This window comes from Mesorhizobium sp. WSM4815 (assembly GCF_055811575.1).
In genome coordinates this window covers 338,380-395,219 of sequence record NZ_JBVVQS010000098.1, presented here as the reverse complement: position 1 = coordinate 395,219, position 56,840 = coordinate 338,380, and the positions used below count along the sequence as shown (strand labels likewise).

The 56,840-nt window shown below is 62.0% G+C and carries 50 protein-coding genes and 1 pseudogene (1 of these 51 running past the window's edge); 26 read left to right on the top strand and 25 right to left on the bottom strand.

All coding sequences use genetic code 11. The annotated features are described in order from the left end of the window. Nucleotides 1–76 precede the first annotated feature (76 nt). The 5 genes from AC0L2B_RS23030 to AC0L2B_RS23010 all read right to left on the bottom strand — a co-directional run bounded on the left by AC0L2B_RS23030 (nt 77) and on the right by AC0L2B_RS23010 (nt 6,764). Nucleotides 77–445: a GFA family protein gene (locus AC0L2B_RS23030; protein ID WP_128182295.1), complete on the bottom strand. Its 369-nt coding sequence runs from the start codon at nt 443–445 to the stop codon at nt 77–79. 220 nt (nt 446–665) lie between these two features. After that, nucleotides 666–1,052 carry a hypothetical protein gene (locus AC0L2B_RS23025; RefSeq protein ID WP_023798148.1) on the bottom strand — a complete coding sequence of 129 codons (387 nt, stop codon included), beginning with the start codon at nt 1,050–1,052 and terminating at the stop codon, nt 666–668. Between the two features lie 444 nt (nt 1,053–1,496). Next, nucleotides 1,497–2,628, bottom strand: a protein-coding gene (gene prfB / locus AC0L2B_RS23020) for a peptide chain release factor 2 (protein WP_128173254.1) whose coding sequence is annotated in 2 segments (ribosomal slippage) — nt 1,497–2,561 and nt 2,563–2,628 — 1,131 coding nt in all. Because the reading frame shifts where the segments join, the coding sequence is not laid out codon by codon here. A 141-nt stretch (nt 2,629–2,769) separates the two neighbouring features. After that, complete coding sequence (locus AC0L2B_RS23015; protein ID WP_473746913.1) at nt 2,770–5,226, bottom strand: penicillin-binding protein 1A; 2,457 nt, start codon at nt 5,224–5,226, stop codon at nt 2,770–2,772. Between the two features lie 212 nt (nt 5,227–5,438). Continuing rightward, nucleotides 5,439–6,764, bottom strand: a complete 1,326-nt coding sequence (locus tag AC0L2B_RS23010) for an N-acetylmuramoyl-L-alanine amidase (protein ID WP_473746912.1) — start codon at nt 6,762–6,764, stop codon at nt 5,439–5,441. A 686-nt stretch (nt 6,765–7,450) separates the two neighbouring features. On the opposite strand from AC0L2B_RS23010, the gene AC0L2B_RS23005 reads away from it, so the two are divergent. Beyond that, entirely contained in the window at nt 7,451–10,498 is a 3,048-nt protein-coding gene (locus AC0L2B_RS23005) for an Rne/Rng family ribonuclease (RefSeq protein ID WP_473746911.1), read from the top strand. A 115-nt stretch (nt 10,499–10,613) separates the two neighbouring features. Here AC0L2B_RS23005 and AC0L2B_RS23000 read toward each other — a convergent pair whose 3' ends face one another. Together AC0L2B_RS23000 and AC0L2B_RS22995 are read right to left on the bottom strand one after the other, a co-directional pair. Continuing rightward, nucleotides 10,614–11,543, bottom strand: coding sequence for a glutaminase (locus tag AC0L2B_RS23000; RefSeq protein WP_473746909.1), 930 nt, complete (start codon nt 11,541–11,543; stop codon nt 10,614–10,616). Between the two features lie 4 nt (nt 11,544–11,547). Next, nucleotides 11,548–12,696, bottom strand: a complete 1,149-nt coding sequence (locus AC0L2B_RS22995) for a pyridoxal phosphate-dependent aminotransferase (protein WP_473746908.1) — start codon at nt 12,694–12,696, stop codon at nt 11,548–11,550. 207 nt (nt 12,697–12,903) lie between these two features. Here AC0L2B_RS22995 and AC0L2B_RS22990 point away from each other — a divergent pair, with 207 nt between their 5' ends. From AC0L2B_RS22990 to aat, 6 genes are all read left to right on the top strand, one after another. Next, complete coding sequence (locus AC0L2B_RS22990; RefSeq protein ID WP_473746907.1) at nt 12,904–14,298, top strand: M48 family metalloprotease; 1,395 nt, start codon at nt 12,904–12,906, stop codon at nt 14,296–14,298. 101 nt (nt 14,299–14,399) lie between these two features. Then, on the top strand, nt 14,400–15,203 hold the full coding sequence (locus AC0L2B_RS22985; protein WP_473746906.1) for a DsbA family protein: 804 nt from the start codon (nt 14,400–14,402) through the stop codon (nt 15,201–15,203). A gap of 306 nt (nt 15,204–15,509) precedes the next feature. After that, nucleotides 15,510–15,944, top strand: a complete 435-nt coding sequence (aroQ, locus tag AC0L2B_RS22980) for a type II 3-dehydroquinate dehydratase (protein WP_031254564.1) — start codon at nt 15,510–15,512, stop codon at nt 15,942–15,944. A gap of 26 nt (nt 15,945–15,970) precedes the next feature. Next, on the top strand, nt 15,971–16,429 hold the full coding sequence (gene accB / locus AC0L2B_RS22975) for an acetyl-CoA carboxylase biotin carboxyl carrier protein (RefSeq protein WP_023798158.1): 459 nt from the start codon (nt 15,971–15,973) through the stop codon (nt 16,427–16,429). A 19-nt stretch (nt 16,430–16,448) separates the two neighbouring features. Further along, nucleotides 16,449–17,792, top strand: coding sequence for an acetyl-CoA carboxylase biotin carboxylase subunit (accC, locus tag AC0L2B_RS22970; protein ID WP_027154457.1), 1,344 nt, complete (start codon nt 16,449–16,451; stop codon nt 17,790–17,792). A 29-nt stretch (nt 17,793–17,821) separates the two neighbouring features. After that, the gene (gene aat / locus AC0L2B_RS22965) at nt 17,822–18,439 is read left to right on the top strand and encodes a leucyl/phenylalanyl-tRNA--protein transferase (RefSeq protein WP_027154458.1); all 618 of its coding nucleotides are present in this window, start codon (nt 17,822–17,824) and stop codon (nt 18,437–18,439) included. Nucleotides 18,440–18,464: 25 nt separating this feature from the next. Here aat and AC0L2B_RS22960 read toward each other — a convergent pair whose 3' ends face one another. From AC0L2B_RS22960 to AC0L2B_RS22950, 3 genes are all read right to left on the bottom strand, one after another. After that, nucleotides 18,465–18,833 (bottom strand): hypothetical protein, encoded by a 369-nt coding sequence (locus AC0L2B_RS22960; RefSeq protein ID WP_128173247.1) that lies wholly within the window; start codon nt 18,831–18,833, stop codon nt 18,465–18,467. Nucleotides 18,834–18,951: 118 nt separating this feature from the next. Then, on the bottom strand, nt 18,952–19,551 hold the full coding sequence (locus AC0L2B_RS22955) for a DUF2155 domain-containing protein (protein WP_473746905.1): 600 nt from the start codon (nt 19,549–19,551) through the stop codon (nt 18,952–18,954). A 126-nt stretch (nt 19,552–19,677) separates the two neighbouring features. Then, nucleotides 19,678–20,076, bottom strand: a complete 399-nt coding sequence (locus AC0L2B_RS22950) for an NADH:ubiquinone oxidoreductase subunit NDUFA12 (protein ID WP_473746904.1) — start codon at nt 20,074–20,076, stop codon at nt 19,678–19,680. A gap of 248 nt (nt 20,077–20,324) precedes the next feature. Between AC0L2B_RS22950 and panB the strand changes: the two genes are divergently transcribed. Beyond that, nucleotides 20,325–21,167, top strand: coding sequence for a 3-methyl-2-oxobutanoate hydroxymethyltransferase (panB, locus tag AC0L2B_RS22945; RefSeq protein WP_473746903.1), 843 nt, complete (start codon nt 20,325–20,327; stop codon nt 21,165–21,167). Nucleotides 21,168–21,180: 13 nt separating this feature from the next. Continuing rightward, complete coding sequence (gene panC, locus AC0L2B_RS22940; protein WP_473746902.1) at nt 21,181–22,032, top strand: pantoate--beta-alanine ligase; 852 nt, start codon at nt 21,181–21,183, stop codon at nt 22,030–22,032. Nucleotides 22,033–22,167: 135 nt separating this feature from the next. Here panC and AC0L2B_RS22935 read toward each other — a convergent pair whose 3' ends face one another. From AC0L2B_RS22935 to AC0L2B_RS22915, 5 genes are all read right to left on the bottom strand, one after another. Beyond that, on the bottom strand, nt 22,168–22,620 hold the full coding sequence (locus tag AC0L2B_RS22935) for a phasin (RefSeq protein WP_027154463.1): 453 nt from the start codon (nt 22,618–22,620) through the stop codon (nt 22,168–22,170). A gap of 255 nt (nt 22,621–22,875) precedes the next feature. Beyond that, nucleotides 22,876–23,364, bottom strand: coding sequence for a GNAT family N-acetyltransferase (locus AC0L2B_RS22930; protein ID WP_473746955.1), 489 nt, complete (start codon nt 23,362–23,364; stop codon nt 22,876–22,878). A gap of 4 nt (nt 23,365–23,368) precedes the next feature. Further along, nucleotides 23,369–24,868 (bottom strand): Asp-tRNA(Asn)/Glu-tRNA(Gln) amidotransferase subunit GatB, encoded by a 1,500-nt coding sequence (gene gatB / locus AC0L2B_RS22925; protein WP_473746901.1) that lies wholly within the window; start codon nt 24,866–24,868, stop codon nt 23,369–23,371. A gap of 344 nt (nt 24,869–25,212) precedes the next feature. Next, on the bottom strand, nt 25,213–25,644 hold the full coding sequence (locus tag AC0L2B_RS22920; protein WP_023798170.1) for a CBS domain-containing protein: 432 nt from the start codon (nt 25,642–25,644) through the stop codon (nt 25,213–25,215). A 102-nt stretch (nt 25,645–25,746) separates the two neighbouring features. After that, entirely contained in the window at nt 25,747–26,511 is a 765-nt protein-coding gene (locus tag AC0L2B_RS22915) for a rhomboid family intramembrane serine protease (protein WP_473746900.1), read from the bottom strand. Nucleotides 26,512–26,931: 420 nt separating this feature from the next. Here AC0L2B_RS22915 and AC0L2B_RS22910 point away from each other — a divergent pair, with 420 nt between their 5' ends. The 9 genes from AC0L2B_RS22910 to AC0L2B_RS22870 all read left to right on the top strand — a co-directional run bounded on the left by AC0L2B_RS22910 (nt 26,932) and on the right by AC0L2B_RS22870 (nt 39,541). Then, entirely contained in the window at nt 26,932–27,570 is a 639-nt protein-coding gene (locus AC0L2B_RS22910; RefSeq protein WP_473746899.1) for a PAS domain-containing protein, read from the top strand. A 117-nt stretch (nt 27,571–27,687) separates the two neighbouring features. Then, entirely contained in the window at nt 27,688–28,305 is a 618-nt protein-coding gene (locus AC0L2B_RS22905) for a PilZ domain-containing protein (RefSeq protein ID WP_473746898.1), read from the top strand. Nucleotides 28,306–28,571: 266 nt separating this feature from the next. Then, nucleotides 28,572–29,180 (top strand): transglutaminase-like cysteine peptidase, encoded by a 609-nt coding sequence (locus AC0L2B_RS22900; protein ID WP_287248119.1) that lies wholly within the window; start codon nt 28,572–28,574, stop codon nt 29,178–29,180. A 468-nt stretch (nt 29,181–29,648) separates the two neighbouring features. Then, on the top strand, nt 29,649–30,074 hold the full coding sequence (locus AC0L2B_RS22895) for a globin family protein (protein ID WP_473746897.1): 426 nt from the start codon (nt 29,649–29,651) through the stop codon (nt 30,072–30,074). An 808-nt stretch (nt 30,075–30,882) separates the two neighbouring features. Continuing rightward, complete coding sequence (locus tag AC0L2B_RS22890; protein ID WP_027154473.1) at nt 30,883–31,461, top strand: OsmC family protein; 579 nt, start codon at nt 30,883–30,885, stop codon at nt 31,459–31,461. A gap of 65 nt (nt 31,462–31,526) precedes the next feature. Continuing rightward, nucleotides 31,527–32,759 (top strand): flavin-containing monooxygenase, encoded by a 1,233-nt coding sequence (locus AC0L2B_RS22885; RefSeq protein ID WP_473746896.1) that lies wholly within the window; start codon nt 31,527–31,529, stop codon nt 32,757–32,759. A gap of 10 nt (nt 32,760–32,769) precedes the next feature. Continuing rightward, nucleotides 32,770–33,981, top strand: a complete 1,212-nt coding sequence (locus AC0L2B_RS22880; RefSeq protein ID WP_473746895.1) for an NAD(P)/FAD-dependent oxidoreductase — start codon at nt 32,770–32,772, stop codon at nt 33,979–33,981. A gap of 23 nt (nt 33,982–34,004) precedes the next feature. Further along, nucleotides 34,005–34,451 (top strand): MaoC family dehydratase, encoded by a 447-nt coding sequence (locus AC0L2B_RS22875; RefSeq protein WP_473746894.1) that lies wholly within the window; start codon nt 34,005–34,007, stop codon nt 34,449–34,451. 398 nt (nt 34,452–34,849) lie between these two features. Continuing rightward, on the top strand, nt 34,850–39,541 hold the full coding sequence (locus AC0L2B_RS22870) for an alpha/beta fold hydrolase (RefSeq protein WP_473746893.1): 4,692 nt from the start codon (nt 34,850–34,852) through the stop codon (nt 39,539–39,541). 1,045 nt (nt 39,542–40,586) lie between these two features. Here the strand turns inward: AC0L2B_RS22870 and AC0L2B_RS22865 are convergent. Next, nucleotides 40,587–42,713 carry a hypothetical protein gene (locus tag AC0L2B_RS22865; protein WP_473746892.1) on the bottom strand — a complete coding sequence of 709 codons (2,127 nt, stop codon included), beginning with the start codon at nt 42,711–42,713 and terminating at the stop codon, nt 40,587–40,589. Between the two features lie 472 nt (nt 42,714–43,185). Further along, nucleotides 43,186–45,198 (bottom strand): BTAD domain-containing putative transcriptional regulator, encoded by a 2,013-nt coding sequence (locus tag AC0L2B_RS22860; protein ID WP_473746891.1) that lies wholly within the window; start codon nt 45,196–45,198, stop codon nt 43,186–43,188. 174 nt (nt 45,199–45,372) lie between these two features. On the opposite strand from AC0L2B_RS22860, the gene AC0L2B_RS22855 reads away from it, so the two are divergent. Both AC0L2B_RS22855 and AC0L2B_RS22850 read left to right on the top strand, forming a co-directional pair. After that, nucleotides 45,373–45,612, top strand: a complete 240-nt coding sequence (locus AC0L2B_RS22855; protein ID WP_128246576.1) for a DUF1127 domain-containing protein — start codon at nt 45,373–45,375, stop codon at nt 45,610–45,612. A 104-nt stretch (nt 45,613–45,716) separates the two neighbouring features. Beyond that, on the top strand, nt 45,717–46,277 hold the full coding sequence (locus AC0L2B_RS22850; RefSeq protein ID WP_287259716.1) for an ankyrin repeat domain-containing protein: 561 nt from the start codon (nt 45,717–45,719) through the stop codon (nt 46,275–46,277). Nucleotides 46,278–46,330: 53 nt separating this feature from the next. On the opposite strand, the gene AC0L2B_RS22845 is transcribed toward AC0L2B_RS22850, so the two are convergent. Next, on the bottom strand, nt 46,331–46,858 hold the full coding sequence (locus AC0L2B_RS22845; protein ID WP_473746890.1) for a gamma carbonic anhydrase family protein: 528 nt from the start codon (nt 46,856–46,858) through the stop codon (nt 46,331–46,333). 290 nt (nt 46,859–47,148) lie between these two features. Between AC0L2B_RS22845 and AC0L2B_RS22840 the strand changes: the two genes are divergently transcribed. Continuing rightward, nucleotides 47,149–47,880: a hypothetical protein gene (locus AC0L2B_RS22840; RefSeq protein WP_473746889.1), complete on the top strand. Its 732-nt coding sequence runs from the start codon at nt 47,149–47,151 to the stop codon at nt 47,878–47,880. A 231-nt stretch (nt 47,881–48,111) separates the two neighbouring features. On the opposite strand, the gene AC0L2B_RS22835 is transcribed toward AC0L2B_RS22840, so the two are convergent. Together AC0L2B_RS22835 and cysE are read right to left on the bottom strand one after the other, a co-directional pair. Further along, a complete protein-coding gene (locus tag AC0L2B_RS22835; protein ID WP_013531334.1) occupies nt 48,112–48,315 on the bottom strand; it encodes a DUF3126 family protein in 204 nt (67 codons plus the stop codon). 197 nt (nt 48,316–48,512) lie between these two features. Beyond that, on the bottom strand, nt 48,513–49,361 hold the full coding sequence (gene cysE / locus AC0L2B_RS22830; protein ID WP_023798183.1) for a serine O-acetyltransferase: 849 nt from the start codon (nt 49,359–49,361) through the stop codon (nt 48,513–48,515). A 152-nt stretch (nt 49,362–49,513) separates the two neighbouring features. Here cysE and AC0L2B_RS22825 point away from each other — a divergent pair, with 152 nt between their 5' ends. Continuing rightward, nucleotides 49,514–50,113 (top strand): HD domain-containing protein, encoded by a 600-nt coding sequence (locus AC0L2B_RS22825; protein WP_473746888.1) that lies wholly within the window; start codon nt 49,514–49,516, stop codon nt 50,111–50,113. Between the two features lie 171 nt (nt 50,114–50,284). Here AC0L2B_RS22825 and AC0L2B_RS22820 read toward each other — a convergent pair whose 3' ends face one another. From AC0L2B_RS22820 to AC0L2B_RS22810, 3 genes are all read right to left on the bottom strand, one after another. Further along, the gene (locus AC0L2B_RS22820) at nt 50,285–51,052 is read right to left on the bottom strand and encodes an alpha/beta fold hydrolase (RefSeq protein WP_473746887.1); all 768 of its coding nucleotides are present in this window, start codon (nt 51,050–51,052) and stop codon (nt 50,285–50,287) included. Between the two features lie 20 nt (nt 51,053–51,072). Then, complete coding sequence (locus tag AC0L2B_RS22815; protein ID WP_473746886.1) at nt 51,073–51,585, bottom strand: DUF192 domain-containing protein; 513 nt, start codon at nt 51,583–51,585, stop codon at nt 51,073–51,075. 323 nt (nt 51,586–51,908) lie between these two features. Next, nucleotides 51,909–52,484 (bottom strand): cold-shock protein, encoded by a 576-nt coding sequence (locus tag AC0L2B_RS22810; protein WP_473746885.1) that lies wholly within the window; start codon nt 52,482–52,484, stop codon nt 51,909–51,911. A gap of 239 nt (nt 52,485–52,723) precedes the next feature. Here AC0L2B_RS22810 and gloA point away from each other — a divergent pair, with 239 nt between their 5' ends. Together gloA and AC0L2B_RS22800 are read left to right on the top strand one after the other, a co-directional pair. Beyond that, a complete protein-coding gene (gloA, locus tag AC0L2B_RS22805; RefSeq protein WP_473746884.1) occupies nt 52,724–53,164 on the top strand; it encodes a lactoylglutathione lyase in 441 nt (146 codons plus the stop codon). Between the two features lie 144 nt (nt 53,165–53,308). Further along, a pseudogene (locus tag AC0L2B_RS22800) lies at nt 53,309–53,601 on the top strand (DUF2218 domain-containing protein). A 4-nt stretch (nt 53,602–53,605) separates the two neighbouring features. On the opposite strand, the gene AC0L2B_RS22795 reads toward AC0L2B_RS22800, so the two are convergent. Both AC0L2B_RS22795 and ilvA read right to left on the bottom strand, forming a co-directional pair. After that, nucleotides 53,606–54,166, bottom strand: a complete 561-nt coding sequence (locus tag AC0L2B_RS22795) for a DUF1697 domain-containing protein (RefSeq protein WP_473746883.1) — start codon at nt 54,164–54,166, stop codon at nt 53,606–53,608. Next, entirely contained in the window at nt 54,163–55,419 is a 1,257-nt protein-coding gene (gene ilvA / locus AC0L2B_RS22790; RefSeq protein ID WP_473746882.1) for a threonine ammonia-lyase IlvA, read from the bottom strand. The genes AC0L2B_RS22795 and ilvA overlap by 4 nt, the downstream gene beginning before the upstream one ends. Before the next feature lie 221 nt (nt 55,420–55,640). On the opposite strand from ilvA, the gene AC0L2B_RS22785 reads away from it, so the two are divergent. Continuing rightward, nucleotides 55,641–56,708 (top strand): alpha/beta hydrolase, encoded by a 1,068-nt coding sequence (locus tag AC0L2B_RS22785; protein WP_023798191.1) that lies wholly within the window; start codon nt 55,641–55,643, stop codon nt 56,706–56,708. 1 nt (nt 56,709) lies between these two features. Beyond that, on the top strand, nt 56,710–56,840 hold the 5' end (the start) of the coding sequence (locus tag AC0L2B_RS22780) for an alpha/beta hydrolase (RefSeq protein WP_473746881.1). It continues 1,030 nt past the right edge of the window; only the first 131 of its 1,161 coding nucleotides appear in the window; its start codon is at nt 56,710–56,712; the stop codon falls past the right edge of the window.

The window sequence follows — 56,840 nt, the reverse complement described above, 5'->3', positions numbered from 1 at the left end:
GGCTGGCCACGGCTTTTCCCGGTCAATTCAACCGCCGCTATTTGCGCAATTCCGATCGGCTGGCAGAGACTGTCGGCTACCAGAGATTCTTGCCGTCGATGACGACGACTTCGACCTGATCGAGGTCGAAATCGTCGAACAGGCGAGAATTCACGCTGATTTTCGGATTGTCGAAATCCGGCTTGCCGGTCGACCAGTCCGGCGTTTCGGTGAAGGTGCCGCAGCCGCAGGTGGCGCAGAAACCATGTTTTACCGTTTTCGAGCCCCATTGATAGAAAGAGACATTCTTGAGCGGGCTGGTGAGCTTGAATTGCGACGGGACGTAATAGGCCCACAACGAGCCGCGTTTCGAGCAGAAGGAGCAGGTGCATTGCGTCACGGTTAGCGGCGCTTCCGAAACCTCGAACGTCGTCGCCCTGCAGTGGCAGCTTGCCTTTATGGTCATGACGCCTCCCTCGCGATTGCTTCGCGCCAGCGCGGTAAGGCAACATAAAGAGGCGCCGTTGACAACCGTCTGTCAGCAGACTCGGCTTACCTGCGTCGGACGCGTGGCGCGCTTCACTCTTTTTGATGCATGTCGTATCCCAAAACCGCTGCGCACCCTCGGGTCAGGCCATGGCCCGCTTGGCGCAAGCTTTTGGGGGCAAGCCTTTGGGCGACATGCATCAAAACGACGACGGTGGCACGAACAGGCAGATGGTCTTTCCGTCATTGGCGCCGGCGACCGAACACCAGTGATATTCGCCGTCGGGCGAATTCTTGATCCGTGCATCGCTGTAGCCCACGACCTCGCCTGTTCCCTTGATGACATAGCCCTCCGGACGCTCGCTGATCGACGTCTGCGACACCGCGCGGCAATCATAGCCGGAACAACAGGAGAATGGGTAACTCCAGCCTTGCGGCTTCGCTGCAGTCGGCGTGGCGTCGTGCGCCAAAGCCGGCGCTGCAAATACAATGGTGGCGGCCGTCAGAACCACCACCGCAATGATCGAATTCAGGAGGCGGCGCGCCGTCTTGACGGCAGAGGCCAGTCGGGTTGTGGAAGCAGGCATGGGCGCAATTCCTATCACCGAGTTATCAAGCGTTTCGCTTGCCCGTTCTTGGAACGTATCTTCCCAGTGGCCGGCTCGTCAGGTCGCAGATACGCCGCGTCCGGCCATAAATGCTTTTTCCCCCAACGTTCGGATGCTGGCCTGATTCCTTTGCTGGCGCAAGAAATTGCTGTGCAATCGAGCGCCGACATCTGCAGCCGGAACCAGCCTGCCGGGGCTGACGAGAGTGACTTCATCAACCCCGGCAGTGGGATCGCGCGGATAACGAGATTGAACTCGCAGTGGTTCCGGGCCAGGCGACGGCAGGCCTGCAACAATGAACCCGGAGGTAGAAGTAATTGTCGAAAATTCGATGAAAAAACAAAGCCATAAAGCACCCGCTCAATTACAGTGAAGAGCCTGTTACTCTAGCGTGATGTTCCTGCTGCTTGGGGCTTAGAAGCTTCAGTCGATATCGGCCACCACTTCGCCGGCGCCGCCCTCGATGCGCTGCGACAGCGAGGCCTCCATGAAATCGTCGAGGTCGCCGTCCAGCACGCTCGACGGGCTTGTGCTCTCGACGCCCGTGCGCAGATCCTTCACCAACTGATAGGGCTGCAGAACGTAGGATCGGATCTGATGGCCCCAGCCGATATCGCTCTTCGACGCTTCGGTGGCGTTGGCCACCGCCTCGCGCTTCTTCAGTTCTTCCTCGTAGAGCCGCGAACGCAGCATCTCCCAGGCCTTCGCCTTGTTCTTGTGCTGGGAGCGCTCAGCCTGGCAGGCGACCGCGATGCCGGTGGCGAGATGGGTGATGCGGACCGCTGAATCGGTCGTGTTGACGTGCTGGCCGCCCGATCCGGACGAACGATAGGTGTCGATGCGGACATCCGATTCGGAAACGTCGATCTCGATCGTATCGTCGATCACGGGATAGACCCAGACGCTGGCGAAGGAGGTGTGACGGCGCGCATTGCTGTCATAGGGCGAAATACGCACCAGACGGTGAACGCCGGATTCCGTCTTCAGCCAACCATAGGCGTTGTGGCCCTTGATCAGCAGCGTGGCGGACTTGATGCCGGCCTCTTCGCCGTCATGCACTTCCAGCACCTCGACCTTGAAGCGGCGCCGCTCGGCCCAACGCGTGTACATGCGCAGGAGCATCGAGGCCCAGTCCTGGCTTTCGGTGCCGCCGGCGCCGGCATGGATTTCGAGATAGCTGTCGTTGGCGTCGGCCTCGCCCGAAAGCAGCGTCTCGATCTGGCGGGCCTTTGCTTCGCCGCGCATCGAGCGGATCGCCGCTTCCGCCTCGGCGACGACACCCTCATCGCCCTCTTCCTCGCCAAGCTCGATCAAGCCGATATTGTCTTCCAGCGCCTGGGTGAGGCCTTTGACTGCGGCGATGCCTTCCTCGAGGCCCTGGCGCTCACGCATCAGCTTCTGCGCCTCCAGCGGTTCGTTCCAGAGGCTCGAATCCTCGGCACGCACATTCAGGTATTCAAGCCGCTTTATGGCTTGATCCCAGTCAAAGATGCCTCCTCAGCAGGGTTATCGCCTGCCTGATTTCGTCGACAATATTCTGCGTTTCCGCGCGCATGGCTGAATGTTCTGTCCTGTGCTGAAATGGTGCCCTGTCGCTTGAGCAGAGCTTGGGTTGGCGCGATACATAGGGACGGCACCGCCGCCTGTAAAGCGAAATGGGCCGGCTCGAAAACCGGCCCAAATACCCTATCCTATGTCAGTAGAGCCCGCCGCCGCCGGACTGGATGGCCTGGTTGGCCTGTGGCGACAGCGCGCCGCCGGAGGCGTTGGAGCCGTCCTCACCCATGCCGATCACCCAATAGCTGTCGGCGGGGCCGGTGCCCGGCTTGAAGGCTTCGATAAAGGCGCCGGCGTCGTCCGGGTTGGCCCGCATGCCGGTTTTGCGATTGATGGCGATCAGTTTCATGCCTTCGGGAACCTGGAAATCGACATTGGGCGTGCCGTCCAGCGCCACGCGCATGAAGTCCTTGAAGATCGGCGCAGCAAGGCCGCCGCCGGTCGCGCCCTTGCCAAGACCTTTGGGCTGATCATAGCCCATATAAAGGCCGACAACGAGGTTGGGCGTATAGCCGATGAACCAGGTATCCTTCTCGTCGTTTGTCGTTCCAGTCTTGCCGGCGATGTGGCGGCCGAGTTCGGCAACGGTAGCGCCGGTACCGCGCTCGACGACGCCCTCCATCATCGAAGTGATCTGATAGGCGGTCATCGGATCGAGCACCTGCTCGGAATTGTCGACCAGTTCCGGCTCAGGCTGGTTCTGCCATTCAGCCGCATTGCAATTTTTGCAGCCGCGTTCGTCCTGCCTGTAGACCGTCTTGCCGTAGCGGTCCTGGATCCGGTCGATCAGCGTCGGCTTGATCGACTTGCCGCCGTTGGCCATGATCGAATAGGCCGATACCATGCGCATCACGGTCGTCTCGCCCGACCCCAGCGCCATCGGCAGATACGGCGCCAGTCGGTCATAGACGCCGAAGCGCTCGGCATATTCGGCGACCAGTTTCATGCCCATGTCGTTGGCCAGGCGCACCGTCATCAGATTGCGCGACCTCTCGATACCGGACCGCAAGGTCGCCGGGCCCGCAGTCCTTCCATCGTAGTTTTTCGGCGTCCAGGTCGTGTTGCCGCTCTTGATGGTGATCGGGCCATCCATGATCACCGAAGCCGGCGTATAGCCATTGTCGAGAGCGGCCGCATAGACGATCGGCTTGAACGACGAACCCGGCTGGCGCATGGCCTGCGTGGTACGGTTGAATTCGGATAGCGAATAGGAGAACCCGCCGACCATGGCCAGAACGCGCCCGGTATGCGGATCCATGGCGATCAGGCCGCCCTCCACTTCGGGGGCCTGGCGCAAGATATAGGCCCCATCCGTGTCTTCTTTCTTCTGCACGAAGATGACGTCGCCAGGCTTCAGCACGTCCGCCGGCGATTTGGCCTTGACGGTCTTGCCGCCGACCACATGACGCATGGCGAAGCTCATATCCTCGCGGCTGACGGTGCCTTCGACGCGATCCTTGACAAGTTCGCCCGAGATCTGCCGGGTCGGCCGAAGGCCGATCGACAGACCGCTCTCCGAGCTGTCGAGCACGACAGCGAGCGACCATTCGGGCACGTCGTCCAGTCCCTTGACTTCGCTCAAAGGCACGCCCCAGTCGCCGGACGGGTCGATGGTCTTCACCGGCCCACGATAGCCGCGCAGCGTATCGAACTTCATCAGGCCGTTCTGCATGGCTTTGCGGGCGATGAGCTGCATCTTGGGATCGAGCGTCGTACGGACGGACAGGCCGCCCTCGTAGAGCGCATTCTCGCCGTAGCGCGCGCTGATCTGGCGACGCACCTCCTCGGTGAAATATTCGCCGGCGAACAGATAGGTGCCGGAGCGGCGTGGCTTGACGCCGAGCGGCTCGGCCTTGGCCTTGGCGCCTTCCTCTTGCGTGACGTAGCCGTTGCCGACCATCTGGTCGATCACCCAGTTGCGGCGCTCGATGGCGCGGTCGGCATATTTGAAGGGGTGATAGTTGGAGGGGCCCTTTGGCAAAGCCGCCAGATAGGCCGTCTCCGCCACGGTGAGTTCATTCACTGCCTTGTCGAAATAGGTGAGCGCTGCGCCGGCGACGCCATAAGCGCCGAGCCCGAAGAAAATCTCGTTAAGGTAGAGCTCGAGGATGCGGTCCTTCGAATAGGCCTGCTCGATGCGGAAGGCGAGGATCATCTCCTTGATCTTGCGCTCGTAGGTCTGGTCCGAGGACAACAGGAAGTTTTTCGCCACCTGCTGGGTGATCGTCGAGGCGCCGACCTGGCGCTTGCCCGAGCCAGCATTCTGCAGATTGACCATGACTGCGCGGCCAAGGCCGGTCATATCGATGCCGGGGTGATTGTAGAAGTTCTTGTCCTCGGCAGACAGGAAGGCCGCCTTGACACGATCCGGCACCGCCTGGATCGGCAAATACAGGCGCCGCTCGCGCGCATATTCGGCCATCAGCGCACCGTCGGACGCATGGATGCGGGTCGTCACCGGCGGTTCATATTTGGCCAGGACCTCGAAATCGGGCAAATCCTTCGACAAATGGCTGATATAGATCGCCACGCCGGCCGCGACCAAAAGGGCCAGCGCGGTGCCGATGCCGAAGAAATAGCCAATAAGACGAATCATGCCCGCTCCAGTCCTTGGTTCGGGAATTGCCTAAACGAAGCCGCCTTTCGCGCAAGCTTTCGAGACGATCCCGACCGGTAATCGAAAATCCATGTCGCCACCATGTGGGCAAAATGCGGCAGCCTGGAATTTCGGCTTCGAATGGCGAAAATATAAGTGCAAAGTGTTGTCGTCGTGCAACGCTGCCTCTGGTTGTGGCGAGGGCTGGCATCTCAGCCTCCGGTTCCGGCTCCGGCCTTGGCTGAAGCGAACAGGGCGATGGCATTGGTTATGCTCTGGGCCGCCTTGCTGCGCCAATCGGCGCTGAGCAGTTGTGCCTCGTCCTTGGCATTCGACAGATAGCCGAGTTCGACCAGCACGGAGGGAACATCCGGCGCCTTCAACACCTTGAAGCTGGCCGAACGCTGCGGATTGTTGATGAGGCCGACACTGGTGGAAAGCTGGCCGACCAGCGTTTGGGCAAAACTCATCGAGAAACTGTGCGTCTCGCGGCGAATCAGGTCGATCAGGATGTCGGTTACTTCCTTGTTGTCGTCCTTGATTTCCATACCGGCGAATTGGTCGGAAAGGTTTTCACGGTCGGCGAGCGCCTGAGCTTCGGGATCGGAAGCCTTGTCGGAGACGGTGTAGACGGTTGCGCCGCGAAGGCCCTTGACCCTGATGGTGTCGGCGTGGATCGAAATGAGCAGATCGGCCTCGTGCTGGCGGGCAATGCGCACGCGGTCGTCCAGCCGCAGGAATTGGTCCGTCTCGCGCGTCATGAACACGTCGTATTTGCCGACTGCGGCGAGTTTGTCCCGCAATTCGGTGGCGAAAGCGAGCGTGACGTTCTTCTCGACGGTGCCGTTCATGCCCTCGGCGCCGCCGTCGATGCCGCCATGGCCTGGATCGATGACGACGGTGAAGCGATGGCCTGGATTGGAGACAGGGCCGGTGCCGACCCTGCCGCCCTTGTCGGAGGAGACCGTCGAGCCGGTGGTCAACGCCTGATTGGCAAGAGCGGCGTCGAACTCCCGCACGGACGCCGCCGACATGTCGATGGCGATGCGGTAGCCGTTGCCGTCATCGTTCTTGAGCACGTCGAACCTGTCGACGGCGAACGGACCCTTGCCGGTGAGAATCAGCCGCGACACTCCCTCGCCGAGATCGCCGTAGCGCACGCTCCTGACCAGGCCGCGCGCCTTCACGTCCTTGGCATTGATGGCGAATCTCGTGCTTGGCAGGTCGACGACCAGACGGTGGGGGCCGCGCAGCAGGAACCATTTGACGTCGGGCTCACGATCGAAATTCATGACGATGCGCATCTTGGTGGCGTCACCGGCCATTTTGTAGCTCGTCACTGCCAGCGGCGCGTCGGCGGCAAAGGAAACTGGCGAAAGAGCCAGGCAAACGACAACCAGCAACAGCAGACAAGCAGCGCGGAAGAAGTGGGCAGCGCGGAAGCGGGCACCTCGCAAGTGGGCAGCGCGGAAGTAGGCGGCGTAGAAAAAAATGCCTCCGGCGCGACCACTCATGTGCGTGAAGACTGCCAGTGCCATCTCTTCCAGTCGCTCCGGTTTGGCGTAGGCGCCCGATCCTGTTGTCGGCCAATCTTGCTTGTCGGAGTGTCGTCGTCTTGTCGAACGCCGGTCAGGCCGCGAACTCGATTAACGGTTGGTAACCAGAGAAGGTTAACCAAGCCTTTTCACGCAACGCTTAAAGCCGTGCTTCCGTTGCGGAACTGCATTTTGCCGGCATCGGAAATCGGGGTTGCCTTCCAACCCGCCAAATCATAAAAGCGATGGTGGATCACTGCAATCCTGGAACCGTCCTTCTCCGCAGCTTCCTGCTACAGGTGAGATGAACGACGGCTCCTTTCGCGTCAGGCGAAAAAGGCAACAGGTGATCGCGACGAATTTCGCAGGTGTAAGCCCGTGGCGGGGGAAGCGCCTGCGTGAGGAAAACGGCCGGGATTGTCCCGCGCCGGCTCTGTACGAGCAAACAAGCTGGTCCGGTTTTCCCGGGCTTTGGTTCAAAAAGGTTCTGCTGGTTACGATGGCTTCAAGCGCAATCATGGAAAGGTCCGCAGCAAACCGCGCCATTATGGCTGCGGGCGGCACCGCCATGGCGCTCAGGCAGCGGCCGGCGGACATTCAATTGCCCGGCACCCATGTTCATCCACATTCACAGCGGCGGGCTTTGCCCCGCAAGCTGCGGCTGACGGCTGCCGGGGGGAAACGAAATAATGCCCAACAAAATGCTGATAGACGCCTCCCACCCGGAGGAAACACGAGTTGTCGTCGTTCGCGGTAACCGTATTGAAGAATTCGACTTTGAATCCCAGGACAAGAAGCAGCTCAAAGGAAATATCTACCTCGCCCGCGTAACCCGCGTCGAACCCTCGCTTCAGGCAGCCTTTGTCGAATATGGCGGCAACCGTCACGGTTTCCTCGCCTTCAGTGAAATTCATCCCGACTACTACCAGATTCCGGTCGCCGACCGTCAGGCGCTGTTGCGCGCGGAAGCGCAGGAGGCTGAAGACGAGGACGATGAGGACGGCGATGGCGACGATCGCCAGAACCGCGATCGCGGCCGGCGCGGACGCCGCCGCGGCGGCAAGAGCCGCGACCGAGGCGAACACAAGCGTGATGCAGGTGCGGCCGATTCGGACGCTTCTGGCGATTCCAATGACAGCGGGTCCAATGACAGCGGGTCCAATGACAGCGGCTCCAATGAGGGCGGCGAACACGGCGAGGATGCGGTCGCGCAGAACGTCGATGCCTCAGAAAAAGTCGACACGCCGTCCACTGCTTCGGAACATGGCGAGGATGTCGCCAGTCATAGCGAGGCAAGTCCTGATGAGACGAGCCGTGACGAGACTGGCCATGGCCGTGACGAAACTGGCGGTGACGAAACTGGGCCTTCCGAAGGCGGTCCGAACTCCATCGCCGCCAGCATCGAATCGGATGTGATTTCCGAAGCCGTGCCGCAGGCTGATGCGGCCGGCGAAGCCACCTCTACCGACAATGATCGCGGCATGCTGGAAGAGGTGCAGTCATCGCATTCGGATGACCATGAGGTCGAATCGGTCGGCGCCGAGGATGCGCTGGAAGAAGCGCGCAACCGCCGCAAGCCGGTGCGCCGCCAGTACAAGATCCAGGAAGTGATCAAGCGCCGGCAGATCCTCTTGGTGCAGGTCGTCAAGGAAGAGCGCGGCAACAAGGGCGCGGCACTCACCACCTACCTGTCGCTTGCCGGCCGCTATTCGGTGCTGATGCCCAACACGGCGCGCGGCGGCGGCATCTCGCGCAAGATCACCAACGCGCAGGACCGCAAGCGGCTGAAGGAGGTCGTCGCCGATCTCGAAGTGCCGCAGGGCATGGGCGTCATCCTGCGCACGGCCGGCGAAAGCCGCACCAAGGCCGAGATCAAGCGCGACTACGAATATCTGATGCGGCTTTGGGAAAACGTCCGCAACCTGACGCTGCAGTCGACGGCCCCTGCCCTCGTCTACGAGGAAGGCAGCCTGATCAAGCGCTCGGTGCGCGACCTCTACAACAAGGACATCGACGAGATCCTGGTCTCCGGCGAAGAGGGCTATCGCGAGGCCAAGGATTTCATGCGCATGCTGATGCCGAGCCACGCCAAGGTCGTGCAGCCGTTCCGCGACACGACGCCGATCTTCGTGCGCAGCGGCATCGAGGCGCAGCTCGACCGCATGCTGCAGCCGCAGGTGACGCTGAAGAGCGGCGGCTACATCATCATCAACCAGACCGAAGCGCTGGTCGCCATCGACGTCAATTCGGGCCGCTCCACCAAGGAGCACTCGATCGAGGACACAGCGCTTCACACCAATCTGGAAGCGGCCGAGGAGGTCGCACGGCAGCTGAGGCTGCGCGATCTCGCCGGCCTGATCGTCATCGACTTCATCGACATGGAGGAGAACCGCAACAACCGCTCCGTCGAGAAGCGGCTGAAGGATCACCTCAAGAACGATCGCGCCCGCATCCAGGTCGGCCGCATCTCGCATTTCGGCCTGATGGAGATGTCGCGCCAGCGCATCCGTGCCAGCGTGCTGGAATCGACGATGAAGCCTTGCCCGCATTGCGGCGGCACCGGCCATGTGCGGTCCGATTCGTCCGTCGCGCTGATGGTGGTGCGGGCGATCGAGGAATTCCTGCTCAAGGATTCGCGCAGCCACATCACGGTGCGGACGCCGGCGGCGACCGCGCTCTATGTGCTCAACCACAAGCGCGGCACGCTGGTGGAGTTCGAAAACCGCTTCGGCCTGACCATCACCGTCGAGGCCGACGATACGGTCGGCGCCCAGCACTATGCGATCTTCCGCGGCGCGCTGGCCGAAAAGCCTGAAGGCTTCGTCGAGGTGCGGACCTTGCCCGCCTATGTCGAGCCGGAAGAGCCCGCCGACGAAATCGTCATCGAGGAGGAGGAAGACGAGGTCGTTGCACCGGCGGAGCAACCGCGCCAGGCGCAGCAGCCGCAGCAGCCAAGGCCCAGCGAGGATGGCGAAGGCCGCGACCGCAAGCGCCGCAAGCGCCGCAGACGGCGCGGCGGCAAGGATCGCGACCGCGAGCATGGCGCCCCCGTGGAAGGTGCGTCCATCTCGGCCACTGCCGATGGCGTCTCCGAGGCCGCAAGCGATGAAGGCGCCGAAGCAGACCACGAGGACCAGGTCGGCGTCACCGAGGCGGTGGAAGCGTCGGATGACGGGCAAGAGCCTAAAGGTCGGGAGCCTGATGAAGGTCTGGAGCCTGACGAAGGTCTGGGCAAGAAGCGTCGGCGCGGCAAGCGCGGCGGCAAGCGCAATCGCCGTGAAGACGGCGAAGGCGAGGTCGATGCAGGCACTGCCGAGTCGGCTGACCGTCCCGAGGTCTTGGAGGCCGTCTCCGGCGAACCGGCAGCAGCAACGCCGGTGGAAGCCACGCCGGTCGAAGAGCTTGTCGACCTTGCTCCGGCCAATGACGACATGCCAAGCGCCGAAAAGCCGAAGAAGCCGCGCCGCGCTGCCAAGCCGAAGAAGGCCGCGGCGGACGTCGTTGCCGAGACGCCGGTAGCCGAGCCGGAAATTTCTGCCGAGGCTCCCGCAGCTGTTTCAGAGGAAACAGCCGTGGCCGCCGTCGACGAGAAACCGAAGGTCCGCCCATCGCGACGCAAGCCCGTACCGGTCGATGCTCCGGTTGAGCCGATCGTGTCCTCGACTGTTGCCGAAGAGGAAAAGACCGAGGAGAAGCCGAAGCGTGCCGGCTGGTGGCAGCGGAAAGGCTTTTTCTAAGCTTTTCGGTAGGTTATCCTGATCTTTTGAACAAGAAAAATCCCGCGCTGTCCTACCGACAGCGCGGGATTTTTCTTGTCTGAAGCGGGCCAATCTCTATGGCGCCCCCAAATCTCTATGGCGCGAAAACCGACCAGTTCATCATCTTCGCCAGCCTTTCCAGCGCAATCGACCCCAGCCTGGAATTGCCGTTGGCGTTGAGGCCGGGCGACCAGACGGCGAGCGAGGCCACGCCCGGGACGATCGCCAAAATGCCGCCGCCGACGCCGCTCTTGCCGGGGATGCCGACGCGGAAGGCGAAATCGCCGGAGCCGTCATAGTGGCCGCAGGTCAGCATCATCGCGCCGATGCGGCGCGCGCGCTCGGCCGACACCACGGAATAGCCAGTCGCCGGGTTCTTGCCGCCATTGGCGAGGAAGCGGCCGGCCAGAGCCAGTTGCCGGCAGCTCATCGCGATGGCACAATGGTGGAAATAGACGCCCAGTGCCAGATCCGGCGCGTGGTTGAGATTGCCGAAGGATTTCATGTAGTTGGCGAGCGCCAAGTTGCGAAAACCGGTGGCTCGTTCCGAAGCCGCGACCTCGCGGTCGATGATGATGGTCTCGTCGTCGGCCAGGAACTGGATGAAGCGCAGGATCTCGCCGATCGCCTCGCGCGGCTGGTGGCCGGCGAGCAGAATGTCGGAAATGACGATGGCGCCGGCATTGATGAACGGATTGCGCGGAATGCCGTTCTCGTGCTCGAGCTGGACGATCGAGTTGAACGGGTTGCCCGAAGGCTCGCGCCCGACACGCTGCCACAACGCGTCGCCGACATTGCCAAGCGCCAGTGTCAGCGTGAACACCTTCGAAATGCTCTGGATCGAAAACGGCTCATCGGCGTCGCCCGCCATCAGCACGCGACCGTCATTGGTCACCGCGGCAATGCCGAACTTTTTCGGATCGACATTGCCGAGCTGCGGAATGTAGGTCGCGACGTCGCCGCGATCGGTGCGCTCGGCCATTTCGGCGGCAATCTCGGTCAAAGCCTGCTCGAGGTCCGGCATCGCGCTATCTCAGCCAGCGTTCGATGCGCATCATCGCCTCGACCATCTCGTCGTGGCTGCCGGCATAGGAAAAGCGCATGGCTCGATGACCTTGAAGCGGATCGAAGTCGCGACCGGGCGTCGCCGCCACATGCGCCTCGGCCAGCATCTTGCGCGCGAAGGCCATGCTGTCGTTGGTGTGCCTGGTGACATCGCAGAAGGCGTAGAACGCCCCGTCCATCGGTGCCGCCAGGGTAAAGCCGAGTTCCGGCAGGCGTTTCATCAAAAGCTCGCGATTGCCTGCGTAGCGCGCCTTCACCGCCTCCAATTCCGCGGTTGCCTTGAACGCCTCGATCGCGGCGATCTGGGACAGTTCGGGCGGTGAGATGTAGAGACTCTGGGCGATGCGCTCGACCGGCCGCACCAAGGGTTCCGGCAGCACCATCCAGCCGATGCGCCAACCGGTCATGCAGTAGTATTTCGAGAAGGAATTGATCACCGTCACGTCAGGGCCGCAGGCAAGTGCTGTGCTGTCCGGCGCAGCGTAAGCCAGCCGATGGTAGATCTCGTCGGAGATCGCGGCGATGCCGAGCTCTTGTGCCGTCGTCACCAGCGCCGACAGCTCGTCGGCGGGGATAATCGCCCCGGTCGGATTGGCCGGGCTGGCAAACAACACGCCCTTCAGCGTCTTTTCGCGATGCGCAGCCTTCAGATGCTCGGCGTGGAGATAGGCATCACCGTCGAGCTCGATCTCGACGATCTCGATGCCGAGCGCGGCCATGATGTTGCGATAGGCCGGATAACCGGGTGCGGCGATGGCGACACGGTCGCCTGGATCGAACATCGCCAGAAATGCCAGGTTGAAGGCGGCCGACGATCCGGTGGTGACGGCGATCCGGCCGGGTGAAACGGCCAGCCCGTAGTGGTCGGCATAATGCTGCGCGATAGCCTCGCGCAGGCCCGCAAGACCCAATGCGTCGGTGTAGCCGATGCGCCCCATCTTCAATGCGTTCGTCGCCGCTTGCCTGACTCCGGCCGGCGCCGGATCGGACGGCTGGCCAACGGCCATGGAAACGACCGGCACGCCCGTGGCCTTCAGCCGATTCGCTTCCGCCAGAACGTCCATGGCGTGGAACGGCTCGACGTCGCCGCGACGCGAAAGCGATACAACCATTTGACCTCATTTCCTTGTTCGCCCTTGGGTCCGCCCTTTGGGTCAGCCCTTTGAGATCGCCCATGGGCCGGCGCTTGCCGGCTGCCGGCGCCGCGCTTTGGCGTCCCGCGCCGCACAAATGCCCGATTGATGTGAGGTTCACAAGTTCAGTAAAGTTTCAGTGCCGACTTTTCATCCTTCACCCGCTCGTCTACCAGTGGACCTGCCATGTTGAGCCGACCCAAATCGACGATAGCCAGGGCAGCGCGCGCCTTCGCGACGCTTTCGCTTGCCGCGGCGGTCGCTGTGACCGGCACCGTCAGCGCTTTTGCGCAAAACGTGCCGGTGGTGCGCGATGCCGAGATCGAGGCGCTGGTGCGCGCCTATGCGCGGCCGATCTTCAGGGCCGCGGGCCTGCCGGAAGACGGCGTCGACATCGTGCTGGTCAACGACCAGAGTTTCAACGCCTTCGTTGCCGGGTCCCGCCTGTTCATCAACACCGGCGCCCTGATGTCGGCGGAGACGCCCAACGAGATCATTGGCGTCATCGCTCATGAAGCCGGCCACATCGCCGGTGGCCACCAGCAAAAATTGCGCAACCAGCTCGAACGCGCCAAGACGATGGCCATCATCGCGACGCTGCTTGGCGCCGGTGCCATGGTTGCCGGCGCCACCAGCAAAAGCCGGGGCCTGGCCGGCGCCGGCATGGGGGTTGCAGCTGGCGGCGGCGAGATGGCGCAGCGCAGCATCCTCGCTTATCAGCGCACCGAAGAGATGACCGCCGACCGCTCGGCGATAACCTATCTCAATGCCACCGGCCAGTCCGGCCTGGGCATGCTGAAGACCTTCGGCCGCTTTCAGAGCGCACTTTCGCTCTCGGGGGCGCAGGTCGACCCCTACCGGATCAGCCATCCGCTGCCGCGCGAACGCATCGCCAACCTCGAAGTCCTGGTCAAAAAAAGCCCCTACGTCGAAAAGGTCGATCCGCCGGCGCTGCAGCAGCGGCACGACATGATGCGCATCAAGATCGCTGCCTATATGGGCGGTCAGGCCGCCGCATCGCGGCTGATGCGCAAGATGCCGGGCAGCCTCGCCTCGCAATATGGCGACGCGCAGACGAGCTACCTTTTCGGCAATCTGGCCGGGGCGCTCGCCAAGACCAACGCGCTGATCAAGGCACAGCCGAAGAACCCCTATTTCCAGGAATTGCGCGGCGACATCCTGATGAAGGCGAACAAACCGAAGGCTGCCGCGGAAGCCTATGCCAAGGCGGTCAGCCTCGACCCAGCGCGATCCGGGCTGCTGCCGGTTTCCTACGGCCAGGCGCTGATGGCAGTCGGCACGCCCGATTCCCTGGAGAAAGCGGTGGTGCAGATCAACAAGGGTCTCGCGCGCGACCGAGAAAACGCCGTCGGTTACCGCCATCTTGCGCAGGCCTATGGCGAGCTTGGCAACATTCCGGCCGCCGACCTTGCGACCGCCGAAGGCCATTTCTATTCTGGCGCCTACAAGGATGCCAAGATCTTCGCAATGCGCGCGCAGATGAAAATGAAGCGTGGCGAGCCGGGCTGGATCCGCGCGCAGGACATCATAAACTACGCACCATCAGGCAAGAAAAAGTGAACCTTCCGGCCGTGCGCGGCGACAAGTAGTTGGACCAATCGGGTAGTCGAACCAATCGGGTCGGACAACCCGGCCGGAAACCAGGCAAGAGGATCAGGATGATGAAGAAGGCAATTCTGCTGGGCACCACGGGCGTGGCGGTCGCTCTCGCCATGCTGGGTTTCGGGTTCGTGACCGGAAGTCCGCAGACGGCAAAGGCCGATGCCGCGCAGATCGCCCAGGCAGCCTCCGCCGACGCCAAGATCGACCGGGCTGAAGTCGAAGGCATCATCCGCGACTATCTGCTGAAGAACCCGGAAGTGCTGCTGGAAGCTCAGGAGGCGCTCGAGGCCAAGCAGAAGGAGGCGCAGCGCGTCGCCAGTCTCGACGTCATCAAAGATGCCAAGGACCAGATCTTCAACTCGGCCTTCGACGGCGTCGTCGGCAATCCGAACGGCAAGGTCACCATCGTCGAATTCTATGACTACAATTGCGGCTACTGCAAACGCGCCATGGAGGACATGCAGACGCTGACGACAGCCGATCCGGATCTGCGCTTCGTGCTCAAGGAGTTCCCGATCCTCGGCCCGGATTCGCAGAAGGCAAGCGTCGTCTCGATGGCCTTCCACCTGATGATGCCGGAGAAATACGGCGAGTTCCACAACGCGTTGCTCGGCGCCCAGGGACGCGCCACCGAAGCGGCGGCCATCAAGGTAGCGCTTTCGCTCGGCGCCGACGAAGCGACGCTGCGCGAGAAGATGAAGGATCCGTCGATCGCCGAGGCCCTCTCCAAGACTTATGATCTTGCCAACAAGCTGGCCATCACCGGAACGCCCTCCTATGTGGTCGGCAACGAGGTGGTGTTCGGTGCGCTCGGCCAAGGCGTGCTGGCGGAGAAGATCGAAGCGGCCAAGGCCGCACTCTGATCGGCGGCTGGCTTTCGGCGCAGGCCATTTTCCGCCTGTTGTGGACAGCGAAAGAACCCACTTGCGCTCTTTTCGCAGGCGTCTAAGCCCATTATAGAGACCCGGTGCGCCGACTGATGCCGGCGCTGATGTGGTGGATTTGAAGTTCCTGCTGCTTTGGTGGCGTCAGTGTTCAGGAACTTTAAATCCACCACATCAGAAATGTATAAATTGCCAGTGTGGCTTTGAAGCCGAAATTCGTTCAAAGCGCTGCTCCAAGGTATTGCGAATTTCGGATTCGAAACCACACCGGGAAAGGTCGGCATTTTGAAAACGGTTTTCGTCCTTAACGGTCCCAACCTCAACGCGCTCGGCAAGCGCGAGCCGGGCATCTATGGCGGCAAGACGCTGGCCGCGATCGCCGACGATTGCAAGCAGGCAGGTGCGGCACTTGGGCTCGAGATCGATTTCCGTCAGTCGAACCATGAGGGCGACCTCGTCGACTGGATACAGGAAGCCGCCGACAAGGCTGTCGGCATCGTCATCAATCCGGGCGCCTACAGCCACACCTCGATCGCCATTCACGACGCCATCCGCTCCGTCGCGCCATTGCCCGTCGCCGAAGTTCATCTTTCCAACATCCATGCGCGAGAATCATTCCGCCACGTCTCCATGGTCTCGCCAGTCGCCGTCGGCGTGATCTGCGGGTTCGGGCCGCTCGGCTACACACTGGCGCTGCAGGCGCTGGCCGCACGCCTATGACCGGCCAACAAACAGAAGGCTCGAAAATGTCGATAAAAAAGAATGGTGTTGACCAGCAGCTTATCCGCGATCTGGCGGGCATACTGAACGACACCAACCTCACCGAGATCGAGGTCGAGCTGGGCGACTTGAAGGTGCGCGTGTCGCGACAGGCGCCGGCCGTCCATGCGGTCGCCGCAGCGCAGCCCGCCTATGCGCCGCCGGCAGCGCAGCCGGCTGGCGCAGCCGCCCCGGCAGCGGCCGACGTGTCCAAGAACGCAGTGGCCTCGCCGATGGTCGGCACCGCCTACCTGGCGCCATCGCCCGACGCCAAGGCGTTCATCGAGGTCGGCCAACAGGTCAAGGAAGGCCAGACGCTGCTGATCATCGAGGCGATGAAGACGATGAACCAGATCCCCTCGCCGCGTGCCGGAACGGTGACGGCGATCCTGTTCGAGGATGCGCAGCCGGTCGAATACGGCATGCCGCTCGTCGTGATCGAGTAGAGCCGGGAACAGCCGAAAAATGTTCCAGAAAATCCTCATCGCCAATCGCGGCGAAATCGCTCTGAGGGTGCTGCGCGCCTGCAAGGAGCTCGGCATCCAGACGGTGGTGGTGCATTCCACCGCCGACGCCGACGCCATGCATGTGCGTCTCGCCGACGAGAGCGTCTGCATCGGCCCACCGCCGTCGCGCGACAGCTATCTCAACATCCACCAGATCGTTGCGGCGTGCGAGATCACCGGCGCCGACGCGGTTCATCCGGGCTACGGATTCCTGTCGGAGAATGCCAAATTCGCCGATATCCTCGCCGCGCACAACATCACGTTCATCGGCCCGTCCGGCGATCACATCCGCATCATGGGCGACAAGATCGAGGCCAAGCGCACCGCAAAGCGCCTTGGCATTCCGGTGGTGCCCGGCTCCGACGGGGCGGTCACCGAGGAAAAGGAAGCCAGACGCATCGCCGCCGAGATCGGCTACCCCGTGATCATCAAGGCGTCGGCCGGCGGCGGCGGACGCGGCATGAAGGTGGCGCGCAGCGAAGCCGATCTTGTGGTCGCACTGCAGACGGCGCGCTCGGAAGCCGGTGCCGCTTTCGGCGACGACGCCGTCTACATCGAGAAGTATCTCGAAAAGCCGCGCCACATCGAGGTCCAGGTGTTCGGCGACGGTGCCGGCCGCGGCGTGCATTTCGGCGAACGCGACTGTTCGCTGCAGCGCCGCCACCAGAAGGTCTGGGAAGAGGCGCCCTCGCCGGCGCTCAATGCCGAGGAGCGCGCGCATATCGGCGGCGTCTGTGCCAGGGCGATTGCCGATCTCGGCTACTCCGGCGCCGGCACCATCGAATTCCTCTATGAGAACGGCGAGTTCTATTTCATCGAGATGAACACGCGCCTGCAGGTCGAGCATCCGGTGACGGAGGCAATCACCGGCATCGACCTCGTGCATGAGCAGATCCGCGTCGCCTCGGGCGGCGGGCTTTCCATGCGCCAGGAAGAGATCCGCTTTCAGGGCCACGCCATCGAATGCCGCATCAATGCCGAGGATCCGCGCACCTTCACCCCCTCGCCCGGCACGATCACCCACTTCCACACGCCGGGCGGCCTCGGCATCCGTGTCGATTCCGGCGTCTATTCCGGCTACAAGATCCCGCCCTACTACGACAGTTTGATCGGCAAGCTGATCGTGCACGGCCGCAATCGCGTCGAATGCATGATGCGGCTGCGGCGGGCCCTCGACGAATTCGTCGTCGACGGCATCAAGACGACGCTGCCGCTGTTTCGCGATCTCGTCGGCAATGCCGATATCGCCAATGGCGAGTATGACATCCACTGGCTGGAAAAATATCTGGCCGATGAGGATTAGGACGTGAACTTATAGAATATAATGACGCGATGACCCGTCCCTACGCGCCAGGCTATCGCATCCCGACCGACCTGTTGCTCAAGGCCTACGCCTCGGGGGTCTTTCCGATGGCCGAAAGCGCCACCGATCCGGAAGTGTTCTGGGTGCGGCCGGAGACGCGCGGCATCATCCCGCTGGACGGATTTCACACGCCCAAAAGCCTGAGGAAGGCGATCCGGAAAAACCTGTTCGATATCCGTTTCGATTTTGATTTCGAGGCGACCATCGACGGCTGTGCCGAGAGGCGCGAGGAACGCCGGTCGACCTGGATCAATGCGCCGATCCGCGAGGCCTATGTCGAACTGCATCGGATGGGCCATTGCCATTCGGTCGAAGCCTGGCGCGAGGGTCGGCTGGTTGGCGGCCTCTACGGCGTGTCTCTCGGCCGGGTGTTCTTCGGCGAAAGCATGTTCGCCAGGGAAACGGACGCGTCGAAGGTCTGCCTGGTGCACCTGGTCGAACGCCTGAAGGAACGGCGCTTTGCGTTGCTCGACACGCAGTTCACCACCGAGCACCTCAAACGCTTCGGCGCGGTCGACGTGCCAAGGGGCAAGTATGAAAAGATGTTGGCCGACGCGCTGAAGGGCGAGGCGGTGTTTTTCCCATGATCTGCGCCAAAGGTCGGGTTTTTGGTCAGGTTTTTGCGGCAGGCTCAAGAGGCGTCTGCGCGTGGAACATCATCTTCCAGCCATTGACGCGATGGACATAGCCGGTGCTGACCAGCGCCGCATAAGGCTCGCCATTCTCGCGCGTGGCATGGGCCTCATAAGTCAGCATGACAATGTCGCTGCCCGGCTCGATGATGCCCTTGAGGTCGATGTCGAGATCGCGCCAGCGATTTGGGTCCGTCGCGGTTTCGGCCAGATCGGCGTTGCTCATCGTTTGCGCCATCTGTGGGAAAGCCACCAGGCATTTGGTGTCGGCATTGGCTTTGAAATAGGCAGCGTCGCCGGTCCAGAACCCTTTTTCGAGATCGAGGAGTTCGTTCTTGTTGGCCATCATGCGAACATCTCCGTAACGCCAGCCATGACCAACGCACGGAGAATAAGGCGGTTCCGGAAGGCTCAGTAAGTGATTGCGAACGGGCGATCCCGCACGCCAGGCATTATAACTGGTCTGGCTAATTGGTTTTGGCCGCGTCGGGTGCCGGCACCTCCGACTTCTGCTTGCAGCCCTTCAGCCAGACGTCGTAGACGGCGTGCTCGACGGCGTTGAGGCCGGGGCTTTCGGCAAACATCCAGCCGGTGAAGATACGGCGGATCTTGCGATCCAGCGTGATCTCGTCGACCTCGACGAAAGAATCGGTCTTCGGCTCTTCGGTTTGCGGCTGCGAATAGCAGATGCGCGGCGTCACCTGCAAAGCGCCGAACTGCACCGTTTCGTCGATATAGACATCGAAGGTGATGATGCGGCCGGTGATCTTGTCGATGCCGGCGAATTCGGCGACAGGATTGGTGATGCGTTGTGGCGCCGCCGGTGCCGCCGGCGCCACTGTCGCATCCGGTTCCACCGGCGCATCCGGGTCCAATGGCGGTGCAGCCGGGTCCACTGGCGCCTCCGGTTCCACTTGCGCCTCCGGCTCCATTGGCGCCTCAAATTCCGTCGGCGCCCCCGGGTCCACTGGCGCCTCCAGCGTCTGAGCGGCGGCGATGCTAAAAGCCGCAAAAGCGGTGGCGGCCACCGTCAGTCCGCCTATCGAGATTCGGCTGAAAATGCTCATGTAGGGATCCGGTCGTTTGCGCCCGGGGTGATTCTGTCGCGCCCAAGGCTAGTCGCTGCTGTCAGATCGACAAGCTGCTAAACGCCAATTGTGGCGATAAAGGATCGATCCGCCCCTGGCGAGCGGTTACGACCCCGGCGTCCAGGCGTCGTAATCGCCGGTCACCTGCGGGCGATGCTGATTGCTGAGTATGGAGCCCTTGGGGCGATAGGCCGCGGCACTTCCGGTGAGGTTCGGCTGATGCGACTTCTGCCAGTCGTGCGGCTTGTAGTTGTCGCTCGGCGGCGGGACATCGACGCGGTGATGCATCCAGCCATGCCAGCCGGGCGGAATCATCGAGGCTTCCGAATAGTCGCGATAGATGACCCAGCGGCGGGTGCGGCCTTCCGAATCGACACCACCCTCGTAGTAGACGTTGCCGGCCTCGTCCTGCCCGATTTTCTTGCCATGCCGCCAGGTGTGGAAGCGTGTGCCCAGCGTCTGGCTGTTCCACCAGGTGAAAAACTGCAGAAGGAAAGTCTTCATCCAAAATCCTCGCGGCAAGTTCTCGCGGCGGCAGCGGCGGCGCCTGTTTCCTGCTTATGGCGTCAGGCCATCGCCAAGGCAAGGGTTTTGCCGCATGAGCCGCGCAAATCGCCGTCGGAAAACCGACGCACCGTGGCAAGCCTTTCGCGTCCTGTCGAGGCATGCCTTGCCAAGGCTGCCCGGTCTTTCTAAAGCTCAGCGCGCCGCATGCAGGTACCCAGCCTGATTGACGGTTGAGGGAGGGAATGATGGCCCCAGACGCATCCGGCGCCGATCCGCGGATCAGTGCCAGCTCCATTCGCCTGCGCAAGGGCGGCGAGCCGATCGTCTGCCTCACCGCCTATACCTACCCCATCGCTCGCCTGCTCGACGATCATGTCGACCTGCTTCTGGTCGGCGACAGCGTGGCCATGGTTCTCCATGGCCACAAGACCACGCTGGGCGCCTCGCTGGAGATGATGATCGCCCACGGACAAGCGGTGATGCGAGGGTCAGCCAGGGCCTGTGTGGTGGTCGACATGCCGGCCGGAAGCTATGAGGCAACGGCGCGCCAAGCTGTCGCCTCGGCGCGGCGGATCGTCGGCGAAACCGGTTGCCAGGCCGTCAAGCTGGAGGGTGGCGTGACAGTTGCCCGACAGATTGCGGCGATTGTCGCTGCCGGCATTCCGGTCATGGGACATATCGGCTTGCAGCCGCAATCGGTGGAAAGCGACGGCGGCTACAGGATCAAGGGCCGGACCGACGAGAATGTGGCTGCGCTTTATCGCGACGCCGAAGCGGTCGAAAAGGCCGGCGCGTTCTCGGTGGTCATAGAAGGCACCGTCGAGACCGTCGCCGCCGACCTCACCCGGCACATTTCCATTCCAACCATAGGCATTGGCGCCAGCGGCGAGTGCGACGGCCAGATCCTGGTCATCGACGACATGGTCGGCCTGACCGTCGACCGGGTGCCGAAATTCGTCAAGCAATATGCCGACCTGCGCATCGTCATATCGCGGGCGGCAGCCGGCTATGCGGCGGAGGTGCGCAGCCGGACATTCCCCGGCCCGAACCACGTTTTTTCGGCCGCAGCCGACAAGGGCGAAGCATGAGCCGGGGCGAAGCATGAGCCGGCTTCTCGTCGTCGACAGCGTCGCCGCCCTTCGCGCGCAAATCCGCGACTGGCGTCGCGATGGCCTCAGCCTTGCCATGGTGCCGACAATGGGTGCGCTGCATGACGGCCATATCTCGCTGATCAGGATCGCGCTGGAGAAGGCCGATCGCTGCATTGTCTCGATCTTCGTCAACCCGACCCAGTTCGCGCCGAGCGAAGACCTCGACAAATATCCGCGCCAGCTCGGCCGCGACCTCGATCGGCTGGCCGAGGCCGGCGCACAACTTGCCTTCACCCCTGGTGTGGCGCAGATGTACCCGGCCGGCTTCGCCACCAGGATCTCGGTCGGCGGGCCAGCCGCGGGGCTGGAATCGGATTTCCGGCCGAGCTTCTTCGACGGCGTCGCAACCGTCGTGGCAAAGCTCTTCCTGCAGGCGTCGCCCGACTGCGCGGTCTTTGGCGAAAAGGATTATCAGCAGCTTTGCGTCGTCAGGCAGCTCTGCAGCGATCTTGATCTGCCGGTGGACATCATCGGCGCGCCAACAATACGCGACGCGCATGGGCTCGCCATGTCGTCACGCAACGCCTATCTCGGCGAAACCGAGCTCGCGGTGGCGCGCCAGCTCAACGCCATCTTGCGCCGAACGGCGGCGGCACTCGCGGCAGGCGCGGATAAAGACAGTGCGACCGCCGAGGCCAGCCGCGCGCTGGTCGAGGCTGGCTTCGACAAAGTCGACTATGTCGCGGCGCGCGAGAGCCTGACGCTCGCCCCGTGGCGGCCAAACCGCGACGGACGCCTGCTCGCAGCCGCCTGGCTGGGCAAGACCCGACTGATCGACAATGTGGAAGTTCCCTCCGCCTGAAGCGCGTGCCGTTTGGATGGATTCATGCGACGCGCTTCAAGTTGTTGCTTTGATGCATGTCGTTATTGCAAAACTGCTTTGCACCCTCGGTTCAAGCCCGAGGGCGTGCTTTTGCGCGACATGCCTTAGGGCCAATCAGGCGACCTTGAGATCCTTCATCGCCTTCTCGTAGACATCCTTGATCGGCTTGGATACGTCTTCGGCGGCTTTCGTCGCCGCCGCCTGAAGCTCCTTGCTCTGCTCGACGGTCTTTTCCACCTGCTTGCGCAAGAAGTCTGTCTGCAGTTCGACGAACTCGGAGGGCGATTTCACGGTAACCAGGGCTTCGAGGTGAGAAAAGCTGGCCTCAACATTTGCGCGCAAAGCGGCGATCGTCTTCAGCGACAGCTCATTGCTAGCGGTCTTGGCTGTTTCGAAGGATGACTCAAGAGCCTTCTGAGTCGCCTCGGCGCCGGTCGCCAATTTCGATAAGGCTTCTTTCGATTGCTCGACGCCCTTTTCGGCGACAGCGCGGAACTGATCGGTTACCTCGGTCTGGACTTCTGCATTCTCAACGTTTTCAGCAGTTTTATCAGCGGTCTTGGTCATAGTTTCCATCCTTTGCGGTGGGCGGCTTTTGTAGAAAGGCCGTCTCGTTCATCTAGAACCTGACGTTACGGCATCTGCAGTGCATTGCAATATTTTTGTGCGTCGCACCATGCTTTTTTGCCTCAGCGTAGCCACTGGTGAATTTCTACCTGCGGGCTTGTTTTTTGCGGACCGCGATTCCGCAATTCAGCCCGCAACCGACCGGCGCAGGCCCGTAAAAACGCAACTGACTGCGACCTGTCAGGCCAGGCAAATCTATTCGATCGCCTTTTCCAAAATCAGCGCCGGCAGCCCTGAGCCACCGCCACAGTCAGCAGTGTTCCCGGCCGGCAAAAACCCTTTCGAGCGATAGAAGGCGACGGCGGGAGCATTTGCCTCTTCCACTTCGACACGCAGCGTCCGCGCCTCGGGAAAGCTGGCCTCGACCTCTTCCAGCAGCGCCTGGCCGATCCCTTGCCTCTGGCAGGCCGGATGCACGTAGAGCTGGTTCAGCATGACGATCTTCGCATCCGTGGTGGCTGCGGCGAAAGCCATGCCGCCAATGCGGTTGCCGTCGTCTGCGACCAGGAACTCGGAGTTCGGCCGTGTCAGCCGGGCCTTGAGCGAGGCGATCGAATGCCATTCATCTGTTATCTCGGCGACTTTGGCAGCACCGTAGATGGCGTCGTAGGTGGCGTGCCACGTTTCGACCAGCAGCGCCCGGACCGCGGCAAGATCGCGCTCCCCGGCGGTGCGAACGAACATCATCCTATTCGATCCCGAGCTTGGCCTTGACGAGGTCGTTGACGGCCTGCGGGTTGGCCTTGCCGCCAGTCGCCTTCATCACCTGGCCGACGAACCAGCCGGCCATGCTCGGCTTGGCGCGCGCCTGCTCGACCTTGTCCGGATTGGCTGAAATCACCTCGTCGACCGCCTTTTCGATGGCGCCGGTGTCGGTGACCTGTTTCATGCCGCGGCTTTCGACCAACTGGCGCGGATCGCCGCCTTCGTTCCAGACGATCTCGAACAGATCCTTGGCGATCTTGCCGGAGATGGTGCCCTCTTTTATCAGGTCAATGACCGCGCCGAGCTGATCGGGCGAAACCGGAGCATTTTCAATACCCTTGCCGGCTCGGTTCAAGGCACCGAGCAGATCGTTGATGACCCAGTTGGCGGCAAGCTTGCCGTCGCGACCAGCGGCCACCTTCTCGAAATAGTCGGCGACCGCCTTTTCCGACACCAGGATCGAGGCGTCGTAGGTCGACAGGCCGAGCGAGGAGATCAGCCGCGCCTTCTTGGCGTCGGGCAGTTCAGGCAGATCCTTTGCCAGCGCATCGACATAGGCCTGGTCGAACTCCAGCGGCAACAGGTCGGGATCCGGGAAATAGCGGTAGTCGTGCGCTTCTTCCTTGGAACGCATCGAGCGCGTCTCGCCCTTGTTGGGGTCGAACAGCCGTGTTTCCTGGTCGATCTTGCCGCCGTCCTCTATGATGGCGATCTGGCGGCGCGCCTCGTAGTCGATGGCCTGGCCGATGAAACGGATCGAGTTGACGTTCTTGATCTCGCAGCGCGTGCCGAATTCGCCGCCGGGCCGGCGCACCGAGACGTTGACATCGGCGCGCAGCGAGCCTTCGTCCATGTTGCCGTCGCAGGTGCCGAGGTATCGCACGATGGTGCGCAGCTTGGTGACATAGGCCTTGGCCTCGTCGGCGGATCGCATGTCGGGCTTGGAGACGATCTCCATCAGCGCCACGCCGGAGCGGTTGAGGTCGACATAGGACATCGTCGCATGCTGGTCGTGCATCGACTTGCCGGCATCCTGCTCCAGATGCAGGCGCTCGATGCCGACCTCGATGTCCTCGAACTCGCCCTGCCGGTCGGGACCGACGGAGACGATCACCTTGCCCTCGCCGACGATCGGCTGCTTGAACTGTGAAATCTGATAGCCCTGCGGCAGATCGGGATAAAAATAGTTTTTCCGGTCGAAGACCGATTTGTGGTTGATCTCGGCCTTCAGCCCGAGGCCGGTGCGGATCGCCTGCTTGACGCATTCCTCGTTGATGACCGGCAGCATGCCCGGCATCGCCGCATCGACGAGGCTGACATTGGCGTTGGGCGGCGCACCGAACGCCGTCGAGGCGCCGGAGAACAGTTTTGCTTGCGAGGTCACCTGCGCATGGACCTCGAGGCCGATGATGATCTCCCAGTCGCCGGTGGCGCCTGATATCAGGCGCTTGGCGTCGGGTGTGCGGGTGTCGATGAGGGTCATGGTGGCCTGCGCGTTATCGGTGACGGAATTCACGTGAATTCGACGTTTAAGGTGAAGTCATCCGCTAATGCAAACCGCAGAAGGAGACAAGCGTGAAGCCGCCGGCTGGTAGGGGCAACCGTTATCGAAAACGTTTGCGCTGCCCCTCACCTGCCTGCCGGCATCCTCTCCCCGTATAGTGACGGGGAGAGGGGCGCCCGCATCAACGATTTCGCCAATCTCCATTGTAGCAAGAAAAGCCGCCAAGGCTGCGGCCGGCCCCTTCTCCCCGTCACTATACGGGGAGAAGTGCCCGGCAGGGCGATGAGGGGCGGCGCCGACTTCGACAAAACTTGCTGGCGAGCTCAGGCCGTCGCGATATAGGCCCTGATCTCCGCGGCCTCGCGCTCGACATCCTCGATGCGCCGCTTGACCACGTCGCCGATCGACACGATGCCGTCGAGCAGGCCGTCCTTCTCGACCGGCAGATGGCGGAAACGGCCACTGGTCATGATCTCCATGACCTCGTTGACTGTGTGGTTCTCATTGCAGATCTTCACCTTGGGGGTCATCGCCGAACGCACCGCGATGTCCAAAGCGGCGGCCCCTTCCCTGGCGAGGACACGGACGACGTCGCGCTCGGAAAGAATGCCGACGATCTTGTGATCGCCATTGGTGATGACCAGCGCACCGATCCTGTGCTCGGCCAGGATGCGAATGGCCTCGCTCAGCTTTTCGTTCGGCCCGAGCGTCAACACGTCGTGGCCCTTCTGCTCGAGAATTGCCTTAACAGTCATGGCGTCCTCCTCAGTTTACCTTGCCGGTTCCTGCCCTGACCGGCTTTCCCTAGTGCCAGACATCGTGCGCCGCGATCGATTGGTTTTCAAGTGCGGCGAGGCTCAGGCGCTGAACTCGTCCGCCTGCTGCCGCCGATCGAAAGCCCGCAGGCCGAAGAAGCCGGCGACGAAACCGCCAATATGAGGCTCCCAGGCGATCTGGCTGTCGATGCCGGGCGCGAAGGCAACGAGGCCGGTGGCGAGATTGATCACCATCCAGATGGCAAGAAAAGTCACAACGCCGCGCGAGCGGAACACCGCCGCCATCGGCAGCGGCGCGCCGGCGAAAGCGGCTTTGCCGGACGAGCGGTCGGTGCGGAAGCCGAAGCGCGCGGCGGCCCCCATCATGCCTGAAATCGCCCCCGATGCGCCGACCAGCGGCGTCTGGCCGAGCGGGTGCACGGCCCAGAACAAAAATACCGCCGCCAGCCCCGTCGCGGCGAAGAACAGGCTGAAACGAAGCGCGCCGAAGCGGTTCGCCAGCGGTGAGCCGAAAGCCGCCAGCCACACCATGTTGACGGCAAGATGCGCAAAGCCGCCATGCAGGAAGGCATAGGTGAAGGGGCTCGAAAACGCGTAGAAATCGAGGTCGAAGCGACCGGAGTAGCGGATCGGAATGAAGGCGGTCCGGATCAGCAGGGAGAAATCCTGGTCGTCGGTGAGCCAGTAGAACCGGATCAGGTGAACGACGACGCAGATGCCGATCAGCGCCAGCACGACGGACGGCATGTTGAACACCGGCTCGCGACGCGGCTCCGGCTCGTGCTCGTGGCCGACAGGTCCGCCCTCGCCCTGTTCGATTTCCGAGGGGCTTGCTGGTTCGCTCATATGGCTCGCACTCAGTCGCTGGTTTCGACTTGGCGAGCATGTAGATCACGGTCACCCGATTCACAAAGGGCGAATCGCCCCACGCAAATCAAAACGGCGCGAATCAAAATTGGCGCGAATTAAAAAGAAGCCGTCCAAGGTTGCCCTTGAACGGCTGGTCGAGCCCCCATGCTCCCCCAAACTCTTGACTGAAATGCTGCCGATCGCTGCGAAACGACCGCTTCTGGAGTGGTTTTAACGTGCCACGGGCCTGGGCGGAGCGCAACGTAAACCACTTGTTAACCTTAACGGCCCCGACCCGTGAACAAGTGTTAACGATGCTGGCACGCATCCTGCTCCGCAACGCATGTAGGTCCTCGGAGGGCGCCCTTCTGTTCACCGATGGGACATCAGACGACAGATTGCGCGGAGCAGCATAACATGAACCAGAACGGATCGATCACGCTGTTCCATTATTGGAACCGGCTGCGTGACGGGCGCCCTGCCCCGAAGCGTTCGGAAGTCGAGCCGGCCGATATCAAGTCGCTGCTGGCCGACACATTCATCCTGGAAAAGGATACGCGCGGCGAAGCGGTATTCCGGCTCGCCGGCACCAGGCTTTGCGCGGTCTATGGCCGTGAACTCAAGGGGTTTTCCTTTCCCTCGCTGTGGCGCGAGAAGGACCAGCGGCTTATCTCGAAACTTATCCAGGGCGTCTTCGATCAAAAATCCGTCGTGCTCATCACCTATGAAGCTTTCAGCCGCACCGACCGTTCCAGCAAGTTCGAGCTGCTCGCCCTGCCGCTCGACGGCGGCGTCGACAATCCGCGCTGCCTCGGCGTGATAAGCGCCGCTGAAAAACCCTTCTGGCTGGGCGCGGATCCGATCGCCGACGCCCTGATCGATTCGATCCGTCTCGTCGATCCGGAGAAGGAACCGTTATTCCTCAAGAACCGGCCGGCCATCGACGTTCCCTCGCTTGTCCCGTCGGAACTCGATCCGTCCCAGACGATTTCGGCGCTCGGCCAGGCCCGCCGCATCCGTCACCTGGTCGTATTCGACGGCGGGCGCGGGGAATAATCCAAAACCCTAAAGTAGCGGCGTCAGGCTTTCCCCTTTGTTAACCCGCTTCGCTGTAGCTTTCCGGCGAAGTTCCTCGCATCAACGCGCGGAATGCCAAACGGGGTGTAGGCAGTCATGAGGTCAGCGGCGGTCGACACCGCGCCGTCCCAAGCTGAAAGGCGCAACTTTCAGCGCGTCCGCGTGAAGATCTATGGACGCTTCATGCTGGAGGATCGCACCGAACATCCGTGCCAGGTGGTCGACATGTCGCCGGGCAATGTAGCGCTTCGCACCGAGCGCATCGGCATGCCGGGCGAGAAAGTCATCGCCTATATCGATCACATCGGCCGCATCGAAGGCGTCGTCACCCGCATCCTGCAGGACGGTTTCGCGATGACGGTCATCGCGTCGGAACGCAAGAAGGACAAGCTTGCAGCGCAATTGACCTGGCTTGCCAACAAGCACGAGCTCGATCTGCCGGAAGACCGTCGCCACGAACGCGTGGCGCCGCGCAATCCGACCAGCGTGCTTCAGCTCGGCGACGGGCGCCAGTACCAGTGCCGCATCATCGACCTGTCGCTTTCGGGCGCCGCGGTCGAGATCGACGTCAAGCCGGCAATCGGCATCCAGGTCATGCTGGGCACCATGCGCGGCCAGGTGGTGCGCCATTTCGAGGACGGCATCGCCATCGAGTTCGCGGTCATCCAGCGGGCGGAAACGCTCGATTCCGAATTCAACGCATCCGGCACCTGACAAACAGCGCACACTCCCGCAATCGACCGGCCCATTTCGGCCGGCTTTTTGTTGGAGCGCCGGTCAACGCCGCCTGCCACCGATGCCGCGCCAAGGCGCCGCGCCGCGCCGATGTGATCCCGGCGAAAACCACCTCAACAGTTTTATACTGAAATGATTCAAATTTTATGTTTATTCTATGGGCGTTTTACTTAATGTCTACTTCGAGCCTTTGCGTCGAATAAATCCAATCGTGTCATTGTCTCCTCAAACGGGGAGACTGGACGATGAAGAAGACGAGGGGCAAGCTGTTGCTCTTGGCAATGGCGACGCAGCTTACCGCCTGGGGAACAGCGTATGCAGCAGGACCTGCCTTCATGCACACCGGCAGCCGCACCACACAGCCGGTCGGCCATTACGAGTTCTGCCAGAAGATCCCGCAGGAATGCAATCAGCGGACGCCGAAGCAGGCGCCGATCGAACTGACCCGCAAGCTGTGGGCGAGGATCGTGAGCATCAACAATTCGGTCAACAGCAGAATCGCGCCGCGCACCGATATGGAACTGTGGGGCAAGGAAGAGGTCTGGTCCTATTCCAACAGCGAATTCGGCGACTGCGAGGACTATGCGCTGGAAAAGCGCCGTGCGCTGATGAACATCGGCGTTCCGGCCGGCGACCTGCTGATGACGGTTGCGCGCCAGCCGAACGGAGACGGCCACGCGGTGCTGACCGTGCGCACCAGCCTCGGAGAGTTCATCCTCGACAATCTCGAAACCAGGGTGCTGTCCTGGACCAACACCGACTACACCTATCTGAAGCGCCAATCGAGCCAGAATTCTGGCGCTTGGGTAACGATCAACGACGGCCGCTCCGGCGCGGTTGCCAGCGTCCGTTAAGGACGCGACGCAAAAACCCGGTCGAGCCCCACCTCCCCGTCCCCAACGACCGGGTTTAGGAGCCGGCCCCGTCCCCGGGCCGGCTCCACTTTTTCAAGCGGTACTGGGATCCTGATGGTGACGATCCGACTTGCGCGTTGGGAATGGCGGGAGACGACCGGTGCGGACATTGCTCCGATTGCGACAAATTCAGCGGCGCAATAAGCTTCGGCCGTGAGCTACCAGGCGATGAAAAATCGAGTGATCTGTGATCAGAGGACTGTTCGGGAATGTTTCCTAGATGCTTGGTTTCATTGAGAGGTTTCCGGGCACCGTCAGGACACAGAAGGAATCTGAATACACTGAGCGCAAACCGAACCTCAATTGAGACACACCTGAAACACATCGACGCGCCGGACGACATGCATGCGAAACGTTTTGGGCGGATGGTCGAGCCGCAGGCAGGCCAGGAGCGCAGGAGCGTCGCCAATGACACCCGACCAGATTCGACTTGTTCAGGATAGTTTCCACGAGGTCCTCCCGATACGCGTGGCAGCCGCGGCTCTGTTCTATGAACGCGTGTTCGCGATCGACTCGGATCTTCGCGCACTGTTTCTGGCGAGCGACATGCCCAAGCAAGGCGCAGAGCTGATGGCGAGCCTGGGCTCCGTCGTGCGCGGACTGGATCGTGCCAACACCGTCCTTCCGACCGTACGCGAGCTCGCCAAGCGTCATGGGGCTTGCGGTTTCAAGGAGCATCATTACCCGATCGTCGGGCAAGCGCTCATCGACACGATGGCGGCGGGCCTCGGCACGGCCTTCACGCCGGCGGTCGGCGAGGCTTGGGAGGCAGCCTATGCGTTGCTCGCAAGTGTGATGATCGCGGCTGCTCGCGAGGATCAGCTCGCAGCGTGAGGCATCCGATGCCGGAACAATCGGCACTTAAGTTAGCGATGTTCGCGCTTTGAAACCAAACGCGCCCGTGGCCCAGCCCGGCGGCCGCGATTGACAGTGGCTGTCGATTCCCGTGGTTGCATACGCAGTTTAACGGATCCATTCCGTCGAATTCGGCCAAAATTCGACGGAGGCTCAAACGCTCACTCCCCTGGTCTTATCGCAACCTCCTCTAATTGACGGCGCGAATGGTCGCGTCGCGAGGATGGAGAAAAAACGACCAATATCGATCACGCAAACTATTCCGCCTCGAGCGACAGGCTCGACGCTATCGGCTTCGCCAAATCCGCGATCCGCCTGGCCTTCCGTGCATTGAAGATGCGCAGCGAGCGAGTCGCGCTACAGTCAACGCTCGACTTATCTGCTCAACGACATGTGCATCGGCCGCTCGGAGATCGATCACGTCACGTCAATGCGGTTTACAATTGCCAACAGCGCTCAACGCGGTGGCTTGAACGCGAATGATGCTGATCCACATTGACTCGGCCTGCTGAACAGGCTCGGCTCGACGGGCGTGAGAGTTGCCCCGAAGTCGGGCAAGGCCTTCAACACAAGAATTACTCAACCGCGCAATCCTGGGCGATCACCTCGCCAGGGTTTTGGCGCTTTGAACAAGGCCCACGTCTCGCAGATCGTTTCGTAGCGTGGAAGCATGTGGATCAGCAATTCCATGGCAAATTCCACGAACGCAACCACCCTCGTTCAAACGCAGCGCCGTCACAAGAAAGCGGTCCGGCAAATTCGCCGCACTATTCACTTGGAGAAGACGATGCAACACACCACCAAGTCCTCAAGGCCACCGTTGAACGGCGTCGACACGCCGAACCTTCTGGCAACGATCAACTTTGTCGCCGGCCAGCCTGAATTGGCCAAGTTCCAGTTCCGCGTCCACAACGAGTGGGTCGAAGGCACCCACAGCAAGAGCGTCATGCTCGGCTTCCACGGCGCCGGCCAGGAACAGAAGCATGCCAAAGCCTATTACGCCGACAGTGACCACCCGGCCGTGCTGTGCGGCGCCGATCACGGCCCCACCCCGGTCGAATGGCTGCTGCATGCGCTCGCCAGCTGCCTGATGGCGGGCGTCGCCAACATCGCCGCGGCGCGCGGCATCAAGCTGACCAAGGTGCAGTGCTCGGTCGATGGCGACATCGATCTGCGCGGCATCCTCGGGATTTCCGACGAGGTCCGAAACGGCTTTCACAACATCACGGTGGCGTTCGAAATCGAGGGCGATGCGCCGTCCGAGAAGCTCCAGCAATTGGTCGAGCAGACACGGGCACGGTCCGCGGTCTTCGACATGCTGACGAACGGTGTTTCCGTTTCGGTCGGTGTCAAAACCATTCAGTGATCCACTCGGCAAGGCGGTTCGGACGGGTGTCTGAACCGTCGCCCTCCAAAATTGATGGAAACAATATGGAACAGGCTGACGTTGTCATCGTCGGCGCTGGCCAGGCGGGCATCGCCTTGAGCCATTGCCTTCGAAAAGGTGGGATCTCGCATGTCATTCTGGAACGCGGGCGCATTGGCGAACGGTGGCGGTCCTCGACATGGCGTTCGCTCCGCCTTTTGACGCCCAATTGGCTGAACGCGCTGCCAGGCTCCCCATATTGTGGCTCCGAACCCGACGGCTACATGAGCCGCGACGCGTTTGTGGAAACCCTGGTTGGCTATGCCCATCGATCGCAAGCGCCGGTGCGCTCGTACGTCGATGTCTTGTCGTGCGAACAGGATGGGCAGGGCTTCAGGCTGCTGACGACCGCCGGCGACTGGTCGGCGAAAGTCGTCGTTGTGGCCACTGGTCATTGCGACGTGCCGAGCATGCCCTTCCCCCTGCATACCAGCGCGGACCAACCGGTCAGCATCCACGCTTCGCAGTACCGAAGTCCCGACCAGCTTGCGTCAGGCGGCGTGCTGGTTGTCGGCGCATCGTCGTCGGGCGTCCAGATTGCCGACGAGCTGCGACGCAGTGGCAGACGCGTAATCCTGTCCGTCGGCAAGCACACGCGTTTGCCGCGCATCTGGCGAGACAAGGATATCTTCTGGTGGCTCTACCATATGGGATTCATGTCCCAGCGGCTGGACGATTTGACAGATCCCGACAGCGCCAGACGACAGCCTTCACTTCAACTTGCCGGTCGGGCGGATCGCTCCAATGTCGATCTGGCGACCCTTCAGGGCATCGGAGTCGAACTCACCGGGCGGTTGAAAGGCATCTCGAACGGGACAATTGGCTTTGCCGATGATCTCAAAGATAGCATCACGGCGGCGGACGCCAAGCAGGACCGGCTCCTTCGCCAGGTCGACCAGTTCGCGGGTCACAAATCCATGGCCGGCGCCCCCGCCCCGATCGAGCTGCCGACGAATTGCCTCAAGCGCCTGTCGTTCGCGAACGACGACATCGGCACCATCATATCGGCGACCGGCTACAGCCGCTCGTTTTCATGGCTGAAACTGCCCGTCATCACCACCGATGGCGAACTGGGCCACAAGGGCGGGATAACGACCGTCGCCGGCCTCTATGCGCTTGGCTTTCGCTTTCTGCGCAAGCGCGATTCCAATTTCATTGGAGGCGTTGGGCCGGACGCGCAAGCGATCGCCGACCATGTCTCACACTACCTCGGTCAGAGCGGCCTCAAGGCAGCATAAGGACATTCCGATGCTTTCCAATGTCGTCCCCGCACATTCTCACTACGACGCCATCATCGTCGGCGCGCGCTGCGCCGGAGCCTCGACGGCAATGCTGCTCTCCCGGGCAGGATTGCGGGTGCTGGCAGTCGACCGCCAGTCCTATGGATCTGACACGCTGTCTACACACGCGCTGATGCGACCAGCCGTCATGCAGCTTTCGCGTTGGGGCCTGCTCCAACCGTTGATCCAAAGCGGTGCGCCGGTGATCAGGTCTACCACTTTTCACTATGGCGAGCAGGAGGTCACGGTGCCCATTCGGCCCGAGCCAGATATTCCGGGCCTGATCGCTCCACGCCGCACGGTGCTTGATCGCATGTTGGTCGATGCAGCACGAGCCGCTGGAGCCACGATTATGCACGATACTCCGGTCCATGATCTCATGTTCGACGCACATCGCCGTGTTCGCGGCGTCACATTGAGAGATGCCGGCGGCCAAACTCGCGAGATAAGCGCCGATATCGTGGTTGGAGCAGACGGGCTCGGCTCGTTTGTCGCTCGCAAGGTCGAGGCACGGATGCTGGTGCAGGGGCGGTGCTCGGTGGCACATGTCTTCGACTACGCCCCCGCGCCGGCGTTCTCGGGATACCACTGGTATTTCGGCCGGAACTTATCCGGCGGCGTGATACCGACGAATGACGGGCTTGCCTGTATCGTCGCATCCGTTCCGACCGAGCGGTTTGACGCGAAGTTCCGCTTCGATCTTTCCGCCGCACAGCTTGCCCTGGCAGCACTGGCACCCGGATTGGGATCGCGGGTCTTCGGCAATGGTGGCGAACGTCTGAAGGCCTTCCGCGGCACGCCCGGCCGATTGCGGCAGGCATACGGCCCTGGCTGGATGCTGGTCGGCGATGCCGGCTTCTTCCGCGATCCGCTGACCTCGCATGGTATTTCCGACGCCCTGCGTGATGCCGAAGGGGCCGCGACGGCAATACTTTCCTGTCGCGAGTCCGCATTGCGGGAGTTCCAGGAAGTACGCGACAGCCTCGCGCTGCCCATCCTTGAGACCACGGACGCCATCAGTGCCTTCGACTGGTCCCTCGAAGAGCTACCTGAACGCCACAAGCGCTTCAGCGAGGCGATGAAATCCGAAGTCGCTGTGCTCTTGGCCCGGGCGGCGCGCGATCGCGAGGTTCCGCCTCTGCCGCAAGGGCTAGTGACGTCGCAGCTAGAGGCAATCTGAAACACAAAACAAGGAGCAAGGCTATGCAAACGACCATACGATCCGGATGGTCCGGGGTCCGGTTCGGACAACCGGAAGTCGGGGCCAGTGCAGAGCGAAGGCGCATCACTCGTGCTAGCGACATCATTGCGTTCAGCGACATGACCGGCGACAAAAACCCACTCCACTACGATGATGCCCTATCCGCCCGCACCGTATTCGGCCGTCTCATAGTTCAGGGCGGTGTCACTTCCGGCCTTCTCAATGCGCTGGTGGCCGAGGACTTACCGGGACCCGGCAGCGTCTTTCTTGGCGTCGAGTGGAAGTTCCTCAAGGCTGTCGGTATCGGCGAGGAGATCGTCGCACGCGCGGAGGTGCTTAGCGTGCGGGAAGACAAGCCGATCTGCACGCTGTCAACCACCGTCGCAAACTCGGCAGGCGAGATTTGCCTGTCCGGCACGGCAACAACCTACACTGTGCCGCTCGATTAAGCCGCCATAGGCTGCCGGGCGGCTCCGCATTTCCATGCTCTCCCACACGCTGTCTCCAACGGGCAGAACGCATGTTCGAGGAACTTAGCGGAATGGTCCGCTGCAAACCAAGGAGCCAACTTTATGAACATCTCATTCGGTATCTATGCAACCCCGACATCCACTCTGTGGAAAGACATCCGCAAAGGTCCGCCGCTCGAGGCAGTCCGGGAGCATCTCGACCGCGTGATTAACTTCAGACGCCTTTGCGAGATCGCTCGCAGGGCTGAGGTCCGGTGACGGAGTACGGGTCAAATGCGATGGCGGGCGTGAAGACACGTCCGCCATCGGTTTGGGTGTTGCGAACCCAAATGCTTCGTCGCTAATGTAAGGCCGACCATACGGTTAGGACAACCGGATTGAGCTCGGCCTTCGAAGTAAGGGTCTTTGGCGACCTCACGGTTCGCCGTGACGGCGAGCCTGTGGCCCTAACGCAATCGCGCAAGACGCGGGCGTTACTCGCCTATCTGGCCGTGCAGCAAAAGCAGCAGCGCCGCGAGTGGCTTTGTGAGATGTTTTGGGACGTCCCTGATGATCCTCGGGGCGCGCTGCGTTGGAGCCTTTCGAAGCTGCGCCGGATCTTAAATGCCGACGGCGAGACCCGGCTTGCGGCCGATCGCAACGTGGTCCAACTGAAGCCGGGATCGATCTGGCTCGACTACGATCTGATCAGGGGCCTGTCGGCCGATGCGGTTGGTTCGCTGCCTACAGAGCGTCTGGAATCGATCGCTGCGGCTTTCGCCGGCCCGTTCTTGTCGGACCTCTATCTGCCGCGCTGCCAGGCGTTCGAGGCTTGGCGCGTCTATTGTTCGAACGAGACCGAGATTCTGCACCTGAAGGCGCTACGCGCCCTGATCGATCGCCTGGGCGACGAGCCTGAGCGGGCGCTTCCCCACGTGCACACGCTGCAGTCACTTCTTCCGGACAATGATCTAGCAGACGAGATCGCCCGCATTAACGATCAGGCTCGACTGACCGTCGCCGCTGCCCCGATCCGAAGTGGCACGACGGCTGGACCTGTTAGCCGGCCGGCCCCCGAACCTCCGCTGGCGGGCCCCGTGCCCGAACCTGTCTCGTCGCCTTTGACGAAGGTTTCGTCAGGTAAGCAGCAGATACGCTACGTCAATGCCCGCGATGGCACCCGGATCGCCTATGTCATCAGCGGATCCGGGCCAGCGATCGTGCGTGCCTCGCACTGGATGTCCCATCTCGACTTCGATTGGGAAAGCCCAGTTTGGGGACATTGGATCGACGGGCTGTCCAGCGGCTTCACGCTTGTACGCTACGACGGGCGCCTGAACGGCCTTTCCGACACAGTCTGTGAGGATGTGGCTTTCGATGCATTCGTCGACGATCTCGAATGCGTCGTAGAGGCCGTGGGCCTCAACCGTTTCGTCCTCCTTGGAATATCGCAAGGCTGTGCTCTCTCTGTCGAATACGCCATTCGCCATCCCGAGAGGGTCGCGGGTCTCTTGATTTGGGGGGGATATGTTCGTGGATGGCGAGCGCGCGGAAATGCGGCGGAGATCGTCAGACGCGAAGCAATCTCGGCGTTGATGCGTCAGGGCTGGGGTCGGGACGACCCATTGTTCCGCCAAATGTTCACCAACCTGTTTATACCGGGCGCCAATCGCGTGCAGATGGATTGGTTCAATGAGCTGCAGCGCCGGACACTCACGCCGGAAAACGCGATGCGGTTGAGCTATGTCTTTGCCGACATTGACATATCGCGATCGCTTGAACGGCTGCATGTGCCAGCGCTCGTGCTGCATGCCAACGGCGACCGGGTCGCGCCTTTCTCGGAAGGTTTGGAGCTCGCCAGATCGATAACTGGTGCCCGCTTCGTCGAACTGGAAAGCGCCAATCACATCCTTCTTGCCGAGGAACCCGCGTTCCGCAACTTCATTCTCGAGGCGTCGACATTTGCCAACGAGGCGCTTCAGGCGCAAACGGTCGTTGCGGTCGACCCGAGGACCCGGCGACAGGCAACGATCCTGTGCGCCGATTTCCAATACGCCGAACCGGTGATGGAGAACCTGCCTCCCGATGTCGCGCTGGAGCGGGTCGACCCCTTCCTCATGCAGGCCACCGCACTCGTGCGCGACAACGGAGGAACGGTTCTGACGATTTCCGAGAACGAGCTCGTCGCGTCGTTTGGCGCGCCTGAGCCGCTCGAAGGACATGCTGCACTTGCCTGCCGGACCGCACTCGCGCTGCGCGAGCTCGCGCTGCGCCATGGCGATTGGATGACCGGCGTTCGTGCTGCCCTGGACACAGGCATCGTGATCGTCAGCCCGGCACGTGACCGGGCTTTGGAGGTGCGGGGCGGGCCGGTGTCCGTGGCCCATACGCTGAGCCCGGCGTTGGGGCGCCATCTCGTGGTGGCAACCGCCAGGACCCGGTCATCGGCTGGCGGCTTCGTCAGTATGGAAGCGCTGGCAGCGCCACTTCTGTCGGAATACCCGAAGAACCAGCGGCTCTTTGAAGTGATCGAGATCAGGCGGGGCCGCTCGCGCTGGCAGTTGCGCGCCGAAACGCAGCTGTCGCCGTTCGTCGGCCGCGAGATGCAACTGCAGATTCTGAACAAGGCCTGGCATGACGTCTTCGACGGCGAAGGTCAGACGGTTTTCGTGGTCGGCGATCCCGGTCACGGCAAGTCGCGTGTCACGCATGAATTCGTTGGGGCCATCCCTCACGATGATGCTGAGAATCTGGAGGTCGGCGCGCTCGAAACGGACCTGCGCAGCGGCTTCGTCGTAATTCGGAAACTGCTGCAAACCCTGTTCGGCGTGGGCGACACCGAAGCGCCGCCAATCGCAATCGAAAAGGTACTGGCCGCGCAAAGCGCGCTAGGCTTCGATGAGCGGCTCCTCGATCCGATCATGGCAGTCATGGAACTGCCCGTTCAGGATCCGAACTGGGCTATCATTTCTGGCCAGGAGCGATCCCGGCGCATGCAGGAAGCAGCGGTTGGGCTTCTGCTCTTCCTTGGCCGCGAGAAGCCCGTCGTTCTCCTAGTCGAGGACCTTCATTGGATAGACGCCGAGAGTGAGGGGGTCCTGGTGCGGCTGGCGCAGGCACTGCCCACTGTCCGCTGTCTGCTTATCCTGACCTGTCGACCCGAATACGATCGCGGTGCCTTCGCCGCTGCAGGACCTTCCGAAATCCGCCTGCCGGCGTTCAATACGGCCGAAGCAGCAGCATTTCTTGACTACCTGGTTGGCAGGGACCCTGAGCTGGCGCAGCTCCGCGGTGCAGTCGGGGATGCGTGCAAAGGCAATGCATTGTTCCTGGAAGAGACCGTCCGCGCTCTCGCCGAGACCGGCAAGCTGGAAGGGCAGCCGGGCCGCTACCGGCCTTCTGGCGAGGTCGACGAGATCGTCGTTTCGGCGAGTATCCAGACGATTGTCGACGCTCGCTTCGAACGTCTCGACAAGGATTCGAAGCGGGTAGCCGAGGTCGCCTCGATCTTCGGCGGAGAGATTCCGGTGCCCTTGCTACGAAGGATGGCGACGCTGTCGAGCCTGCGCTTCGATGCCGCCCTCCAGAATTTGAAGAAGGCCGATCTCCTAGTGGAGCTTCAGGTTTTTCCCGAGGCTTTCGTCCGCTTCAAGCACGTCCTCATCCGAACTGCTGTGTCCGGACGTATCGTATCGTCGGCGCTCATTGAGCTCCACAGGACTGCGCTTGCCGAATTGAAGGCCCATTACGCGGACCGGCTTGACGAGCACAGCGAACGCCTGGCCAGACACGCGCAACAGGCTCACCTCTGGGTCGAAGCCGTCGGCTATCTTCTGATCTCGGCTCGCAAGGCGATCAGGCGGTCGGCGTACGTCAGTGCACTTGAGCAACTGGACCTTGGGGTCAGGCTGCTGAGGAGCAACGATGTCGCCGACGCCGATGAGCAAGAGATCGAGTTCCAGCTCGCGAGGGGCGTGGCCCTCATGGCGGCCCGTGGCTGGGGTGCGACCGAAGTGCTCGCCGCGTTCGAGCGCGCCGAGGAACTTTGCAGTAAGATCGGCGACCAGGCGCGTCTGTTCAGCGCGCTGCGCGGGAGAGCCCAATACTACATGCTTAGCGGTAAGCCGGCAGCGGCGCAGGAACTGGCCTGCCGATGGGCTGGCATGGCTAAGGACGACAGCGATCCCGGTCTCGCGATCGAGACCGAGCACATGTTCTGGACAAACAATTTCTTCCTTGGGGAGACCGCGGCGGCCCAGAACCATGCGGAACGCGCCATCGGCCTCTACCACCCCGACCGCGATCATTATCTGACGTACAAGTACTCCGGTCATGACCCGGGCGTCTGCTGCCGCTGCTTCTCGGGATTGTCAGCCTGGCTGGCCGGCGAGCCGGATAAGGCAAGGCTACGGTGCGAAGACGCAACCGGGCTCGCCGGACGTTTCGAGCATCCGCTGAGCATGGCGCTTGCGTATTGGGGGACCAGCTACCTCCATATGTTCGCGGGGGAGCCTGAGGCCGCGCTTCGGGCGGCGGAAAGCGAGTTGCAGATAGCAGAGAAGTTCCAGTTGCCGCTCCTTGTCGGCCAAGCCGCGTTCCAGGTTGGATGGGGGCAATTCCGGCTTGGGGAACGGGGGGCCGGCCTGCGCGGCATGGAGGAAGCTATATCTGCCATTCGCCGGACCGGCGCTGAAATGGGGCTGCCCTATCTGATAGGCCTTTACGCCGAAGCGCTGGGCGACAGCGGCAGGCTGGACAGCGCTCGCAAGTCGGTTGAAGCTGCCCTCGAGCTCGGCCGCTACAACGGAACCTATTTCCAGCTCGCCGAAGTACTTAGGATCGAAGCCTGTATCCGCGAAAAGAGCGGTGGCGGACCTGACGAGATCGAGAAGATGCTCCACAAGGCTGCGAACGTCGCTACCTTGCAGCGTTCCGCGATTGGCCAACTGCGTATCGCTGTGGAACTCGCTCGCTGTCTTCGAAGCCTTGGAGATGTCGAGAAAGCGCGTGAATTTATCGCGCCTCACGGCGAGCTTGTCGGTAAGCTCGACGACAGCCAGGATGCGCGGGCGGCGCGTGAGTTCTTCTAGCCAACGTGGCTACTGACGCGTGCCTTCTCTTAGGCTGCACCTCAGAATGTCAGCGACGGGGTCAGATCGTGGCCTCCCCTCCCGCCAGCAACCAGGACGACGCCCATACCAAGCACCGCGTCCTTGATACACCGGATTGATCCCCTAGTTACCCTCCGTGGGCGCCTTGGTCGCGAGTTTTGCCTGGGGGCAGCGGCGGTTGCGCCGTTCTGACTGCATGGCGCGGAAAGACGGTTGGGACCGACGCACTTATGGAGGTCGTCGTGCGTCAATTCCCTGGATTCAGCTGGGCATATTTCGCATTCGCTTGCTCGATCGCGGTAGCTTGCGCAGGAGCTGCCGCCGGCGGCGAGCGCGGCGGAGGCAATAGCGGTGGCAACCATGGTGGCGGAGGCAATAGCGCTGCCAGCCATCACGGTGAAGGCCGCAAAGACGGCGCGCACAAAGGACCCAGCGGCTCCAGCAGCAGGTCACCGGTGGATGACGATGGGACCAGCACCACTGCAACGGCGGCAGTTGCGGCAACCACGGCCGCCACTGCCGCCAGTGTCGCCCGGTCCGCAAGTGGACGGTCGCTCGACCTTCCGTCCAGCCTTCAGCCTCCCAGCGCCAGCAACAGTCCATCGACGGTCAGTCCAATCAAGGTGCTGCCGGGCGTCCCGGATGAAGTCGTTCGCGCCTGCCGTGATGCGATCGAGTCGGCCGCCGCCCCGTTTGGCGCGACCAGTGTGCGCGTCAGCAGCGCAGGTTCCATACGTCGGTTGAGCCCGGATACGATCTCAGCTCCCGTCGAGGTCAGCATCGACTATGGACGGCAAGGCAACGTGGAGACGCGGCAGGCGCCGATCAAATGCGAATTGAATGCTACAGGCAGTGTGATCGGGCTGACATAGCGTATCGCGCAGAACTATTCGCCGACGAGAGCAGAATGAATTCGAATGGGGTGATTCGATTCATCCTAGTCTACTCTCGCAATACACACGTGTCGCAATGATCTCAAAGAGCTTGGGCCTTCAACAGGAGGACCGCGCAGTCGTTTTGGAAATCACTCCAATGTCGCCTGTCTTGGCCTGAGGGGATAGGGAAGTGTGAGAGAACGCACCCCCGCAATCCGCGCCGGGTCGCGAGCCTTGCTGCGTGCAGTCTTCTGGCTGACAGCCTTCACCCCGCCGGCAGCGGCGGCTGCGCGGCCAGCGCGCCGCTTCAGCGGCGGCTCAATTTTGGCGCTGCGACGCTCAGCCCTGAGCCTGTCATTGTCCGCGCGCGCGGCGGCCAGGTCGCGGGAAAGAGAAACAGTGACGTCACGTTGCTTGTCCAAAGCCTCCTTCAGCTTGGCGACCTGTAGCAAAAGTGCTCGGGCGGCGTCGCGCTCGAGGCGAGCTTTATCGAGGTCCTCATTGGTCGAGACTGCCGCAGCGCGTTCTCGTGCCAGAGCATGCGCCGTCTCGGTTGCAGTCTGCTCCACTCGTTCTCTCGCTGCGACTGCTCTAGCTCGTTCCTGTTCAGCCGCGTCGCGCTCGATGCGAGTTTTTTTCAGCTCCTCCCCCGTCGAGACTGCTGCAGCGCGTTCTCTTGCCAGAGCCTGCGATGTCTCGGTTGCAGTCTGCTCGGCACGCTTTCTCGCTGAGACTGCCCTGGCTCGTTCCTGTTCAGCCGCGTCGCGCTCGAGGCGAGCTTTTTTCAGCTCCTCACGCGTCGACGCTGCTGCCGCCTGTTGTCGCGCCAGCGCCCGCTCCGTCTCGGCTGCCGTCTGCTCCACTCGTTCTCTCGCTGTGACGGCACCGGTCAATTCCTGCTCAGCCGCGTCCGCGCGCTCCATGAGCGCAGCATTGGACAGTTTCACTTTGGAGAGCTCGCCACGAAGTTCGTCTGACTTTCGGCGTTCGTCATCGAGCATTCCGCTCGCTTGCGCCAGCGAAGCCTTGGCCTTGGCGCGATCCTCGGCGGCCTCGGTCTCAAGCCGCTCAATTTGCGCCTGCGCTCGCGATAGATCGCGCGCCACCCATCCGGCTCGCTGACGCTCCAGGTGAGCAGCGGGCATCTCCGTAAAGACATAGTTGGTGGCCTCGCTCAGCATCGTGCGGGCATCTCCCGCAAGGCGCCGCAATGCGTCAGCTGTACGGGCTGCCGCGAGCTCGTTGCGCAATTGCTCCTGGCGTACCTTGGCGGCGGCTGCCATGCTTGTCCTCAGCGCGTCGATCTCCTTGCGCGATTCGAGCAGCGCTCGCTGCAGAGCGGCGCTCCTGGCGCGCTCACCTTCCGCCGCCCGGCGCTCCTGGCCGTCCAATTCATTCGCTGCGGCTGCCTGAGCACCAGCTGCTCCGACTTGCGCCCGGGCAGCCGTGAGATCCGGGCTGAGCAATTCGACACTCGTGCGCTCGTCTCCCTGGGCTGGCCTACGCACATCCAATGCAGCACTCGCCGGAAGCTCGAAGGATCGCGAAAGCTCCGGATTGACGTTGCCCTGGACCCGCGAAATGGCGGGGGCGCTTTCGACCCAGTTTTGTCTCGTCATCGCATAGCTAAGCGGCACGGCCAGACAGATTGCTGCGACGCCAAAGCGGGGCACAAGACCGATCGGCCTGCGAACGCGAGGAGGTGAGGCCGTCGCTGTGGTGGGGTCGGGATTCTCCGCGAGGGCGAGTTGCGTCGGCATACGGGTCAGAGCCCTCAGCACGGGATTACTTAGAGCGGCAACATCAGCCGCCACCCGCCTATGAACATAGCCAGCGATTTCTCTGATCGATGTCGCAAGTCGGCCGGATTGCGCTATGTTCGTCGCGGAAGCGAAAGCGTTGGTCCGGGTCACAGACGAGCTCTCGAAAGTTTCGGAGATCACGTCGAAATACTCGATTCGCACCCCGAACCGAAGGCAATTGGCATCCTGACGCCGAATACCCAGGTCTGCCGTGTCTGAGGGCACGGCAACCTGAGAAGAAGAAGCAGGCTCGGTTGCAAGGTCGACCGGGCTTTCCCAATCCCAAGAAACCTCCTCCTCCTCGGGGAGGTCAGATCCGCCTTCGCTCACATCTGATTTGAGGCGACGCCGTTGCACCGCGATATGGATATGCCGGAGCACAAGATAGAGGCCCACCGAGGCAAATGTTGCTATCCCGCCCAGGATGGCGAGATCTGCGTCGTTTGCGTAAATTTCGGCAAGAGGATTTGACATTGCCGTGCCTGTGCGGTTTTGGGTGTGTTCTTAAGATCGTGAAGCGGTGTTGGCCCCTCGCCTTGGTGCTGGCTAAAGCCTTTGGTCGCGTTCGAAGCTGTCACTTGCTTCGAGGTCCCTCCAGTGCTCGAATTGTTGTTGCATGGCGGAGCGGCGGTCGCGCGTTGATAGGCGTGCCGGCGCAGATGACTTTTGTTTGAAACGAAACTTGACAGGCCGTGGCCGCCGATTGTCGGCCGCCAAGGGCGCACAGGCTCTGAAAAGCCGACTTGCACCTCTGCATCTCAACGTCCCGAGAGTTCTCCCACGGTAGCGCACCATCCGAACATTTCCGGCTCTGGACGGTCCGGCTAAGCTTTAAGCTAGGTCACAGGCCTCCACGGTCAACCGTCACCTTATAGTTAGCATCCATCGGCAGTACGTCGGCCATCTGGTGCCGAAGCCGTTTGCCTCGCTTCACGCTGACACGGCGTTAATCGGGCAGGCCCGCCTTGCGAAGTCCTTCGATATATCTGCTGCGATCGTCCGGTCGATAAAACGGCGGCAGCACCTCGGCGAGATTCGAAAGCCGCAACGTAGGGTCGAGTTCGCGCAGCCGAGCCATCATCTTCTCGGCTTCCGAAAGCCGACCGGCCAAGACGTAACTTGCCGTCGCCACACGCGTCGCACTCGCGTAGTTTGGTTGCGAACGCAAAGACCTTTTCGCCCACTCAGCAGCATCGTTGTAGCGCCCGGCACAAAAGTGAGCGAGCGCGGTGCAAAATTCCCAAACAAAAAAGCGAGGATCCAACGGACTGAGGCGCATTGCCTGCGCGGCGCGCTCGACGGCTTTCTCCGGCTCACCTAAGCACGCTTGAACCCACGCGCTGTAACCCCACGCCGCAGCCAAGTTCGGGTTCAGGCCAAGCGCGCGTTCGATGCACGCCGCGCTTTCCTCCACATCGCCGCCTACATAGCCGAGCACGTATCCGCCGTACGAAAGGGCAATTGCATCGTCCCATCCAAGTTCGATCGCTCTCTTTGCCAGTCGGGTCGCCTCGGCAGTCTCTTCTAAGCGATCGATCATCCAGCGGTTGCTCTTTCGCGCCGCATAGCAGCGCGCCGCCCGGGCATAGGCGGCAGCGAACACCGGGTCACAGCCGATCGCCTTCATGAAGAACCGCAGAGCGTCATCCATGGTTTCCTTGGTGTTGACCGCTCGGTCGTGGGACGCCAACCCGCGCAGATAATAGTCGTAGGCGTCGAGGTCCTCAGTCGGCTTGCGCTTGGCGCGCTCAATTTCCGCCTCCTCGACCTTTGGGGTGATCGCGCCGACGATGCTCGAGGCGATCTGGTCCTGAAAATCAAAAACCTCGGCTAGAGTACCTTCAAAACGGTCAGCCCACAGGTGGAGGCCGCTCGAAGCGTCGAGGAGTTGTCCGGTGATGCGCAGGCGCTCACCCGCTTTCCGCACACTTCCCTCGACCACATAGCGCACGCCCAGTTCACGCCCGACCTGCTTTATGTCTATCGAGCGTCCCTTGTAGGCAAAGCTCGAATTCCGTGCGACTACGAACAGGTGACGAAAGTGAGCCAGGGCGGTGACGATGTCTTCCACCATACCGTCGGCAAAATATTCCTGCTCCATATCACCGCTCAGATTTTGAAACGGCAACACTGCCACCGACGGTCGATCGTCGTGTCTCGCTGGGACTGACAGGACCTGCGGCAGCGACACGACGCCAGAGCTCGGCGCGGGCCGCTGATATCCAATTCGTTCGCGGGATTGCAGAGAAGCCGCCAGCGAGCTTGTCTCAGCCTCCGGCTCCGCATCCAGATGCTTTCTCAGGGCATTGCGACAGAGCTCGAATTGGCGCAAGGCGGCGTTTTCGTGACCGCGTTGAGCGTGGATCCGGATCAGCGCCCGATGGGCGGCCTCCGCGGTAGGATCTGAGGCAAGCAATCTCTCTGCCAGCCCTTCGCAGGCCGTCTCTTCCGCTGAGCCGGGTATCGGCAGCGCGAGGCTCAGCCGATCGACCAACTGCAGCGCCTTGCGCTGATACCTGTCCAGATAGGGTCCAAACCACTCATCCAGTTCCTCAGGGATGGCTTCCCCTGCAAGCACCCCACCGCGGTAGAGGTCGGCGGCGTAGGCGAGATCCGCCACCCGGCCGTCCTCCAGTTTGCGGTCGAAGATCGAAATGTCCGCGTCATCCGGACCGGCAATCAGCGCGATGGCTTCCTGATCCCCGTCGATGTAGACGGTGGCATCCTTGCTGGTCGGGAACGAGCGCCGGATGTCGACCAGCGCTTGCCGCAAACTATTGCGCGCCTGCCCATTACTTCGTCCCGGCCAAAAGGCTTCGGAAAGCAACTCGCGACGATGGCCGCGGCGGCCCGCCAGCACCAAGGCAGCAAAAAGCAGCGAAGTCTTGCGCGTGGCGAAGCGGACGGGCCGGCGCTCCGGGGAGGTAATCTCGAGGCCGCCCAGCAACCTGATGCGCACAGATCCGTCTCCAGACTTTCACCGCCGCGGCAGAATAGCATTCCGGCAGATGGATTTAACACCGATTTAACGGCAGCTCGTCGGGCTTTTCCGTTTTTTCACGCACAGCCGAACAGCCCGAAAACAGCCGCATGGCACGCTCTCATCCGCAAATCTCGAAATGGGAGACTAAAAATGGCTGACACGCAAACTCGCGCCGCCCGCACCTCGAAAAGACATTTGGTTGGACCTAGCCTGAAGGGCGCAGCAATGATGATTGCCGGCTTCAGGGGGTGGCGGCGCACCGTCGCAAGACGCAGGGCACTGGCCGACTTGACGGCCGATCAGCTGAACGACATCGGTCATCCGGAGGTCGATCGACCCGTGCTCAACATCAAGGCAGGTCTGATCACGAACTTGATGTCGATGCGGTAAGTTCGGCGTACCAGCGGCGCAAAGTATCAGCTGCCGAATTACGTCTTTCAGACAGCGCCGGGCGGGAGCAATATGGCGGCCAATTCAACCTCCGGATCGCTGCGATGTTGGAAATCCCGGAAGATCGATGCGAGCGCCACCGCCTGTTCAAGGCCATCGACGACGCGTTCAAGGCGGGCGACTTCGAGGCCCTCGGTGTGGCTCTCGGCGGCTCACCCGGCTGGTTCGACGAGCAGATGCCCTTTGAACTCGGCCTTGGGCATCCACTGGAGTATGCGATCTATTGGAGCCCCGCCGCTTTCATCTCGATCTTACTGGATGCGGGCTCGGACCCGAACTATCACCACCACGGCGGTTTTCCGGCAATCATTGCGGCACTCTCCGCCGACCGGGCTGACAGACTGGAAATAGTCCGAACCCTGATCGATGGGGGCGCAGACCTGAACATGCGGGGCGTAAACGACTGGACGCCGCTTCACTATGCGGTCGCCATCCGTAGCGTCGATGCCATCCGCCTGCTGTTGGCGGCGGGCGCCGACCCATCGCTCGAAACCCGCATCGACGACTATACGACAGCCCTCGAGGACGCCGACAATGCCGGCTTTGAAGCCGGCGCTTCGTTGCTGCGCGATGCAATGACCAGGCGCGGCTCCAATGGACGGTGAGCTGGGCGACGATGCCGGTGAACCATATAGCCGAAGATTTGACAAGGCTGGCCTCAGGTCTTCGTCAGCCCCCCCTTGAAGCGTTTGCCGTTGGCGACGTAGTGCGCGGCCGAAGCGCGCAGGCTTGCGACCGCGGCATCGTCCAGTGTTCGCACGAAGCGGGCGGGCGAGCCGATGATCAGCGAATTGTCGGGGAATTCCTTGCCTTCGGTGACCAGGGCGCCGGCGCCGACCAGCGAATTCCTGCCGATCTTCGCGCCGTTCAGCACGATGGCGCCCATGCCGATCAGGCTGTTGTCGCCGATCGTGCAGCCATGCAGCAAGGCGCGATGGCCGATCGTGCAGCCTTGCCCGATGGTCAGGGGAAAACCGACATCGGTATGCATGACCGTGTGTTCCTGCACATTGGTATCGGCGCCGATGATGATCGGCTCGTCGTCGCCGCGGATGACGACGCCGAACCAGAAGCCCGCGTTGCGGCCGATCTGTATGTCGCCGATCAGGGTAGCGTCGGGCGCGATCCAGTTGCTGTCGGCGTCCTCGAAACCGGGGGCTTTTCCATCGATCGCATAGAGCGGCATTTTTCTCCTCCGAATCGTCTCAGGCTGAAAGATCTGCAATGTCGATCAGCACGACGCCCAACGCCAAAGATCGTCGCCGTGCAACCGCAAGAGATCAGCGCCGTCAGGCAACACTAAAAGCAACGAGTGTGTGTCCAACCGGACCCATCTTCACCTTCCATTTACCATGAAATCGCACAGTCGTGTTTCGACAGGCGTGCCGCAAGAGCCGTGCCACGCACATGGGTCGCTCAAGGACAGCCCAAGGGAACAGACACATTGAGACAGGCTGCCGATAATCGGGGATCGCGATGAAGCAGGCAGCCACCGCCAACGGTCCGCAACTCACCGTCGTCGATTCCCAGCTGATGAAGCGGGTGTTCTTCGTGTTCGCGGCGCTGGTGGTGCTTTCGATGACGATCAGCCTTGGCGGCAAATGGTTGGGCCGCTCGATCGCCATGGCCGGATATACCGACGACACGACAGTCCACGAGGTGGTGATCGGCAACAACGTCATCGCCGTGCCGGCCAATGTCATCCGCTTCGACCAGGCGCGGCGCGACGGCATTGCCTCGCGCCTCGACCTCTATCTGCGTTATCCCGAAATGGACGGCTACAGCGAGGCGGCCCGCGACGATTTCAACCACACTGGATCAGCCAAGAGCATCATTTTTCTGTCGTTCGAACGACAGGTCATGTCGCGTGACATGAGCGGCCGCTTCGCGCCGATCTACAGCGTCCTGATCGTTGAGCCCGGCACGCCCGGTCCGGGCGGCACGACGCTTTACGGCTTCAATGAAAAATCGGGCTATTTCAACGAGGTGCTGGCGGTCGGCAATCGCCGGGGCAAGGACCCGTTCGTGGCCCGCTGCCTGAGCGGCCCAAGTGCTGCGCAATCGCTGGCGCCCTGCGAACGCGACATTCTGGTCGGCGACAATCTCAGCCTCACCTACCGCTTTCCCATGGAATTTCTGAGCGACTGGCAGGCGCTCGACGCAACCATCGCCACCAAGGCTGCGCGTATGCTGAAGGCCGGGCATTAGGATGATGATGAAGCGAACCGTGCGAGAATCTGCTCAGTGACTTTGATCGCGCAGCAGTGCAGAAATTTGCGCGACGTCGGCGGGACAGCACCCCCCTCTGCCCTACCGGGCATCTCCCCCTCAAGGGGGGAGATTGGCTATTCGTTCTTCCTTCGCCAATCGCCAACGTTGAAGAAGAGGGTGCGGCGAGCAAGCTGGCTCAAGGTCGGCCGGCACCGATCGCCTCCCGGCTCAGGCGAGGTCGATGTCGAGGATCGCCATCGAGAAATTATAGTCGCCGTCGTCCTCGTCCTTGAAGACGATGCCGAGGAATTCGTCGCCGACGTAGACCTCGGCCGAATCATCCTTGCGCGGCCGCGCCTTCACTTCAAGCTTGGGGTTCTGGAAGACGCGCTTGAAATAGGCGTCCAGCTTTCTGATTTCGTCCGGCTTCAAAAGTCTTCTCCGATCGTCGGTCTTGCTCGTTTGAGCGCGCTTCTGGCACGTCGACAATGGCGATGTAAAGGCAAGCCGGCGAGAGAATCAGGGCAATCGCTTGAGGTTTGCGCTGCCCCTCATTGCCCTGCCGGGCATTTCTCCCCGTATAGTGACGGGGAGAAAGACGCCTTTGCAAAGGGCCCCTGCCCGAGCGCTCAGATATCGAAGCTGACGACGTGGTCCATCGACTGCGACGGCAAAAGCTGGTCCATCTGCCGCGAGGGCCGGTCGCAGCCGGTCTCGCCGACGACGCGGGCCGGCACGCCGGCAACCGTCTTGTTGTGCGGCACTGGCGACAGCACTACCGACCCTGCCGCGATCTTGGAGCAATGGCCGACTTCGATGTTGCCGAGGATCTTGGCGCCGGCGCCGATCAGCACGCCGTAGCGGATTTTTGGATGGCGGTCGCCGCCGGCCTTGCCGGTGCCGCCCAGCGTCACGCCGTGCAGGATCGACACGTCGTCCTCGATCACCGCCGTCTGGCCGACGACGAGGCCGGTGGCGTGGTCGAGGAAGATGCCCTTGCCGATCCGGGCGGCCGGGTTGATGTCGGTCTGGAACACCGAGGACGACCGGCTCTGCAGGTAGAGCGCGAAATCCTGGCGGCCCTGGTTCCACAGCCAATGCGCCAGCCGGTGCGTCTGGATGGCATGAAAACCCTTGAAATAGAGTACCGGCATGATGAAGCGGTCGCAGGCCGGATCGCGGTCGTAATAGGCCTGAATGTCGACACGCACCGTCGATGCCCAATCCTTGTCGTCGGCTGCCATCGCCTTGAATGTCTGGCGGATGAGATCGGAACCGATATCCTGATGGGCGAGCCGCTCGGCCAGCCGATGGATGACCGCCTCCTCCAGGCTTTCCTGGTTGAGGATGGTCGAATAGAGGAACGCCGCCAGCAGCGGATCGCGGTTGACCGCCTCCATCGCTTCGTCGCGGATCGAGCGCCAGATCGGGTCGATCGGCTTCACCATGGTCGGGCGGGCAATCGTAACGCTGTTCATCAATGGTCTCCGGCCTAATGTCTCCGGCTTGGCACCAAAACCGCTGCGCACATTTGCGCGACATGCTCTATAAGCCAGATCATAGCACGGTTGAACTCAATTTTCTTTAGTGCATCGTCAAATGGATTTGGTTCACGGAAATTCAAGCGGCCATGGAAAACCAAGCCTTGATCGACGAGCCGCTGAAGCGCGAGCTTTCCGCGTTCTATGAGGCCGAAGGCCGCCACTATCACAGCCTTGCCCATATCGAGGCGATGCTGGCGCTGGCCGGCCACTATCGGGCATCGTTGCACGACCCCGAGGCGGTCGAGGCGGCGATCTGGTTCCACGACGCCATCTATGACAGCCGGGCCAAGGACAACGAGGCGAGGAGTGCCGCCCTTGCCGAGAAAAAGCTCGCCGGCCGCACCGATGCGCAGCGCCTTGGCCGCATCACCGCGATGATATCAGCCACCGCCACGCATGAGTTACCGCAGTTTGCCGACGAAAATGCCGCCCGCGATGCAGCGCTGTTCCTCGACATGGACCTTGCGATCCTGGGGGCGCCGCCTGATGCGTTCGACGCCTATGAACAGGCGGTGCGGCGCGAATATGGCTGGGTGGAAGAGCCGATGTGGCGCGCCGGCCGCAGTGCTGTTCTGAAGAGTTTCCTCGCCCGCCCGCACATCTTCCACGCCGAGGAGTTCCGGCAGCGGTTCGAGGCTCAGGCCCGGCAAAACATGGCGCGCTCGCTCAAAGCGCTCGGGGGATGACCTGGCTTCTTCCTTCTCCCCTTGTGGGAGAAGGTGGATTAGCGCGCAGCGCCAAGACGGATGAGGGGTGCTGGCCGGAGCGCTGTCGGTGTCAAGCTGGAACACCCCTCATCCGTCGCCTTCGGCGACACCTTCTCCCACAAGGGGGGAAGGGAGAGGCGCACCTACTACTCACAGCGGATTTTCGGCATAAAACTCCAGCACCCGCTGCTTGAAGGACTTGTCGCCGACGGCCAGCATGTGGTCGCGGCCCTCGATGTGGAACGCCCTGGCGTTCGGCATCAAGGCGGCCAGTTCGTCGGGCGAACCGCCGATATCGTCCTTGGTGCCGACGGCAATCAACGTCGGCTGGGCAATGCGCGCAATGTCGGCCTCGGCCAGCAATTCCCGCGAGGTGGCAATGCAGGCGGCCAGCGCCCGGCGGTCGCTGCGGGTCTGGTCGGCGAAGGCGCGAAACGAGCGGCCGCGCGGATGGCTGGTGCTATCAGGGTCGTCGGCCAGAAGCGCGGCGGCGATCGGATCCCAGTCGCCGACGCCGTCGACCATGCCGACGCCGAGACCGCCGAAGACCAGCGTCGCCACCTTGTCCGGATCGGAAAGCGCCAGGAACGCGGAAATCCGCGCGCCCATCGAGTAGCCCATGACATGGGCGCGTTCGATGCCGAGATGGTACAGCAACGCTGCCCCGTCGGAAGCCATTTTTGCCGGCGTATAGTCTGCCTCCTCATAGCTCTTCGACGAGGCGCCGTGGCCGCGATTGTCGAAGGCGATGGCGCGGTAGCCGGCATCGTTCAGCGCCTTGAACCAGCCGGGCGACACCCAGTTGACGTAATGGGTCGAGGCAAAGCCATGGATCATGAGCACCGGATCGCCCTGCCCCGATGCCGGCTGGCGGTCGAGGAAGGCAAGGTCAAAACCGTCATGGGAGAAAAACTGCATCTGCGATGGATCCTGCGCGTTCAGTTGCGCGCAGTGCCGATTGCCGGGTGACGCAACAGGTCGCCGTCCTCGATGCCGCTCCTGGCGGCGGTGCCCGCCTTGAGCTCGAGCACGAAGCGAACCGGCTCGCCGGGCGAGATCATCGCCTCGGATTGCGGCTCGCCTTGCTTGATCGCCCGGATCCTGCCGTCCTGACCGACAAAGATCAGGTCGAGCGGCATCGGCGTGTTCTTCATCCAGAAGCTGACATCCCGAGGCTCCTCGAACACGAACAGCATGCCATGATCGTCGGCCATCTCCTGGCGAAACATCAGGCCAGCCTCGCGCTCGGCCGAGGTGTCGGCGATTTCGACGGAGAAAGAGCGTTCGCCGCCCTTAGTCACCGCGACCAGCGGCTGCGGGTCGACGGCAAGGATCATCGCCCGGCTGTCTGCCGAAGCCGGTCGCTGCGAATGGAAGAAAGCGCCTGCGGCAATGACAAAGGCGATCGCGGCGCAGACTACGCCCGTTGTCAGCCAGTTCCTGTAACTCATTCAGACTCCTCGGCCATCGTCCTAGGTATGTTGAAACTCAGGTGGTTCCAGCCTGTATATAGTTCCCTGCGCTTGCGACCCACCAATTGTTGATCTCAGCGCTGCCCCTCATCGCCCTGCCGGGCACTTCTCCCCGTATAGTGACGGGGAGAAGGGGCTGGCCGCAACGGTGGCATACATTTCTACAACGGCCGGAAATTGGCGAAATCATTGATGACAGCGCCCTCTCCCCGTCACTATACGGGGAGAGGATGCCGGCAGGCAGGTGAGGGGCAGCGCAAACGTTCGAAAAGATCTGAGTAAGGCCTGAATATCAACGCACCCTAATGCGAGACGGGCAAGGTCCCCATATCCGGGTGAATTTCGGCAGCCATAAGGCCTTTGTCGCCGCGCCCGAAGCGGACCAGCACGACCTGCCCCGGCCTGAGCTCGGTAATACCGTAACGGCGCAGCGTCTCCATGTGGACGAAAATGTCCTCGGTGCCCTCGCCCCGGGTCAGGAAACCGAACCCCTTGGTGCGGTTGAACCATTTCACCAGCGCCCGTTCGAGGCCGCTTTCCGGCGTCACCGAGACGTGGGTGCGCTGCTCCTGCATCTCCGCCGGATGGGTCGCCGTGGTGAGATCCATGGAGAGCACGCGGAACGCCTGCAACCCGCGCTCACCTTGCTTGACCAGGCAGACGACGCGCGCACCTTCCAAGGCGGTCTGGAAACCGTCTTTTCGAAGGCATGTCACATGGAGGAGAATATCGCCGGAAGAGCCGTCATCGGGAAGAATGAAACCGTAACCCTTGGCCACGTCGAACCATTTGATAGCGCCAGCAATCTCGACAAGACCGGCCGTGTCGCCGCTCTCGTCTCTTTGCAAGGCGTCGTGACCGGCTCCGTCCCGCCCCATGAAAGAGGCTTTTTCCCCCATAACAACGCCCCCCTTTTTCCAAGAATACCGCAACTGATTCTTGACGTTAGATTAACACTTCCGTTTCAGGTGTGTGCAAGACCTGAGCTGCGTTTTTTCACGGTTCATTGCGGGAATACCGGATTTGTTGTTTGCCGGCAGGAGCGGCTATCGGGAATTGCCCTTTGGCCGGGTGGCCCCTATGTTCCGCCGCAAAGCAACATTTCGAGGAAAATCACATGCGCTACCTCCACACCATGGTCCGTGTCGCCGACATCGATGCCTCGCTCGATTTCTACTGCAACAAGCTTGGCCTCAAGGAAGTGCGCCGCCACGAAAACGAACAGGGGCGCTACACGCTGATCTTCCTCGCAGCGGACGAAGACGAGGAAAGCGGCATCACCGACAAGGCGCCGCTGATCGAGCTCACCTACAATTGGGATCCGGAAGACTACAAGGGCGGCCGCAATTTCGGCCACCTCGCCTACGAGGTCGACGACATCTACGCCACCTGCCAGCATCTGATGGACAAGGGCGTCACCATCAACCGGCCGCCGCGCGACGGCAACATGGCCTTCGTCAAATCGCCGGATGGCATCTCGATCGAGCTTTTGCAGAAAGGCCCGGCCAAGGCCAAGGCCGAGCCCTGGGCGTCGATGCCCAATACCGGAAGCTGGTAACCTATCACAAGGATCGAGAACGGGCACGACCAAGCCGAACGATTTATGGCGTTTCTCGGAATCGCGCCTATCTGTTCGGCCATCGCGCCTGCTTCGAAATTGGCGCATCCAAAGATGCGCGCTTGCCCAAGGAGAAATCCATTCATGCCGACCAGCCATGCCGATGTCGTCACTGAACATGCGAGCCGCTATCTGCAGCAGCTCTGCAAGCACTGGGCGCACAAGTTTCCCGTCGCGTTCGATCCGAACCACGGCACGATCGACCTCTCACTGGGCCGCACGGTTCTCGATGCCGACCCGGCAGCGCTGCATATCGCGGTAACCGCCGACGAAGCCGGCTCGCTGGAGCGGCTGGAAACGGTCGTTGCCGACCACATCAAACGCTTCGCTTCCGCGAAGAGCTGACCTTCGATTGGAAAAACGCTTCGGCAGCGTAGGCGACTACGCTCCGCCATTCCGGCCGGCCATCGCCAGCAGCATCAGCACCGTGCGCCAGTTGCGCGCGGTGGCGGGCACTTTCAGCGTGCGCGGGATGAGGTTGGCAAATACCGATTTGCCGAGGCCTTCCGGTGCATGCAGGTAAAGCACGTCGCCCCTGATCTCGAACCGTTCGGGACCGGTGCATTTTTCGGCCAGCCGCGCGACCTCGTCGGCGGTCGGCGGGCGCTCCAGCACATAGGCGTGAAGCTTCGTCGGCTCCCCGGCGACTTCTGGATAGGGATTTTCCGCCACCAGCCGCTCGAACCAGCCGAGATCGCGCACCATGATGCGCGAGTGAAATCCCCATTTCTTCTCGAATTCCGCTTCCAGCTGTTTGGCCAGCGTGGCCGCGTCGCCCTTTGCCGAACGGAACACGACATTGCCGCTCTGCACATAGCTGGCGACGTCGCCAAAGCCGAGCTGCTCGAAGAACGACCGCAACTCCGCCATCTTGACGATGCGGTTGCCGCCGACATTGACGCCGGAAAACAACGCAACGAAAATCTTCGCCCGGGCGCTCATATGATGAACCCGGCCAGCGTCTCGTTGTCGGTGATGTCCTGATACTGGACGCCCTCGGCCTCGAAATTGGCGTTGAGCAGCTCGAAATTGCGGCGGTCCTTGGTTTCGATGCCGATCAGCACCGAGCCGAAATTGCGCGCCGATTTCTTCAGATATTCGAAGCGGGCAATGTCGTCGTCGGGACCGAGCAATTCGAGGAAGTCGCGCAGCGCCCCCGGCCGCTGCGGAAAGCGGATGATGAAATACTTTTTCAGCCCCTCGAAACGCAGCGCCCTTTCCTTCACGTCCGGCAGCCGCTCGAAGTCGAAATTGCCGCCCGAAACCACCGCGACGATGGTCTTGCCCCTGATTTCCTTCTTCGAAAAATCCTTCAGCGCGTCGATCGCCAATGCGCCGGCCGGCTCCAGCACCACGCCTTCGACATTCAGCATCTCGATCATGGTCGCGCAAAGCCGGTTTTCCGGGATCAGCCGCACGGCCTCGGCGGCAAAGTCCCTGAGATGCCGCAACGGCTCGCGGCCGATCTCGGCCACAGCGGCGCCATCGACGAAATTGTCGACCCTGGCAAGCTTGATGCGCTTGCCGGTGGCGAGGCTCTCGCGCAGGCTTGGCGCGCCGGCCGGCTCGCAGAAGACGAAGCGCGTGTCGCGGCGCTGGTCGGCGAAATAATGCGTCACACCCGCAGCCAAGCCACCGCCGCCGACCGGCAGCATGATGATGTCGGGCATGCGCGCGCCCGGCATCTGGCCTGATATCTCGTAGGCGACCGTCGCCTGCCCCTCGATGATGTCCTTGTGGTCGAACGGCGGCACCATGTGCGCGCCGGCGCTTTCGGTGAATTCGGAGGCGGCGCGGTAGCAGTCGTCGAAAAAGTCGCCGACCAGCCTGATCTCGACGAACTCGCCACCGAACAGCCGCGTCTTGTCGATCTTCTGCTGCGGCGTCGTCACCGGCATGAACACCACGCCTCGCTTGCCGAAATGACGGCAGACGAAGGCAAAGCCCTGGGCATGGTTGCCGGCGGAAGCGCAGACGAACAGCTCGGCATCGTTGCCGGCGTCGAGCGCCTTGCGGAAGAAATTGAAGGCGCCCCTGATCTTGTAGGAGCGCACCGGCGACAGATCCTCGCGCTTCAGCAGCACGCGCGCGCCGGTCTTCTTCGACAGATAATCGTTTTCCTGCAGCGGTGTTTCCGGGAAGATCCGGCGGATCGCGGCAGCGGCGACCGCGACGCGGGAAGAGAAACTGGTCATCGAAAAATTACCCCGGATCGTCTGTGGTGTTCGCGAAGCTAGCACACGCCGTACGTGTTTGATCAGGGCAATCGTTCTGGCTTTCGCGCAACAGTGCGACGACTGTCGCAAGCCGCTAAGCGCATTTCGGTAGGAAACGACTTACTTCTGCCGCACTTCGGCTGTCCGGGAGGGGTCGCGGAGGTTGGATCAAGCCTTTCGGCCGGAGTGGAATTCTAGAGTTGAAGAAGATTTGTATCCTTGTCCTTGCCTTGCTCGTTGCCGGCTGTGGCGGCCGGCAGACCGAGGAACTGCTCGGCAGCGCCATGGTGTCGGCGCCGGTGACCGATATCGCCGGCAACCACAGCATCTTCATCGCCACGACGCGCAAGCGCTCCGACGATCCCAGCAAGGTTTTCGACCGTGAGCGCTCGGCCACGCTGAACTATGCCCGCGTCAACGTCACCGTGCCGGGAACCCACGAAGCCGGTCAGATCGAGCGGCGCTCACGCGGCAAGTCGAACGACCCTGCCAAATATTTCATGGCCTCCGACGTCGTCGGCTACGACACCGCGCCGAAATTCTCCAACGCGCTCAGTGCCGACATCGCCGCGCGCGGCGGCCGCGTCATGCTTTTCGTCCATGGCTACAACACCGGCTTCGACGCCGCCGTCTACCGCGTCACCCAGATCGCCCATGATTCCGGCTACCCGGGCACGCCGGTGCTGTTTTCCTGGGCATCGGGCGCCAAAACCCGGGACTATGTCTATGACAGGGAAAGCGCCAGTGCTGCCCGCGACCAACTGGAAGTCACGCTGAGAATGCTCTCGCAGACCGGCGCGCGGCGCATCGACATCGTCGCCCATTCGCTGGGGACCTGGGTTACCATGGAAGCGCTGCGCCAGCTCGCCATCAATGGCGACCGCGATCTCAGCGGCAAGCTCGGCGACGTCGTGCTGGCCTCGCCCGACATCGATGTCGACGTGTTCAAGAGCCAGATGCGCCGCTACGGCAAGCCGAACAAGCCATTCATCCTTCTACTGTCCGACGACGACCGGGCGCTGCGGCTCTCCGGCCTGATCGCCGGCTCGCGGCCGCGCGTCGGCGATTACAAGGACGCCGCCGACCTCGCCGACTATGGCGTGAGCGTCGTCGATCTCTCCAGCGTCAAGGGATCGGATCGCTTCAACCACACCAAATTTGCCGACAACCCCGAGCTGGTGAAGATGATCGGCCAGCGGCTGCGCGAGGATGACGGATTTGCCAGCGACCGCGAGGTGACCGACCGCATCAGCCTGCTCGGGCAGTGAGGTGCGTTCGAAGACTTTTCTCGTCGTAGCGTTTGCGCTCGCCGTGACCGGCTGCGCCGGCCGCAAGACACACGACCTTCTCAACACGACGACCGTGACGGTGCCTGCCTCCGATATCGCCGCCACGCATGA

What these genes read in the sequence shown, in the direction of transcription:
- gloA (WP_473746884.1), top strand. Translation starts at nt 52,724, where the DNA reads ATGCGCTACCTCCACACCATGGTCCGTGTCGCCGACATCGATGCCTCG.
- AC0L2B_RS22845 (WP_473746890.1), bottom strand. Translation starts at nt 46,858, where the DNA reads ATGCCGCTCTATGCGATCGATGGAAAAGCCCCCGGTTTCGAGGACGCC.
- AC0L2B_RS23005 (WP_473746911.1), top strand. Translation starts at nt 7,451, where the DNA reads ATGCCCAACAAAATGCTGATAGACGCCTCCCACCCGGAGGAAACACGA.
- aat (WP_027154458.1), top strand. Translation starts at nt 17,822, where the DNA reads ATGACCCGTCCCTACGCGCCAGGCTATCGCATCCCGACCGACCTGTTG.
- AC0L2B_RS22900 (WP_287248119.1), top strand. Translation starts at nt 28,572, where the DNA reads ATGAAGAAGACGAGGGGCAAGCTGTTGCTCTTGGCAATGGCGACGCAG.
- AC0L2B_RS22920 (WP_023798170.1), bottom strand. Translation starts at nt 25,644, where the DNA reads ATGACTGTTAAGGCAATTCTCGAGCAGAAGGGCCACGACGTGTTGACG.
- AC0L2B_RS22865 (WP_473746892.1), bottom strand. Translation starts at nt 42,713, where the DNA reads ATGTCAAATCCTCTTGCCGAAATTTACGCAAACGACGCAGATCTCGCC.
- AC0L2B_RS22855 (WP_128246576.1), top strand. Translation starts at nt 45,373, where the DNA reads ATGGCTGACACGCAAACTCGCGCCGCCCGCACCTCGAAAAGACATTTG.
- AC0L2B_RS22950 (WP_473746904.1), bottom strand. Translation starts at nt 20,076, where the DNA reads ATGAAGACTTTCCTTCTGCAGTTTTTCACCTGGTGGAACAGCCAGACG.
- gatB (WP_473746901.1), bottom strand. Translation starts at nt 24,868, where the DNA reads ATGACCCTCATCGACACCCGCACACCCGACGCCAAGCGCCTGATATCA.
- AC0L2B_RS22885 (WP_473746896.1), top strand. Translation starts at nt 31,527, where the DNA reads ATGGAACAGGCTGACGTTGTCATCGTCGGCGCTGGCCAGGCGGGCATC.
- AC0L2B_RS22820 (WP_473746887.1), bottom strand. Translation starts at nt 51,052, where the DNA reads ATGCAGTTTTTCTCCCATGACGGTTTTGACCTTGCCTTCCTCGACCGC.
- AC0L2B_RS23025 (WP_023798148.1), bottom strand. Translation starts at nt 1,052, where the DNA reads ATGCCTGCTTCCACAACCCGACTGGCCTCTGCCGTCAAGACGGCGCGC.
- AC0L2B_RS22875 (WP_473746894.1), top strand. Translation starts at nt 34,005, where the DNA reads ATGCAAACGACCATACGATCCGGATGGTCCGGGGTCCGGTTCGGACAA.
- AC0L2B_RS22825 (WP_473746888.1), top strand. Translation starts at nt 49,514, where the DNA reads ATGGAAAACCAAGCCTTGATCGACGAGCCGCTGAAGCGCGAGCTTTCC.
- AC0L2B_RS22840 (WP_473746889.1), top strand. Translation starts at nt 47,149, where the DNA reads ATGAAGCAGGCAGCCACCGCCAACGGTCCGCAACTCACCGTCGTCGAT.
- AC0L2B_RS22880 (WP_473746895.1), top strand. Translation starts at nt 32,770, where the DNA reads ATGCTTTCCAATGTCGTCCCCGCACATTCTCACTACGACGCCATCATC.
- AC0L2B_RS22960 (WP_128173247.1), bottom strand. Translation starts at nt 18,833, where the DNA reads ATGATGGCCAACAAGAACGAACTCCTCGATCTCGAAAAAGGGTTCTGG.
- AC0L2B_RS22995 (WP_473746908.1), bottom strand. Translation starts at nt 12,696, where the DNA reads ATGGTTGTATCGCTTTCGCGTCGCGGCGACGTCGAGCCGTTCCACGCC.
- AC0L2B_RS22850 (WP_287259716.1), top strand. Translation starts at nt 45,717, where the DNA reads ATGTTGGAAATCCCGGAAGATCGATGCGAGCGCCACCGCCTGTTCAAG.
- AC0L2B_RS22915 (WP_473746900.1), bottom strand. Translation starts at nt 26,511, where the DNA reads ATGAGCGAACCAGCAAGCCCCTCGGAAATCGAACAGGGCGAGGGCGGA.
- AC0L2B_RS22795 (WP_473746883.1), bottom strand. Translation starts at nt 54,166, where the DNA reads ATGAGCGCCCGGGCGAAGATTTTCGTTGCGTTGTTTTCCGGCGTCAAT.
- AC0L2B_RS22895 (WP_473746897.1), top strand. Translation starts at nt 29,649, where the DNA reads ATGACACCCGACCAGATTCGACTTGTTCAGGATAGTTTCCACGAGGTC.
- AC0L2B_RS23010 (WP_473746912.1), bottom strand. Translation starts at nt 6,764, where the DNA reads ATGGCACTGGCAGTCTTCACGCACATGAGTGGTCGCGCCGGAGGCATT.
- AC0L2B_RS22890 (WP_027154473.1), top strand. Translation starts at nt 30,883, where the DNA reads ATGCAACACACCACCAAGTCCTCAAGGCCACCGTTGAACGGCGTCGAC.
- accC (WP_027154457.1), top strand. Translation starts at nt 16,449, where the DNA reads ATGTTCCAGAAAATCCTCATCGCCAATCGCGGCGAAATCGCTCTGAGG.
- cysE (WP_023798183.1), bottom strand. Translation starts at nt 49,361, where the DNA reads ATGAACAGCGTTACGATTGCCCGCCCGACCATGGTGAAGCCGATCGAC.
- AC0L2B_RS22910 (WP_473746899.1), top strand. Translation starts at nt 26,932, where the DNA reads ATGAACCAGAACGGATCGATCACGCTGTTCCATTATTGGAACCGGCTG.
- AC0L2B_RS22905 (WP_473746898.1), top strand. Translation starts at nt 27,688, where the DNA reads ATGAGGTCAGCGGCGGTCGACACCGCGCCGTCCCAAGCTGAAAGGCGC.
- AC0L2B_RS22985 (WP_473746906.1), top strand. Translation starts at nt 14,400, where the DNA reads ATGAAGAAGGCAATTCTGCTGGGCACCACGGGCGTGGCGGTCGCTCTC.
- AC0L2B_RS22930 (WP_473746955.1), bottom strand. Translation starts at nt 23,364, where the DNA reads ATGTTCGTTCGCACCGCCGGGGAGCGCGATCTTGCCGCGGTCCGGGCG.
- AC0L2B_RS23000 (WP_473746909.1), bottom strand. Translation starts at nt 11,543, where the DNA reads ATGCCGGACCTCGAGCAGGCTTTGACCGAGATTGCCGCCGAAATGGCC.
- AC0L2B_RS23030 (WP_128182295.1), bottom strand. Translation starts at nt 445, where the DNA reads ATGACCATAAAGGCAAGCTGCCACTGCAGGGCGACGACGTTCGAGGTT.
- AC0L2B_RS22935 (WP_027154463.1), bottom strand. Translation starts at nt 22,620, where the DNA reads ATGACCAAGACCGCTGATAAAACTGCTGAAAACGTTGAGAATGCAGAA.
- AC0L2B_RS22815 (WP_473746886.1), bottom strand. Translation starts at nt 51,585, where the DNA reads ATGAGTTACAGGAACTGGCTGACAACGGGCGTAGTCTGCGCCGCGATC.
- AC0L2B_RS22955 (WP_473746905.1), bottom strand. Translation starts at nt 19,551, where the DNA reads ATGAGCATTTTCAGCCGAATCTCGATAGGCGGACTGACGGTGGCCGCC.
- AC0L2B_RS23015 (WP_473746913.1), bottom strand. Translation starts at nt 5,226, where the DNA reads ATGATTCGTCTTATTGGCTATTTCTTCGGCATCGGCACCGCGCTGGCC.
- accB (WP_023798158.1), top strand. Translation starts at nt 15,971, where the DNA reads ATGTCGATAAAAAAGAATGGTGTTGACCAGCAGCTTATCCGCGATCTG.
- panC (WP_473746902.1), top strand. Translation starts at nt 21,181, where the DNA reads ATGAGCCGGCTTCTCGTCGTCGACAGCGTCGCCGCCCTTCGCGCGCAA.
- AC0L2B_RS22990 (WP_473746907.1), top strand. Translation starts at nt 12,904, where the DNA reads ATGTTGAGCCGACCCAAATCGACGATAGCCAGGGCAGCGCGCGCCTTC.
- panB (WP_473746903.1), top strand. Translation starts at nt 20,325, where the DNA reads ATGGCCCCAGACGCATCCGGCGCCGATCCGCGGATCAGTGCCAGCTCC.
- AC0L2B_RS22810 (WP_473746885.1), bottom strand. Translation starts at nt 52,484, where the DNA reads ATGGGGCGGGACGGAGCCGGTCACGACGCCTTGCAAAGAGACGAGAGC.
- ilvA (WP_473746882.1), bottom strand. Translation starts at nt 55,419, where the DNA reads ATGACCAGTTTCTCTTCCCGCGTCGCGGTCGCCGCTGCCGCGATCCGC.